Genomic DNA, 55,175 nt, shown 5'->3' with positions numbered 1-55,175 from the left:
CGTGTCCATCGCCGAGGGGACCCCGCCGGATGCTCGACTCGCGGACGCCGTCGAACTCGTCCGCCGTGCACGGCAAGCCGACGGCACCTGGCTGCAGGGCGCCCGTCTGCCCGGCCGGGTCTGGTTCGACGTCGACGCGCCCGAGGGCGAACCGTCGAAGTGGCTCACGCTCATCGGTTCCCGGGTCCTCAGCTGGTGGGATGAAGCGCGCTCGGCAACCGCCCAGCAGACCCATGGACGAGGGATGGACGGCTCATAGGAAGTCCATAGCCCGCACGCCGAGGCTCGTCCCACGACCGATCGAGACCACCGATCGCAGATGAAGGCGAGGCGCACCATGAGCAGGATCCCCGAACCCGAGACCACCCCGGACGGCCCGGCCTACGAGGGCCGCCTGCTGGACCGGGCCGACGAGGAGGTCGTCGACCAGGGGGTCGCGTTCGACCTTGGAACCCTCGTCAGTCGGCGCACGGTGCTCAGTCTCGTGGGCGCCGGGGTGGGAGCCGTCGCGCTCGCCGCCTGCTCCACCGGGGCGTCCGGCAGCAGCAGTACGAGCACCGGCGCCGCTGGGTCCGGCACGAGCACCGCGACCGCGACCGGCGACCTCCCCGCCGGCGAGATCCCGGACGAGACCGCGGGCCCCTACCCGGGCGACGGCTCGAACGGTGCCGATGTGCTCGAGGAGTCCGGCATCGTGCGCAGCGACATCCGGTCGAGTATCGGGTCCGGCACCACCGCGAGCGGGGTCCCCATGGCCCTCTCGCTGACCATCCTCGACCTGGCGAACGGTGACGCCCCGTTCGCCGACGTCGCCGTGTACGTCTGGCACTGCGACGCGTCGGGCGGCTACTCGATGTACTCCGACGGGATCGAGGACGAGACCTACCTCCGCGGCGTCCAGGTCGCCGACAGCTCGGGGACCGTCTCGTACACCTCGATCTTCCCGGCCTGCTATTCGGGCCGGTGGCCGCACATCCACTTCGAGGTGTACCCCACGGTGGCGGACATCTCCGACTCCGCGAACGCCATCGCGACCTCCCAGGTCGCCCTCCCACAGGCGGCGTGCGACACCGTCTACGCATTGTCCGGCTACGAGGGGTCGAGCGCGAACCTCGCCCAGGTGAGCCTCGACGCCGACAACGTCTTCGGCGATGACGGCGGTGCCCTGCAACTCGCGACGGTGACGGGCGACGCGACCTCCGGGTACCAGGTGGCGCTCACCGTGCGGGTGGACACCACGACGACGCCGACCGCCGGTGCCGCTCCGTCCGGCGGTGGTGGAGCTGGCGGCGGCGGAGGAACGCCGCCGAGCGGGCGCTGACCGCCGACACCTCCACACACTCCCGCCCTACCCGCATCGACCCGAAAGGACCCGTCATGGGAATCCTCCAGAACCTCACCGGCTGGCACGCCCTCATCGTCCTCGCCGTCATCCTGCTGTTCTTCGGCGCCGCGAAGCTCCCGAGTCTCGCCCGCAGCGTCGGGCAGTCGGCGCGCATCCTGAAGGACGAGGTGTCGGGCGACGTGGACACCGGGGCCGACGCCCGCGCCGATACCCGCGCCGATACCCGCGCCGACACCCCTGCCGCCTGATCGTCGGAGCGCATCGTGTTCGGACTCACCATGGACAAGCTGGTCGTCATCGGCATCCTCGCGGCCGTGCTCATCGGCCCGAAACAGTTGCCGGTGTACGCCGAGAGACTCGGGGTGCTCGTCCGCACCGTCCGCGACCTCGTCGCCACGACCAAGGCGCGTGCTGCCGAGGAGCTCGGCCCCGAGTTCGACGCGACCGAGTGGAGGCGCCTCGACCCCCGACAGTTCGATCCCCGTCGGATCATCCAGGAGGCACTCGTCGAGGAGCGTGGGCCGGACACGCCGCGCGAGCCGACGGCTGAGGACCAGGACCCGACCGTGCCGCCTGTCCCGGCGAAGCCTCTGGCGAGCGGCGGCTGGCAGGCCGCGCTCCTCGAGCGGGTCGGACGCGACGGGGCGGATGCGCATCGCGCACCCGCCCCGATCGTGATCGACGAACGCGTCGTCGCCGCAGAACCCGCTAGCCGGCGGGCGTCGTGACGCGGCCGTCCTGGCCGTCCGCCGCAGGGGATGAACCGGCGGGCGGCAGGATGTCGAGCGGCATCGTGTGGGTGTCGATGAGCGGGTTGTCGTCCTGCCCCTTGACGAGCTCCACCGCCTCGGCCTTCGTCTCGACCGTCGGCACCGAGCCGATGAGCGGACGACGAGCCGTCTCCCGCATGGTGAGCACGCCGACGCCGGCCACCGCCGCGAAGAACATGATGTAGAACGCCGGCATGAACGTGTTGCCCGTCAGCTGGATGAGGAACTCGCTGAACAGCGGCGTCGTGCCACCGAACAGGGAGACCGACAGGTTGTACGCGATCGCCATGGCACCGAAGCGGGACGCCGTCGGGAAGAACGCCGGCAGCGAGGCCGCGGACGGTCCGGCCCACAGGGCGACGGGGGCGGCGACCATGAACAGCGCGATGAAGATCGCCCAGATCTCACCGATCTGCATGACCGCGAACGCCGGCACCATAAGCACGAGGGTCGCGCCGACGGCCATGAGGTACACCGGCTTGCGGCCGATCTTGTCGGACATACGGCCGACGAGCGGCAGGCAGGCGGACATGATGAGCAGCACCGGGATGGTGGCCACCGCGGCCGTCAGGTTGGAGACGCCGACGTCCTTCTCGAGGTAGGTCGGCATGTAGCTCGTGAGGGCGTACCCGGCGGTGTTCGTCGCGGCGACGATCGCCATCGCGATGAGGATCTGCCGCCAGAAGTGGCGGAAGATCCCGAAGATCCCCTGACGGGCCATCGGGTCGGCGTGCTCCGCCTCGATCCCGCCGGCGGTCTCGGCGACCTCGTAGGCCGGGGTCTCGGGGATCTTGAGGCGGAACCACACCGCCACGGCACCGAGCGGCAGGGCGATGAGGAACGGGATGCGCCAACCGAACTCGGTCATCGCGTCCGGCCCGGCGAGGCCCTCCGCGATCAGGGTGGTGAGGGCGACGGTTCCGGCACCGGCCGCGAAGCCGACGTAGGAGCCGACGTCGAGCCAGGAGGCCCAGAAGCCACGGCGGCGGTCGGGGGAGAATTCGGCGACGTAGGTGGAGGCGCCGGCGTACTCACCACCGGTCGAGAAGCCCTGGATCATCTTGAGCAGGTAGAGCGGGGCGATGGCCCACAGGCCGATCTGCGCAGCCGTCGGCAGCACACCGATGAGCGCGGTGGCCGCAGCCATCATCGACATCGTGAGGAAGAGGATCTTCTTCCGGCCGATCTTGTCGCCGAGCGGCCCGAGCACCAGGCCGCCGAGTGGACGGACGAGGAACGACACGGCGAAGCCGAACAGGGTGACGAGGATGCCGGCTTCAGGCGGCAGGCCCTCGGTGAAGACGACGGTCATGGTGACGGCGAGGTAGCCGTAGATGCCGAAGTCGAACCACTCCATGAAGTTGCCGACGACGGTGCCCGAGATGGCGGTGCGGATGCGCGAGCGCTTCACGACGAGGACGTCGTCGACGCGGAGGCGCCTGGTCTTGCGGGCCGGCTTCCGGCCGGTTTTGGGGGAGGGGGATGCGGGGGACGATGATGCCGCGTTGTCGCTGGAGTTCACAAGCAGTACTCGTTTCCTGACAGTCGTGTTGAATCATTCGGCACTCGCGTAATCGCTCAGTGCCCGAGAAATGCCGGAGGATCGCCATGCTGCACTGGCACGGAGCTCGGGGGAGCTACACGTCGGGTGGCGGTTCGTTCGGGTGCGAACGCGTCCTCTCGGCTCTGGACGGGTATAGACAATACCAGGTGTTCAGTGCCGCCCCTCCCAGCGGTGGTGGGGGCACAATGGGCTGCATGGACCTGAGGCATCGCTCGTGGACGCTCGACGGCGGTCTCGGGACCCTCCTCGAGGCGCGCGGTCACGACCTCTCCGACGCGCTCTGGAGCGCCCGGCTGCTCGTCGACCAGCCGGCGGCCGTTCAGGCGGCTCATCAGGAGTTCTTCGATACCGGTGCGCAGATCGCGATCACCGCCTCCTACCAGGTCGGCTTCGAGGCGTTCGAGCGAATCGGCTTCACCGCTTCGGACACGGAACGCCTCCTGCGGTCGAGCGTCGACCTCGCGCGTCGAGCACGCGACACGCGGACGTCATCGGTCGACGCGGACCTCCTCGTCGCAGCCTCCGTCGGCCCGTACGGTGCGACCCTCGGTGACGGCTCCGAATACCGGGGCGACTCCGGACTCACGCGAGCGGAACTGCGTCGGTGGCATGAACGACGATTGACGGTCCTCGCCGACGCCGGTCCAGACCTCCTCGCCCTCGAGACCATCCCCTCCCTCGACGAGGCGACGGCGCTCGCCGAGCTGGTGCGCGGCTCCGGGGTGCCGGCCTGGTTGTCCTTCACGGTCGCGGGCGGCCGCCTGCGGTCCGGTGAACCGATGGAGGAGGGCTTCCGACTGGTCGAGGGTGTCGACGAGATCCAGGCGGTAGGGGTGAACTGCTCCCACCCGGACGAGGTGCTGCCGGCCATCCGAGCCGCTCGCGCGGTGACGGACCGCGCGATCGTCGTCTATCCGAACTCCGGCGAGCGGTGGGACGCCGAGGCGCGGGTCTGGCGCGGGCACGCCGGTGTCGGCGACGTCGACGCCTGGCTGGAGGTCGGTGCGAGCATCGTCGGTGGGTGCTGCCAGGTCCTGCCCGACGACATCGCCGTCATCCGGCGCAGGGTCGACGCGTTCGAGCCCGGAGTCGATGTGGCAGGGCCCGGCTAGCCGACGTTGAACCCGCCGTTGCTCGAGAGCAGCTGGCCGTTGATCCAGGAACCTGCGGGGGAGAACAGGAACCGGACGAGGTCGGCGGTGTCGGACGGCGTACCGAGCCGGCCAGCCGGGGTCGCCTCGGCCCCCGCGCGACGGATGTCCTCGGTCATCCAGCCCGTGTCGATCGGACCCGGATTGATGACGTTCGACCGCACCCCGCGGTCGGCGAGCTCCACCGCGGCCGCCGTGACGATGCGGTCGAGCGCGCCCTTGCTGGCGCCGTAGGGGAGGTTGTGCACCGAGTGGTCGCTCGTGAGCGCGACGATCCGGCCGGCCACCTCCGGTGGTCCTTCCTGCACCGGGAGCTGTTCGGCGAACGCCTTGATGAGCAGCCAGGTGGCCCGGGCGTTCACGGCGAAGTGGCGGTCCCAGCTGTCGACGTCCGTCGTGAGGATCGAGCTGTCGACCGACTCGCAATGCGACATCACGAGTCCGGACACGCGACCGGAGCGCGCCGCCCGCTCGACGAGCTCGGCCGGGAACGCCGGGTCGGCGAGGTCACCGAACACGACGTCGACCGTGACGCCGAGGGCACGGCACTCCTCGGCGATCGACTCCGGGTCGTCGGGGGTCCGTTCGTAGCCGAGGCGCTCGTCGTAGGGGCGCCAGGCGTTGAGGACCAGGTTCCAGCCGTCGGTGGCGAGGCCGACGGCGAGACCGGCCCCGATCGACCGGCGGCGGCCGACGCCGGTCACGATGGCGAGGCGGTCGGTGGCGGTGGCGTCGTCGGTGAAGTCCATCCCGAGACCCTACGCGATGTCGGGTGGTCGCCGACAGGCCGGGTCTGGCTCCGGTCAGGCCGACAGGAGGCGACCGGCGATCGCGCGGGCGGTCTCGAACGGCTCACGGAAGGTCCGCATCCCGACCGTCACGATGGCGCCCTCGTAGAGCAGCATGAGTTCGCGGGCGCGTGCTCCGGGGTCCGACAGGCCGGCTTCGGTGATGAGCTCGGCGAAGCGGTCGAGCAGCCACTGCTTCTGCCGGGTGACCTCGGGGAGGACGAGGCCGCTCGTCGCGTGGTCAGGGATCTCGGCGCGCGCGTTGACGGCACTGCAGCCCTTCGGGCTGTTGTCGTCGGACCAGCCGATCGCCGCATCGAAGATCGCGAGCACCCGCTCGATCCCGGGTTCCGGATGACGGGCGAGCGCTTCGTCGACCCACGCCCGCCACCGTGCGTCGCGATGCTGCAGGTAGGAGAGCACGAGGGCCTCCTTGCTGCCGAACCGGTCGTAGAGGGTCTTCTTCGTGACCCCGGCGGCCTCGGCGATGGTGTCGACGCCGACCGCGTGGATGCCGTTCTCGTAGAAGAGGACGGAGGCCGCGTCGAGCACGCGTCGGGCGCCCGGCGTGAGGGGTGCGAGCTCTGGAGTGTCGACCGTCATGCGAAAACTATACCAGTCTGTATACTGCGGGGATGAGTAAACAGGTCGGTATAGTTTTCGCGGCCGCAGCCTTCGTCCTCGCCTGGAGCTCAGGCTTCATCGTCGCGAAGATCGGCACCGAGGACGTGCCCGTACTCACCGTCCTGCTCTGGCGGTTCGTCCCGCTCGCCGTCGGGCTCGCGATCGTGCTGCTGGTCAGCGGGCAGTGGAGGAACGCCAGCCCTGCCCAACTGCGCTCACAACTCGTCATCGGCCTGTTCGCCCAGTTCGGCTACGTCGTGTTCGTCTACGCCTCGGTCGCCGTGGGTATCTCGACCGGGACGACCGCGCTCATCGACGCCGTCCAGCCGCTCGTCATCGCCGCACTCGCCGGCCCGCTGCTGCACGTGCGCGTCCCCGGCGCGCAATGGCTGGGACTCGGGATCGGCGCGGCCGGGGTGTTCCTCATCGTGCAGTCCCAGTTCGGCGCCTCGGACGCGCCGCCGATCGCCTACGCCCTCCCTGCGCTGGCCATGGCCAGCCTCATCACCGCGACGATCCTCGAACGGCGCTCGCCGCACCGATCCCCGGTCCTCCTCACCCTGACCGTCCACGCGACGGCGACGACGGTGCTCCTCGCCGTCCTCGCCCTCGCGACCGGTGCGGCCGTGCCACCGGGCGACGCGACCTTCTGGCTCACGACGCTCTTCCTCGCGCTCGTGCCGACGCTCTCCGCCTACGGTCTGTACTGGTGGTTGCTGCGTCGGATCGGCGTGACGGTCCTGAACGCCCTCCTGTTCCTCGTCGCCCCGACGACCGCCGTCGCCGGTGCGCTCCTGTTCCGCGAGCCGTTCACCCTTCTGACGGCCGGCGGGTTCCTGCTCAGTGCGGCGGGCGTCGCCCTCGTGCTCGTCAGCGACGCCCGCGGTCGGGTCGGTGCCCGGAGTCGGGCCGGTGGCCGGAGTCGGGTCAGTGACCCGGCGTCCGGAGCTCCCGCTGGCGACGCATCTCCTCGGCGAGCTCCGGATTCCGCTCCGCAAGGTGCTCGGTGATGTCGTCGACCACTTCGGGCGCCTTGTTCTGACTGAGCTTCGCGCGGGCGTCGAAGCGCGTCACCCGCATGCGCAGGCCGACCGTGCCCTTCGCGGCGCGCCGGGTACCGGCCTCGTCCTCGGACAGGTGGCGGCCGTCTGGCCGGGAGTCCTCGAAGTGGTCCGTCAGCTTGCTCAACATCTCGTAGTTCTCGTCCTCGCTGAGGACCTCAGGTGTCCCGTACAGGTGGGCGGTGACGTGGTTCCACGTGGGGATGAGCTGGCCCTCCGGGTACCAGCTCGGCGACACGTAGTCGTGCGGGCCCTGGATGATGACGAGGATCTCGTGCGCACCGAGTTCGTGCGTGGCCTCGTCCGGTCGGCCGAAGTGGCTGACGATGGACAGGCCGTCGACGTCTTCCTCGAGGATCGCCGGGTAGTGGGAGGCGACGAGGCCGGTGCTCGCCGGCGACACGAACGTCGCCCACGGGTGGTTGCGGATGAGGCGCTTGACCTCGTCGACGTCGGTCATGAGGTACGTGGGGGTGTGGCGCATGGTGGGGTCACTTCCGGTCGAGGCGGGTGCGGACGGCGAGGCCGGCGCACAGGATGACCGCGAGGCCGCCGAGCACGGTGGCCCGGTCGAGGTCCTCGCGGAGGATGAGGGTCGCCCACCCGATGCTCAGCACCGGTTGGACGAGTTGGATCTGGCTCACGCGTGACAGGGGTCCGATCGCGAGCCCGCGGTACCAGGCGAAGAAGCCGAGGAACATGCTGACCACGCCGAGGTACCCGAAGGCGAGCCAGGCCACCGGCGTCGCCGTCGGCGGTTCCACGGCCCAGGCGATCGCGGTGAGCGTCACCATGAGCGGCGAGGCCAGGACGAGTGCCCAGCAGATGGTCTGCCAGGAGCCGAGCTCGCGGGCGAGCAACCCGCCCTCGGCATAGCCGATCGCGGCGGCGACGACGGCGCCCAGGAGGAGGAGGTCGGACCAGTCCAGCGGGGCGAGTCCGTCGGTCCGCAGGGCGGCGAACCCCACGGCGGCGACCGCACCCAGGCCGGCGAAGATCCAGAACGCGCGGGGCGGGCGCTCGCTGCCGCGGACGACCCCGGCGACCGCGGTGGCGGCGGGGAGCAGGCCGATCACGACGGCGCTGTGGCCCGCGGGAGCCGTGGTGAGCGCGAAGGAGGTCAGAAGCGGGAACCCGACGACGACCCCGCCGCCGACGACGGCGAGGCGGGCCCACTGCGCGCCGACGGGACGCCGTGGACGGGCGATCGACAGGACGAGGAGGGCGAGGAGGGCCGCGACGACGGCGCGAGCCGAGCCGATGAACAGCGCGGACATCCCGGTCAGCGCGACCTTGGTGAGCGGGACGGTGAGCGAGAACGCCAGGACGCCGAGCAGCCCCCAGCCGAGACCGGCACGGGATAACGCCACCGGTGCCGGAGCGATAACGCTACTCTGTTGACTCATGAACAACGATAGCACCGAGCGGATCGTCGTGGCCATCACCGCCTGGATCGCCGCCGCCCCGCCAGGCGCTCGGGTGCCGTCGAACCGGGCGCTCACGGCGGAGTTCGGCGCGAGTCCGGTCACCGTGCAGAACGCGATGCGGCAACTCGCCGGTCGAGGGCTCGTCGAGAGCCGGCCGGGGGTCGGCACCTTCGTCCGGGCGGCACGGATCAATCGAGCCGTCGACTACGGCTGGCAGACGGCCGCGCTCGGTGCGCTGCCCTGGCGGCCCGGTGCGCTGTCCGCGGCTCAGCGGTCGGTCGCGCCCGACACGATCGCGCTGCACTCGGGCTACCCGGCCCGTGAACTCCTCCCGGAACGCCTCGTCCGCGCGGCGCTGGCCCGCGCAGCCCGCACCGATGTCGCCATGACCCGCTCGCCGGCGGCCGGAGCGCCCGGACTCCAAGCCTGGTTCGCCGCCGAACTCGCCGCCGTCACGCCGCCCGGGGTCACCCCGGCGACAGCTCGAGACGTCATCGTGATCGCCGGCAGCCAGAGCGGTCTCAGCTCGATCTTCCGGGCGCTCGTGGGGCCAGGGCAGCCGATGCTCATCGAGTCGCCGAGCTACTGGGGTGCGATCCTCGCGGCCGAGCAGGCCGGCGTCACGCTCGTGCCCGTGCCGACCGGACCGACCGGGCCGGATCCGGACGCCGTGGAGCGCGCCTTCCAGGACACGGGAGCCCGCGCCTTCTATGCGCAGCCGACCTTCGCCAATCCGAGCGGCGGGCAGTGGCCGGAGGAGACCGGACTCGCGGTCCTCGAGTCCGTGCGGCGCCACGGGGCGTTCCTCATCGAGGACGACTGGGCGCACGACCTCGCCATCGACACCGAGCCTCGTCCCCTCGCCGCGCTCGACGGCGACGGACACGTGATCTACCTGCGGTCGTTGACGAAGAGCGTGTCTCCGTCGCTGCGGGTCGCCGCGGTCATCGCGAGGGGGCCGGCTCGCGATCGGATCCTGGCGGACCGGTCCGCCGAGTCCATGTACATCAGTGGCCTGCTCCAGGCGGCGACGCTCGACGTCGTGACCCAACCCGGTTGGCGGACGCATCTCCGTGGCCTGCGTCCCCGCCTGCGTGCCCGACGCGACCGACTCGTCGCCAGCCTCGCCGAACACGCGCCGACGGTCCACCTCGGGCTGGTCCCCGCCGGCGGTCTGAACCTGTGGGGGCGACTGCCGGACGGCACGGATGCGGCGCAGGTGGTGCGCTCCTGCGAGAGCCGCGGGCTCATCATCGCCGACGGCGCCGAGTGGTTCCCCGCTGAACCCGCCGGGTCCTTCATCCGGTTGAACTACTCCGGCGAGGATGCGGACCGCTTCGAGGAAGCGGCCCGCATCCTGGGCGAGGTGCTGGCGGACGAGCGCGCCTGAGGTGCTCGCGGACGAGCGCGTCGGCGCCGTTGGCTGACGCCCTGCTTACAGGTCGAGCTTCGCGTTGTCGCCGCCGTCGTAGGTCTCGCCGGTGACCTTGGACTTCACGAACGCGACGGCGGTCGCGATCTTGCCGCCGGGGCTGTCCCAGTACTCGGCGCTGTCGGCCGAGAACTTCAGCAGACCGACGCGCGGGTCGGAGGGGCCGTCCGGGAACCAGGCCTCGACGACGCTGTTCCACAGTTCCTCGAGCTTCGCCTGGTCCTCGACGAGTGCCGCGGTCCCGGCGAGCGACACCCAGGAGCTGTCGGAGCTCAGCGTGACGCCGGCGTTCGGGTTGACGTCGAGCTGCTGCACGGCGGAGGCGTCCTTGCCGACGATGAACCACAGGTCGCCGTCGAACTCGCGCTCCTGCACGGTGAGCGGGTGGGCGACGAGCTTGCCGTCGAGGTCCACCGTGGTGAGCATCGCGAAGCGGAAGTCCGCGAGCAGCTTGTTGAGGGTCGTGTAGGGGTCGGTGTCTCCGGCCATGGGGGTCTCCTTCGTCTCGTCGACCGGCCCGTCGGTGTCGGGGTGCCGGTCTGCGTGGCTCGCAGCCTACGACTCGCGGCTCCGACCGCACCTGGATGCGCGGGACCGTTGACGGGAGCGGCTTCTTCTGCTCTGCGCGCAGGCCAGGTTGGTCCTATCGCACATCTCGTGCGCGAGCGCCATGCTCCTGCCGTTCTCGGGTCCGCTCACTACCCTGGAGGCTTCACGACCGCAGGGAGAGACACATGAACACCTCATCGCTCATCAACCAGATCAACGAGGCGCTCGCGGCACTCGGCGGCGGCCCGTTCCTCACGACGAAGACCACCGAGCAGGACGCGACGACCACGGTCACCGGCACCCTCGGCGACACCGAGATCCACATCGACTTCGTCGAAGAGGGCAACGGCACCGAGGCCGAGAAGGACCACACGGTCGTCGTCCGCGACGCTTTGGGCAAGCAGCTCGGCGAGGGACGCGGCGACTCCACGTTCGCCGACGCGATCTCCTCGTTCGGCTGGGCCGGCGTGCTCGACGCCGTCAAGGGCTGATCGACCGATCATGACCACCAGGGTCCGGTCCCGTCCGCGTCTGCGGGGGACCGGGCCCTGCGTCGTCTCCGGGAGGCGTCCGTGACGCCGCGTTCGGATGGCGGACCGGAGGAGGGCAGACCGGCGGAGGACGAGCACTGGTTCGTCGTGAAGGGTCGACGCTGGCGTCGCACCGACCCGAGCCTGCCGAAGGACCTCGTCGCCGCGCTACAGGCGCACCTCGGCCGTGGCCGCTCCGGCGTCGGGGTCGCGAAGCGCGCGGGCGACGAGGAGGCTGTGGCTGCCGCACGCCGACGGGTCGGCCTCGCGAAACACGGGCTCGGTGAACGTGGTCCGACCTGGTGGGAGGAGCCCGAGGCGGCACGGCTCGAACGCGCTGAGGCGGCGCTCGAGGAGCTCGACGCGCTCGACGAGTGACCGCAGGGGCGATCCTGGGGGTGATCCAGGGGTGATCCAGGGGGCCGGACTTGCGCTCCGGACGATCTCGACATATCGTTTATCGATACCAACGACAATCGATATGGATGTGATGATCATGACCGACTCCACCGATCGCCCGACGCCGTCCGGCTTCGACCACGCCGCCTGGCAGGCGGCGAAGACCCAGCGCTCCAACCGCAACGACCTCGTGTCCGTTCTCGGTGCCGCCGTCGCCGCCGCAGGAGCCGTCGTCGTCATCCTCGTCCTCCGGCTGCTCGACGTCTTCGGCACCGACGGGACCCGGGTCCCCGTGTTCTTCGACGCCGTCGACGTGGCCCTGCCGGGCGCAGCGGGAGCCGGCTCCGTCACGGTCGACCAGGGTTCGATCGTCGTGGTCGACCTCCCGGTCGTGACCTTCGTGTGTGTCCTGCTCGCCGCGATCCTGCCGGCGATCGCGAACCTCGTCGTCATCGTCTGCGGGTTCAGGTTCTTCCGCCGCCTGCTGCGCGGCGACGCCTTCGCGCCCGGCAACGCACGCCTGCTCTCGATCGCCTCCATCGCCATCCTCTGCGGGTGGATCGCGGACACCTGGTTCGGCACGATGTCGTCGAACGGCGCGCTCGCGGTCGCGACCGACGGTGCGGTGGAGGGAACCCCGTACCCACTCACCTGGGTCCCCGTGCTCGTCGCCATGGCGGTCGGCGGCCTCGCGATCGCGTTCCGTGCCGGCGAGCGACTGCGCGCCGACACCGAGGGGCTCGTCTGATGGTCCCGGCCATCGACGACGACGCGGCGACCGGGGTGCACTGCACCCTCGACCGGTTGCTCGCCGACCGCGGCCTCACCCTCGCCCGCCTGAGCGAGCTCGTCGGGGTGAGCGTGGTGAACCTGTCGGTGCTCAAGAACGACCGCGCGAAGGCGATCCGGTTCTCGACGCTCACCGCCATCTGCCGCGCGCTCGACTGCGAGATCGGCGAGCTGCTGGAGCTCGACGCCGCACCCTGAGCCGTCCGGTGCCGACCCGCCGGCACCGACCCCTCCGCGCCGACCCCTCCGCGCCGATCCCTCAGCGCCGGCGCTCGCGGAGGAGCAGCTGTGTGAGGTAGAGCCCGCCGATCACCACCGTGACGACGCCCACCGGAACCGTCAGCGGGATCAGATGCTGGGCGACGAGGTCGGACCCGAGCAGCAGTACCCCACCGACGAGCGCCGTCGCGACGAGCGGGATGCCCGGTGACCGGGTCAGGCGGCGGGCGATCTGCGGGGCAGCCAGGGCGATGAACGCGATCGGCCCGGCCACGGCGGTCACCGCGCTCACGAGGGCGACGGCCATCCCGATGAGGATCGCGCGTTCGCGGGTGAGGCGCACCCCGGTCGCGGCGGCCACGTCGTCACCGAGCTCGAGCTGGCGGAGCGGGCGGGCGACGAGCGGGAGCAATGCGAACAGGACCAGCAGGCAGCCGAGGGCCGGCCAGACCACCGTCGCGGTCGCGGTGTTCAGGGTGCCGGCGCCCCAGGCGGCGGCGAAGAGGGCGACGTCGAGGTCGGCTCGGAGGAGGAGCCAGCTGTTGAACGCGGCGAGCATGGCCGAGACGCCGATCCCGACGACGATGAAGCGGAAGCCCGACAAGCCCTGTCGCAGGGCGAGGAGGAAGATCGCGACCGCAGCGGCCAGGCCGCCGATCAGGGAACCGGCCATGAGGGCCGGCCACCCGCCGCCGAGGAGGAGGAGCGCCACGAGCATGCCGGTGAAGGAGCCGTTGGCGAGACCGATGATGTCGGGGCTCGCGAGCGGGTTCCGCGTGAGCGTCTGGAAGATCGCACCGGACAGGGCGAGCGCCGCGCCGAAGCCGATCGCGGCGAGCACCCGCGGCAGTCGCCACTCGAGCACCACGGTGCGGGCCAGGCCGTCGACCCGGCCGGAGAGGACACCGAGCACCTCTTCGGCGCTCAGCGGGTAGTCGCCGAGGGCGAGGCCGGCGATGGCCGCGACGACGATCAGCAACAGGGCCGCGCCGCAGACGATGAGCAGGCGCGGTGCCGGCCGATTCCTGGTGCGCAGCACGTCCGCCGCCCGTTCACGCGTCGCGGTCACAGTCCGGACGCCGTCCTGCGCCGGGCGAGCGCGATGAGGACGGGGGCGCCGACGAAGGCGGTCACGAGTCCGACGGGCATCTCACCGGGCAGCACCGCGATCCGCCCGACCACGTCGGAGCAGAGCACGAGGACGCAGCCGACGACGACCGAGCCGGCGAGGATGCGGCGCTGATCGCTCCCGACCGTCCACCGCACGAGGTGGGGGACGACGAGGCCGACGAACGCGATCGGCCCGGCGATCGCGGTCGCCCCGCCGGCGAGCAGGGTGACGGCCGCGAGCACCAGCACGCGACTCCGGCCGACGCTGACCCCCTGCGCGCGAGCCACGTCGGGACCGAGGGCGATCGCGTTGAGACTGCGGGCGCTCGCCGCCGCCAGGACGAGCCCCGCCGCGAGGAACGGGAGCACGGGCACGACGACGCCGAGGTCGCGTTCGAGGAGGCTCCCCGCGTTCCAGCCGCGCATGCGGTCGAAGGCGTCGGGGTGGGTGATGGCGATCCCCGTCGTCAGGCCGGCGAGCACGGCGCCGAACGCCACACCCGTCACGGTCAGGCGGGCGGCGGACGACCGTTCGCGTCCGCCTGAGCCGATCGTGTAGACGACGAGGGTGACGACGAGCGCGCCACCGCAGGCGAGCCAGGCGATCTCGCCCGGTGCGGTGACGCCGAGGAACGCCACGCCGGCGGCGACGGCGAACCCGGCCCCGGCGTTGACCCCGAGGATGCCGGGGTCGGCGAGGGGGTTGCGGGTGAACGCCTGCATGAGTGCCCCCGCGACACCCAGGGACGCACCGACGGCGAGCGCCGCGATGGTCCGCGGCACCCGCTGGTCCCAGACGACGAACCGCGCCTCGCCGGAACCTGCGCCGGTGAGTGCCGACCAGACCGCGTCGGGGCTGATCGGGTTCGCGCCGACGAGGAGCGACAGGACGACGGCCAGCGCGAGCGCTCCGAGCCCGGCGAGCAGCGGGATGAACCGATGCCGTCGGTGAGGCGTCCTCAAGCCGGGCCGGGCGTCCGTCGTGGCCCGTCCGGCAGGATCGGTCGTCGCGATGGCGCCGGTCGTGACGCTGTCCGTCACGACTCCGCGGAGAGCAGCCGGTCGAGGTCGTCGAGCACGGCCATGCCGCCCAGCGGACCGACACCGGTGATCCAGAACGACTGGTCGACGAGGTGCAGCTCCGGGAACGCGTCCGTGTTCGCGGTGAGGGAGGCCGGCATGGTCGAGGCGTCGTCGGGGTCGACACTCGTCACGAACACCTGGTCGGCGGTCGCTTCGAGGACCCGCTCGGGCGAGAGGTCGAGGGAGATGTCCTCCCACGCGTGCTCGGGCGTGGTGAACCCGGCGCATTCGAGCGTGCTGCCGGCGAAGGAGGTGGGGCCGTAGAGCGTCAGGACGCCGTCGCGCGGCCGGATGAGCTGCGCGGTCTTCCCGGCGGTGTCGTGCTTCGTCGCGATCTCGGCGCAGCGTGCGTCGTAGGCGTCGAGGAGTTCGTCGGCGCCGTCCGGCTTGCCGAGCGCCTCTGCCACGAAGCGCACGTTGTCCCGCCACGGGTCGGTCTGCGTCGCCATGAACACCGTCGGAGCGATCTCGGACAGCTGGTCGTACAGGGCCGAGTGGCGCGACTCGGTGCCGATGATGAGGTCGGGCTTCGCCGCGGCGATCAGCTGCACGTTCGGCTCGGCCACGGTCCCGACGGTCGGGATGTCGGCGGCCTGCTTCCCCAGGTACGCGGGCACGCCGGCCGTCTCGTTCAGCACGGCCGCGCCCACCGGGGTGATGCCGAGGGCGACCGTCGTGTCGAGCTGGACCGGCTCGAGGACGACGACCCGCTTCGGGCTGTCCGGGATGGTGCTCTCGCCGTGGGCGTGCTGCATCACGTGGGTGGCGCTCGTGGCGGCGTCCGAGGGTGTGGAGGCGCTCGAGCTGCTGCAGGCGGCCAGGCTCAGGGCGGCGACGGCGAGGGCGGCGACGGCGGCGAGCCGTCGGCGGCGGACGAGGGGGAGGGGCACTGGTCACCTTTCGAACGGGTCGCGATCGACGCGACCGGGTAAGGCAAGCATAACCTTTGTCAGTAGGTGGTCCTTGGCCGGGCGTTCCAGTAGCCCTGGGTGTGGACCCGCTCAGGGGCGATGCCGTGGGCGGTCGTCGCGGCTCGTAGGAGTGGGACCCTGGTGCTCTCCGTCACCAACCAGGCGGCGAAGTCGTGGCCGAGCGTCGCGACGTGCGCACCGTGTGCGCGGAGCCACCGCTCGACCGCGTCGACGAGGGCGTCACCGCCCGCCCGGCCTCCGCGTTGGTGGATCTCGACCCGGTGCCGCTCGGGCAGCGGCTGCAGGAGGGCCAGGTCGGCCGGGTCTCCGGCCTCGAGGATGAGGTGTGCGTGCACGTCCTCGCCGAGGGAGCGCAGGATGCCGTCGACGGCGGGGAAGGCGGTCTCGTCTGCCGCGAGGAGGACGGTCGTCGCGGTCCCCGGCGCCCACTGGACGCCGTGCGTCGGGTCGCCGCGGCGGAGGTCGGGCCCGGAGACGAGCAGGTGGTCCCCGGTGCTCGCGCCGAGCGCCCAGCGGCTGGCCGGGCCCGCCGGGTCGTGGATGAAGACGTCGAGGTCGAGTTCGTGCCGGCCGGGCCGGACCCGGTGCGCGGTGTAACTCCGCATGACCGGGCGTTCCGCCGCTGGCAGGGCACGCCAGGCCCGTCGCCACTCGTGCTCGGGTTGGCCGCCCCGGAGTCCGTCCGGATAGGTGCCGTCGCCATCCGGCAGGAGGATCTTGATGCGCTGATCCTGCTCGTACGGTGCGAAGTCCGCCAGCGACGGGTCACCGAGGGTCACCCGCACGAAGCCGGGGGACAGACGCCGGGTGCCCTGTACGACGGTGTCGAAGAGGACGTTGGGCGAGTGCAGGAACGGGACGGGCATCCCATCGAGTGTAGGAGGATCCGAAGCCGGTCCCGTGGCGTCCGGCGGCTCACCGAGGACGGACGGATCGCGCGATCGCGACGCACAGTGGGACGGCGACGACGGTCAGCGCCGCGGCGGCCGGGAGGAGGAGCGCGGCGCCCCAGGTGCCGAGGATGATCCCGCCGACCGCGCCGCCGACCGCGATCGAGACGTTCCACATCGTGACGAGCGCCGACTGGGCCGCGTCCGCCGCATCGCCGGCGACCCGAGCGATCGCGACCTGGAAGAGCACGGAGTACGCGCCGAAGGCGAGCCCCCAGCCCCCGGCCGCGACGAGGAGGAGCGCGACCGGTGGATCCGCCGCGACGACGCCGAGCCCAACGGTCCCGAGGACGGCCGCGCCGAGGATGGTGATCCCGAGACGCACGTTCGCGAGCCGTCCGGCCCCGAGGGTGCCGAGGACGGACGCCACCCCGAACACGGCGAGGAGCAGGCCGAGCGGCACGGGCGTCCCGCGGTCGGCGAGGACCGGCGCGAGGTAGGTGTACGCGATGTTCTGACCGATGATGCAGACCGCCAGGGCCACGAGGATCGTCACGACCGCGGGGAGGCGGAGCGCAGCGCCCATGCGAGTCGAGCGGCCGGGTCGCGTTCCGGCCACTCGTGGCGCGAGGACGACGGCGACGACGCCGAGGAGCGCGGTCGTGGCGGCGACGATGCCGAACACGGCCCGCCACCCGAGCTCCGCGCTGAGGACGGTACCCGCCGGGACGCCGAGGGCGAAGCCGAGCGTCGCACCCGACAGCACGATCCCGAGAGTCGATCCGAACCGCCTCTGGCTCGTGAACCCGCGGGTGTACCCGGGGAGCATCGCCCAGACGACGCCGGCCACGAGACCCGCGGCGAAGCGCGTCGCGAGGTGTGTGAGGAGGTCGGGCGCTGCGGCGGTCCCGGCGTTCGCGAGGGCCGACACCGCGATGGCGAGCAGCACGACCGTGCGGCGGTCGAGTCGTGCGAGCAGGCGGCTGATCGGGATCGCGGCGACGATGCACCCGAGGGCGAAGACCGCGACGCTCTGGCCGGCGATCGCCTCCGTGGTGCCGAGGTCGGCGGCCATCGCGGGCAGGACGCCGGCCGGGAGGACCTCGGTGAGCAGCGTCACGAATCCGACGGCGGCGAGGAGGAACGCGGTCGGGAGGGGCGAACGGCCTCGGGCCGGGGAGAGGGTCGTCGGTGGTGCGGTGCGCGCGGCGTCGGTGGTCATGTCGGGAAGTCTCGCGGCCTGCCACTGGTGTCAGGGTCAAGTCGGCGCACGACAGCTCGGGAATACCCGGCCGACTCGGACGGCTGCTCAAGATGGACACATCTCGTTCGAAGGGGTCTTGCATGCGCATCGGCGAACTGGCGGCGGCCACCGGGAGCACCCCGCGGTTGCTGCGGTACTACGAGCAGCAGGGCCTGCTCCGACCGACCCGCTGCGCGAACGGGTACCGCGAGTATGGCGACCACCTCGTCGCGAAGGTGCAGCGCATCCGCGAGCTGATCGCCGTCGGCATGCCGACCGCGCTCATCCTGCAGATCCTGCCGTGCTTCGAGGACGACGACACGATCTACCAGGTGACGCCGTCGGCCGAGGTGCTCGAGCGACTCCTCGAACACCGCGCGCGGCTCGACGCCAAGCTCGGCTGCATCCAGGCCAGCCGGGACGCCATCGACGTCTACCTCGACCGCGTCGGCAGCGTCGTGGTCTGAGGCGGCTGGGTCCACGGGGCCGGCTGGGTAGGCTCGGCGCATGGCGATCGACCCCTACTACCGCGACCGGCTGCAGCTCTTCGACGGATTCTCCGATGCCCGACGCGCCGCGGCGGGTGGGACGCTCGAGGAGGCGTTCCAGGAGCGACTCGCGGCCTACGGCGACGACGGGCCGTGGCAGCCACCGGTCGACGTCGTCATCACCGACGAGGTCGTCGACGGCCCCCACGGCGAGATCCCGATCAGGCGCTACGTGCCCGGAGAGGCCGACCAGGCCGCCGCCCATCTCGCCCGTCCCGCCCTCCTCTGGGCACACGGTGGTGGGTTCACAGCGGGGACGCTCGACTGGCCGGAGGCGCACGTCGTGAGCGCCGAACTGGTCGCTCGGGCCGGAGCCGAGGTCGTGTCCGTCGACTACCGGCTGGCGGACGGGGTCACGCGCTACCCGGTGCCACTCGACGACGTGCTCGCCGTCTGGGAGTGGCTCGTCGACGAGCGGTCGGTCGTCCCCGGATCGCGGACGGCGATCGGCGGTGCCAGTGCTGGAGCCGCCCTCGCGCTCGCCGCCTCGCTCCGCAGCGACCGCCGAGCGGACGCCGTACTCCTCGCCTACCCGTTCCTCCACGCGGTCGTGCCGCCACTGCCGCAGGACGTCCTGACGGAGATGGACGTCCTGCCCGACTTCATGCGCTTCCCGCGGGAGTCGATCGAGTGGATGGTCGAGAACTACGTCGGCCGCCTCGACGACCTGCCAGAGCTCGCCCTGCCGGGGGTGGTGCCGGTGACCGCCGACCGCCCGCCGCTCTCCGTCCTGCTGTCGGAGTTCGACGACCTCCGCCCGTCCGGGGAGGCGCTCATCGCCGCGTCGGAGGCCGCCGGGGCATCCGTCCGCAGCCGGCTCGAACCGGGCGTCCTCCACGGGCACCTGAACCGTCATCCCGTCGCGCCGGGTGTGGCGCCGTCGCTGGATTGGCTGGCCGAGGGGCTGCGCGCGATGGAGGAGCACGCCGGGTAGACGAGGATGCAGCGCGAATCGCCAGCTCCGGACGCGTTGCGCGATCGTCGACAGCGGGCATACTAGAGACAACCTCCGTTCCCGAACGGAGTTCGGTTTTCATGCTCGGCCCGTTCGGGCACGGGTGATCCCGACGCTGCTCCACTCATCGACGAGAAACGGACCACCCATGAGCGTTCCCGAACCCGCGCCGGCCTACCGCGACGCCACCCTCCCGGTCGACGAGCGCGTCGACGACCTCCTCGGCCGCATGACCGTCGCCGAGAAGGCCGGCATGCTGTTCCAGACGATGATCGCCCCCGGCCCGATCGACGAGGCGAACCCGCACATGGGCCTCGCGAGCGGCGAGCACATGATCGGCGAGCAGCTGCTGACGCACTTCAACGTGCTCGGCACGGCACCCGACACCACGGCGCTCGCCGAGTGGACGAACGCCCTCCAGGAGCGGGCGTCGCGTACCCGGCTCGGCATCCCCGTCACCCTCTCCACCGACCCGCGTAACCACTTCACCGACAACGTGGGCACCGCCGCCCGAGCCGGAGCGTTCTCCCAGTGGCCGGAGACGCTCGGCCTCGCCGCCATCGGATCCACCGAGCTCGTCGAGGCCTTCGCCGACACCGCACGCCAGGAGTACCTGGCGGTCGGCATCCGGCTCGCCCTCCACCCGCAGGTCGACCTCGCGACCGAACCCCGCTGGTCGCGCATCGGCGGCACCTTCGGCGAAGATGCGGAGCTGAGCGCCGAGCTCGTCGCCGGCTACATCCGCGGCTTCCAGGGCGCGGAACTCGGCCCCGACTCGGTGTCCACCATGACGAAGCACTTCCCGGGCGGCGGGCCCCAGCTCGACGGTGAGGACCCGCACTTCGCCTACGGACGCGAACAGGTCTACCCGGGCGGGAATTTCGACTACCACCTCATCCCGTTCCGTGCCGCGATCGCCGCCGGAGCGGGCCAGATGATGCCGTACTACGGGATGCCCGTCGGTACCGAGCACGAGGAGGTCGCCTTCGCGTTCAACCACGGCATCATCACCGGGCTGCTCCGCGAGGAGCTCGGCTTCGACGGCATCGTCTGCACCGACTGGGGGCTCATCACCGACACCTCGATCATGGGGCAGGAGATGCCCGCCCGCGCCTGGGGACTCGAACACCTCGACGAGCTGACACGCGTGGAGCGCATCCTGCAGGCCGGCTGCGACCAGTTCGGCGGCGAGGCCCGACCGGAACTCGTCGTCGAACTCGTCGAACAGGGACGGATCACCGAGGACCGCATCGACGCGTCCGTCCGGAGACTGCTCCGCGAGAAGTTCGTGCTCGGGCTCTTCGAACAGCCCCTCGTCGACGCGTCGGCCGCGAGCGGGATCGTCGGGCGTGCCGACTTCATCGCCGCCGGCGAGGCCGCACAGCGCCGGGCCTTCACGGTGCTGACGAACGTCGACGGGACGCTCCCGGTGCGCTCGCCGCGTCCTCGGCTGTACGTTGAGGGGATCGACGAGGCCGTGGCCGCCGGCTACGGCGAGGTCGTCACCGACCCGGCGTCGGCGGACCTCGCGCTCGTCCGCATGCAGACCCCGTACGAACCCCGGCCGGGCGGGTTCGAGGCGATGTTCCACGCCGGATCGCTGGACATCCCGGCCGAGGAGGTCACCCGCCTGCTGGACCTCGCCGCGACGGTGCCGACGGTGCTCGACATGCACCTCGACCGGCCGGCGATCCTCACGGGCGTGGTCGACGCGGTCGCGGCGCTCGTCGCGAGTTTCGGCGGCAGTGATGCGGCGTTCCTCGACGTCGTGTTCGGTCGAGCGCTGCCGGAGGGCTCGCTGCCCTTCGACCTCCCGCGGTCGATGGCGGCCGTCGAGGCGAGTCGGTCGGACGTGCCCTACGACACCGAGGACCCGCTCTTCCGTTTCGGCCACGGCCTGCGCTACCCGGGTTGATCGGTCCCTGAGCGCCCGCTCCGGTCCCTGAATGTCTCGAAGGGCACTCCGCTCAGCGCTCGGAGCCGCGCAACTCCAGGTGCACGTCGAGCGTGTGGGTGGTCGGCGGGCCGGCCTCACCGGCGATGAGGGCCAACAGGGTCTCCGCGGCGACCCGCCCCATGAGGGCGACGTCCTGCGCGACCACCGACACCGCCGGCGTCACGAGGGGTGCCGCCTCGAAGTCGTCGAAGCCGACGAGCGGGAGGCGGCGTCCGGCCGCGGCGAACGCCTGCATGGTCCCGATCGCGGCACGGTTGTTGGCCGCGAACACCCCGTCCACGACGCCGTCGCGGAGGAACCCGGCCACGACCGCGGCCGCGTCCTCGACGGAGTGCGCGCCGTCGGAGACGATCGGCTCGGGCGGCGCGGCCCCGGTGGCGCTCACGTGGTCCGCCTCGGCGAGGGCCCGGTGGTAGCCGGTCAGTCGTTCCCGCATCGTGTACAGCTCGAGGGAGTCGCCGAGGAACGCGATCCGCCGGGCTCCGCCGTCGAGCATCGCCGCCGTCGCCCGGCGTGCCCCGCCCGCGTTGTCGGCGAGGACCGTGTGCACCTCGACCGACTCCAACGGTCCGGTCGGGCGGTCCACGAGGACCATCGGCGCGTGCTCCACCGTGCTCGTCGCCCACGGCGTCGTGGCGTGCCGAGGCGGAACGACGATGAGCCCGTCGACGCGTTGGGCGACCAGGCGGTCGACGAGGAGTCGGTGCCGGCCGGCGTCCTCCTCGGAGCTCGCCGACATGAGGAGGTAGCCGTGTTCGGTGCAGACCCGTTCGACGGAGCGGGCGAGCACCGAGTAGTACGGGTTCGCCAGGTCGCCGATGATGAGTCCGACGACCTTGCTCGACCGTCCGGGCCTGATGCTCGCCGCCGCGAGGTTGTGTCGGTAGCCGAGCGACTCGATGGCCGCGCCGATGCGTTCCGACAGTTCGGTGTTGATGTTCGTCGCGCCGTTCACGTACCGCGAGACCGTCTTGAGACCGACGCCGGCCGCTGCGGCGACGTCGTTCATGGTCGGGGGCCGGGAGCTGCGCATGATCACCATCCTGGCCTACCGCCGATCACGCGGCGGGTCGGTCGGGCGATGCGTCCGTCAGGAGCGGGCGGACGCTCGGCCGTAGCCGGACGATCTCGTCCGCGGTCGGCCGGAGACCGGCGATGACCGCGGCGGCACTGGCGCCGGCGACGTCCGCCGCGGCCGCAGGTCCTGCGCCGCGTGACATGGCGAACAGCAGACCGGCGGTCGAGGCGTCTCCGGCGCCGTTCGTGGACACGAACGCCGGAGCGGGGACCGGTGGTGCGACGAGCGCGGCGTCGGCCCAGGCTGCAGCCAGCGGCGCGAGCATCCGGCCGGCCTGACGGAGGCGGTCGACACCGGCGGCGCGCACCACGAGCCCGTCCTCGCCGGCCGAGATCGCCACGATGCCGGCACCCCAGGCGAGGAGGAGCTCGGCGAACGCGGCAGCCTGCGCCCGGGGTGACGGCGCGGTGTCGGCCGGGAGCAGTGACGTGCCGAGGGCGGATCTGAGGTCGTCGACGCTCGGGCTCACGACGTCCGTGAGGGGGAGGGTGCGCCGGAGGATCGCCTCCCAGTCGAGCGCGCCAACCGTGCTGCTCGGGTCGACGACGGCGAGGTCCATCGAGGTGGTCGCTCCGTGTCGCCGGACCCGCTCCAGGAGGGCGGCGAGTGGCGCGCCGCCGTCGGCGACGATGCCGGGCAGCAGCGGCGGATACCCGAGGTGGACGAGGTCCGCGCCACCGACGGCGAGGTGTTCGCCGGTGAAGACCTCGTTCGCGCCCGTGTGGTGCCAGAACGTGCGGTCGAGGCCCTCGGGTTCGACGACGACGCTGTACGAGGTCGCCGCCCGGTCGGTCACCTCGAGTGCCGGATGGAGGCGGGGCTGCGCGGCGATGCGGGCGGCGACGATCGCGCCGAGTTCGTCGTCACCGACGGTCGCGTGCAGTCGGACGTCACTGCCGAGGTCGGCGAGCGCGAGACCGGTGTTGGCGACGCATCCACCGAGCGAGATGCGGAGCGGGCCGGTGTCGATGAGCGCGCCGGGGTCGATGCGCGCGCTCGCGCCGAGCCGGGGCGACAGATCGACGCAGATGTGGCCGGCGACGACGATCTCGCCCATGGACCCTCCGTTCTTCGCGTCGACGCTCAGCCGACGCACGCTAGACAACGTTGTCTCAGGCCACTACTGTGACACACCGAGGGAGGATCCGGAAACCCTTCCCGTCACGATCAGGAGCCGCCGCAATGTCGCTGTACCGCCTCAATCGTCTCTTCAACGCCCGATCCGGTCGTGCGCTCGACGTCGCCGTCGACCACGGGTTCTTCGGAGAGCGTTCCTTCATCACCGGCATCGAGGACATGGGCAAGGTCGTCCGCACCCTCGTCGCCGCCGGTCCCGACGCCGTCCAGCTGACGCTCGGCCAGGCCCGACACCTGCAGCAGGTCCCCGGCAAGGACAAGCCGGCACTCGTCCTCCGGACCGATGTCGCGAACGTCTACGGCAACCCGCTCGACTCGCTCCTGTACAGCCACCACGTGCCGCACGCGATCGAGGAGGCCGTCCGGCTCGACGCCGTCGCCGTGTGCGTCAACCTCATGCAGATCCCCGACCACCCCGAGGTGCGGGAGGCGAACATCCGCTCCATCATGGCGCTGCGCCGCGAGGCCACCCGGTACGGGATGCCGCTCATGATCGAGCCCCTCGTCATGCAGGACAACACGACGGCCGGCGGCTATCAGGTCGACGGCGACATCGAGAAGATCGTCACGCTCGTACGTCAGGCGGTCGAACTGGGGGCCGACCTCGTCAAGGCCGATCCGAGCAGCGACATCACCGAGTACGGGCGCGTCGTCGAGGTCGCGGGTGACGTCCCCGTCCTCGTCCGCGGTGGCGGCCGGGTCGACGACCGCACCCTGCTGGAGCGCACGGTCGCCGTGCTCGACGCCGGGGTCAGCGGCATCGTCTACGGCCGCAACATCATCCAGCACGAGCACCCGGCGGCCATCACAGCGGCCCTCATGGCGGTGCTGCACGACGGTGCCGACGCCGACGCCGGCCTCGCGATCCTCGAGGCGGCCCGCGCATGAGCGCCGAGCAGGGGACGACCGACCGGGTGGCGGCGGAACGCGTCAACATCGCGATCATCGGCGGCGGCCTCATGGGGCGCGAGATCGCCGCGGCCATCCAGCGCTGGCCCGCCCTCATCGACCACCCGGTGCGACCCCGGCTGACGGCGGTGTGCGACATCAACCCGGCCGCCCTGGACTGGTTCGATGAGATCGACACCGTCGTGACGAAGACCACCGACTACCACGAGCTCCTCGCCGACCCGTCCGTCGACGTCGTCTACGTGGCCGTGCGTCACGACCTCCATGAGCAGATCTACACCGACGTCATCCGCGCCGGGAAGGGTCTGCTCGCGGAGAAGCCGTTCGGGATCGACGCGGCGGCGGCGCAGTCCGTCCTCGCGGCCATGGCCGAGCACCCCGAGAGTTTCGTCCGGTGTTCGAGCGAGATGCCGTTCTTCCCGGGTGCGCAGCTGGCGATCGACTACGTCCGCTCCGGCGCGCTCGGCACGATCGTCGAGGCGCGCAACAGCTTCCTGCACTCGAGCGACATCGATCGCGGCAAGCAGATCAACTGGAAGCGCCAGACGCAGTTCTGTGGCGAGGCCGGCGTGATGAACGACCTCGGCATGCACACCTGGCACGTGCCGTTGCGGCTCGGCTGGGCGCCCGAGAGCGTCTACGGCGTGTTGCAGAACATCGTGACCGAACGCCCGGGCCCCGACGGTTCGCTCGTGCCGTGCGACACGTGGGACAACGCCGTGTTGCACAGTTGGGCGAACCACGACGGTGTCCGCTTCCCGCTCACGACGGAGACGAAGCGCATCGATCCCGGACAGAAGAACACCTGGGAGTTCGAGGCGATCGGGCTCGACGGCGGCGTGCGGTTCAGCACGAAGAACCCGAAGCTCGTGGAGGTGTTCGCGATCCGGGACATCCCGGGCGGCGGGCGCGAACAGGTGTGGCAGCAGCTCGATGCGGGGAGTCAGTCGGTGTGGCCGACGGTCACCGGGCCGAACTTCGAGTCGGGGTTCTCCGACACGATCCTGCAGATGTGGGCGGTGTTCCTGGCCGAGCGTCACGGTTCGCTCGGTGACCGGTTCGGTGCCGCTCGTCCGGAGGAGGCGGCGCTGACCCACGACATCTACCGCGCGGCGATCCGTTCCCATGAGGAGGGGCGAGCGATCGCGATGTGACCTGCGCGCCGGCTGGGAGGCCACCCGACCGCCTCCCAGCCGGGAGCGTGCCGTGGTGGCCCTGGGCTCTTCGACGAGCTCAGGGACCGGCGGTGTCGGCGGGGTGGGGGAGACTCGCCACATGTCCGACAGACGATGCGTGCAACCCGGGTGCGACGACACGGCTCCACGGGACGCGCCGGTCGCGCTGTGCGAACAACACCTCGCGCTCGCCGCCGAGTGGGCCGGACGCCGATGGGGCGTCCTCGACACCCTGCCCTCGCCGTGCATCATGTGCGGCTCACGGCTCGGCCGCGACTACCCATCCGGCTGGTTGTGCGCCACCTGCGAATGGAGACAGGGCGAGGTGCCCGACGACGACCTCGCCCGACCACGGATCGACGTCGTCTACTACCTCCGTCACGGCGACCGGGTGAAGATCGGCACGACGACCAACCCCCGCCAACGCTTCGCCGCGATCTGGCACGACGAACTGCTCGCGCTCGAACGCGGCGACCGACACGTCGAACGAGCCCGGCACGAGCAGTTCGCCCGCGAACGCCTGGAACGCTCCGAGTGGTTCACCGGTTCGCCGCGGCTCCTCGCCCACATCGCCGCGGTCGCCCGAGACGTCGACCCTTGGGACGGGTACGCCCGATGGCTCAGCGAGGCGGCCGCACTGCGTGGGCGATAACCCCTCCGGCGAACACCGCGCGCGGAGTACGCTCAGCGCGTGTGCACTCGAATCTTCTGGAATGACAACGCGGTCGCCAAGACGGTCAGCCGCTGCATGGACTGGTCCGCAAGCGACGAACCGGAGCTGTGGTTCGTCCCGAGCGGCACGGTCCGGGGTGGGACCGGAGACGCCACCTCGCATCGATGGACCTCCCGGTACGGCAGCGTCGTCACGAGCATGTGGGGGATGGGGACCGTCGACGGCCTGAACACCGCCGGCCTCGGTGCGCATGCGCTCTACCTCGACCCGGAGGATGTGACGTTCGCCGAGCCCGACGGTCGCCCGACGGTGTCGAACGCGCTCTGGGTGCAGTACCTCCTCGACAGCTACGCGTCGGTCGCCGAGGCGATCGCCGACATCGACACCGTCCGCATCACGTCCCCGTTGTTCCGCGGCCTCCAGATGGGCATCCACATCGCCATCGAGGACGCGTCGGGTGACTCCGCGATCATCGAGCCCATCGACGGCCGGCTCGTCGTCCACCACGGCCGTGAGTACACCGTCATGGCGAACTCGCCGAGTCTCGACGAGCAGATCGCCAACCGCGACCGGTACCGCCCGTTCGGTGGCGAGCTCCCGCCTCCCGGGGACATCACCTCGCTCGATCGGTTCGTGCGCGCGTCCTACTTCCTCCACTACCTGCCGGAGCCCGAGGGCACCGTGGAGGCCGTGGCGGGCGTGTTCCAGCTCATCGCGAACGTGTCGGTCCCGTACGGCGCACCGTATTCGACGGGCGACGTGTACCCCACCTGGTGGCGGGCCGGGGCCGACCTCACGAACCGGGTGTACTACTTCGGGTCGACGAGGAGCCCCAACATCTTCTGGGTCGAGCTCGACCGGCTCGCCGACGCCGACGAGGTGTTGCGGCTCGACCCGCGCGATCCCGACCGGGTCGGCGACCAGACCGCGGAGCTCGCGCCGGCGGTGCTGAGCTACTAAGGACGGTCGGGGGCTCGTGGGCCCTTCGACAAGCTCAGGGACCGGCGGTGGGCTCAGGGACCGGCGGTGGGCTCAGGGACCGGGCGACTCGGGGACCGGCGGTGAACTCAGGGACCGGGTGACTCAGGCGACCCGGCAGGAGTCCCGCTCGACGAGGTGCACCGGGAGGACGGTGCTCCGGCGATAACGTCCGTCCGGGCGGTCCAGGCGGTCGATGATGCGTTCGGCAGCGAGTCGGCCGAGGGTCTCCGGGTCCTGCGTGATGACGGACACCGACGGTCGCAGGAGCTCGGCCAAGGGGAAGTCACCGAACGCGACCAGGGGTGGCGGGTGCTCGGCGAGGGCGGGCAGCAACGCCATGGTGCAGACGGCGTTCGACGAGAAGAGGGCCGTCGACCGTTGGCCGACCGCCGCCAGCGCTCGCGCGGCCCCCACCCGGGTCTCCGCGCCGAGGACGACGAGGTCCTCGTCGACGGGCAGCCCGGCTTCCGTGAGTGCGGCCCGGTATCCGCGCAACCGTTCGGCCGTCGTCGGCAGGGCCAGCTGGTCGCCGATGAAGGCGATCCGTCGGTGGCCGTGCTCGACGAGGTGCGTCGTCGCTGCGAACGCCCCACCGAAGTCGTCCTGCGTGAAGGAGTCGGCGGCCAGTCCGCCGGGCGCACGGTCGACGAACACGAACGGCGTCCGCGACGCCCACGCGGCCAGGGAGCTCTGGTCGTCGCCGATCGGCGCGAGCACCACCCCGGCGAGCTGCCGCCGCAGCATCGGTTCCAGTACCTCGCGTTCGCGGTCCGGATCGTCGCCGAGGCTGGTCACGAGCGTCGACATGTCGTGGTCGCGGGCGGTCCGCTCCACCGCCCGGGCGATCTCGGCGAAGAACGGGTCGACGATGTCGGGCACCGCGACCCCGATGACCGAGGGACGGCCGGACCGGAACGACGTGGCGAGCGTGTTCGGCACGTAATCGAGCTCGCGCATGATCGCCTCGACCCGTTCGCGCGTCTCCGGGAGCACGTGCGGGTCGTCGTTGAAGACCCGTGAGACGGTCTTCGCGCTCACGCCGGCGGCTGCCGCGATCTGTCGCATCGTCGCCATGCGTCGTCCTCCCTCCCGCTCGCTCGTGCCGGTCGTGCTGGTCGCGCAGTCCGTGCCGGCCGGGTCAGCGTGCGGTGTAGCCGCCGTCGATCGGCAGCGAGACGCCCGAGATCATGCCGGCGGCGTCGCTCAAGAGGAAGGTGATGGGTCCGGCGATGTCGTCCTCGGTGGCCCACTTGCCGAGGGGCATGGCCTCGAGGAACGGGCCCTCGATGTCGGGGCGGCCCCAGTACCAGGCGGACATCGGCGTCATGACGACCGTCGGGTTGACGGCGTTGACACGGATGCCGTACTTGCCGAGTTCGAGGGCGGAGACGCGGGTGATGTTGTCGAGGGCGGCCTTCGACGAGCCGTACGAGATGTGACCGGACAGGGCGACGAGGGATGCCTGGCTGGAGACGTTGACGATCGCGCCGCCGCGTTCCTGGCGGATCATCTCGCGCGACGCGTACTTCGTGACGAGCAGGGAGCCGCGCGCGTTGATGCTGATGACCTTGTCGAAGACCTCGATGTCGGTCTCCTGGGGGGACGCGATCTCGCCGCCCCAGCCGCCGGAGTTGACGACGCCCCAGATGTCGCGACCCTCGATGGCGTCGCGGATGCTGTCCTCGGAGGTGAGGTCGAAGGGCAGCGGTTCGGCGCCCGTCTCGGCGGCGATGGCCTCGAGGTGCTCCACGTTGCGGCCGGAGGCGATGACCTGCGCGCCCGCTGCGACGAGGTGGCGGACGGTCGCGCCGCCGATGCCGCCGCTCGCTCCGGTGACGAGGATGGTACGGCCGTTGAAGTCAGTCATGGGTTCTTCCGATCGACGTGAGGGGCCCGTGCGTCGATGCACCGGGTCGCGAGCATCATATCCACGGAATGACGGTCATGTCACCCGTGACATGGAATTGCTCGGGAAAGCCGTGACACCGGTGACATGCGCTGTTGACACGGGCACCGCGTGGACCTACCGTGAGTCGGGCGACGGCGCGACCGCGACGACGCCGACCCGACGAGAGGTGGGGCATCACGATGGGCGGCAGCACGACCGGGACCAGCCTCGACGAGCTCGTCGACCGCGCGCGGACCTTCGCCGCCTCAGGGTCGCGACGCATCCTCGGCATCGTCGGCGCTCCCGGCGCGGGGAAGTCGACCGTCAGCGACACGCTCGCCGCGGCCCTCGGCGACCAGGCGGTCATCGTCGGCATGGACGGCTTCCACCTCGACAACCCCGAACTCGTCCGCCTCGGGCGACGCGACCGCAAGGGCGCCCCGGACACCTTCGACGTCGACGGCTACGTCGCCCTGCTGGCGCGGCTCGCCACAAGCGGTCGCACGGAGGCGTCGGCCGGCGCCCCGGTCTACGCGCCCCGGTTCGACCGCTCACTCGAGGTCTCCATCGGCAGCGCGGTGCTCGTTCGCCCCGAGGTGCCGCTCGTCATCACCGAGGGCAACTACCTGCTGTTCGACGATCACGGCTGGCAGGACGTCGCCCGGCACCTCGACGAGTCCTGGTACGTGGACGTGGACGACGAGCTCCGCCGCGACCGCCTCATCGCCCGACGCCTCGGCCACGGCCACCCGCGGGACGAGGCAGAAGCCTGGGTGCTCGGCGTCGACGAGCCGAACGCCCGCCTGGTGGACGCCACGAAGCATCGCGCCACCCGCGTCGTGACGCTCGACGCCACCACGCCGCTGGCCACCGAGTCCAGCCACGGCGCCTGACGACCACCGCACCATCCGGAACCCGCTCACCGACGAGAAGGCACCACCCATGACCCAGCTCTCCGACGCCACCCTCACCGCCCTCGACCCGCAGGTGGCCGTGCCGTCCTACGACCGTTCAGCGGTCCGCCCCGGCATCGTCCACTTCGGGGTCGGCGCCTTCCACCGTGCCCACGGGGCGATGTTCGTCGACCGCGTGCTCGCGCTGCCCGGTGCCGAGCACTCGTCGTGGGGGCTCGTCGGCGTCGGCACCCTGCCCGGCGACGCCGCGATGCGGGACGCGCTGGGTGCGCAGGACCGGCTGTACACGCTCGTGACGACAAGTCCCGACGGCGAGGCCGAGGCGCGCGTGGTCGGGTCGATCGTCGAGTACCTCTTCGCACCCGACGACCCGGCCGCCGTCCTGGCCCGGGTGAGCGATCCCTCGACCCGGATCGTGTCGCTCACGATCACCGAGGGCGGCTACGGCGTCAACGATGCGACGGGCGCGTTCGAACCGAGCGACGGTGCGACCCTCGCGGATCTCGACGGCCTGCCGGCTGGAGCGCTCCCGCAGAGTCCGCTCGGCTTCATCGTCGCCGGCCTGCGCGCTCGTCGGGACGCCGGTGCGGTGCCGTTCACGGTCATGTCGTGCGACAACATCCAGGGCAACGGCCACGTCGCCCGCACGGCGATCCTCGCGTTCGCCGAGCGGATCGACCCGTCGCTCGCGGCCTGGATCGCCGCCGAGGTGCGCTTCCCGAACTCGATGGTGGACCGCATCACCCCGGCGACGACCAACGAGCAGCGGGCGATGGTCGCGGAGCGGTTCGGGATCGAGGACCGGTGGCCGGTGCTGTCGGAGTCGTTCGAGCAGTGGGTGTTGGAGGACGACTTCAGCGACGGCCGTCCGCCGTACGAGCAGGTCGGCGTGCAGCTGGTGGAGGACGTGGAACCGTACGAGCTGATGAAGCTCCGGCTGCTGAACGCCTCGCATCAGGCGATGAGCTACCTGGGATTGCTCGCGGGGGAGACGTACGTCCATGACGTCTGCCGCGATGACCTCTTCGCCCGGTTCCTCCTCGGCTACATGCACGAGGAGGCGAGGCCGACGCTTGCGCCGGTGCCGGGGATCGACCTCGACGCCTACAGTGCGGAGCTGATGCGTCGCTTCGGCAGTGAGGCGATCAAGGACACCCTGGCTCGGCAGATCGTCGACGGGTCGGAACGGATCCCCAAGTTCCTGCTTCCGGTCGTGCGGGAGCAGCTGCGGACGGGCGGCGGGATCGCGCGCTCGGCGCTCGTGCTGGCGGCGTGGAGTCGGTTCATCGAGGGTGTCGGTGACGATGGTCGGGAGCTGCAGCCGGTCGACCGGCGGCTCGCCGAACTGCAGGCGGCCGTCGCTCAGGAAGCCGAGAAGCCCGGGGCGTTCCTCGACCTGGAGGTCGTCTTCGGAGACCTCGGCCAGGATGCGCGGCTCCGTGAGGCGTTCGTCGCGGCGCGCGACCGACTGGCTGCCGTCGGTGCGCGTGCGGCCGTCGAGGAGGTCGTCGCCGCGGGGTGAGCCGCAGAGCGAGTGTCTGATCGGTCGCCGAGTGTGTCGGGGTGCGGGCCCTGAGCGGGTGTCCGCGGTCCCAGAGGGCTGCACCAGTCCCTGAGCGCCCCCCGGTCTCAGAGCGCAGCACCGCTCCCTGAGCCTGTCGAAGGGCGTGGTCGTCCGTGGGCCCTTCGACAGGCTCAGGGATCGGGGCTCTGGTTTCCGAGAGTGACGCGGGGAGCGAGTGGCCCCCGTCTCTGCTGGCAGTTCCGGTCCCTGAGCTTGTCGAAGGGCAGGGTGGTTGCCTGTGGGCAGACGGGTGCCATGTGTCACGCGGCGAGGCGGATGCGTCCGCCGCGGATGGGGGTTTGGTGTCGGTCGATGGTGCCTGGTGGGATGAACCAGGGGACGCCGTCGCGGACGTCGATGTTCCAGTGGTCGTCGTGGATGCGGTGGTGGTGGAAGGGGCAGAGGAGGATGCCGTTGTCGAGGTCGGTTGGTCCGCCGGTTGACCACCAGTCGAGGTGGTGGGCTTCGGTGAAGGATGGTGGGTGGGTGCAGCCGGTCCAGGCGCAGCCGCCGTCGCGTTCGGCGAGGGCGACTTTCTGGGCTCGGGAGAAGAGCCGGGCGCCGGTGCCGAGGTCGAGGACCTGGGACGGCCCGCCGAGGACCATGGGGATGAGTTTCGCGTCCGCGGCGAGGCGACGGAGGGCGCCGGCACCGATGGGTTCTTCGATGCCGTCGATGCTGGCTGAGCCGACGCCGGTTTCGAGGGTGTCGTGGTCGACGCGGATGACGACGGACACCGGTGCGAGCTCGGTCGCGGCACCATCGCAGCCGGCGGTGTGGCGGAAGATCTCGGTGAGCGCGATCGCGCGGCGTCGGTCGATGGGGATCACCGACGGGCCCTCCGGCATGGGCGTGCCAGTTCCGTCCGGCTGATCGGCATCGGTGTCCACGAAGGACGGTCGACGGATCGCGGCGCCGACGAGGGCGTCGAGGCCGGCGCGGACGAAGGCGGCGCTTTCTGGGGCGAGTTCGGCGCGGAGGAGGGTCATGCCGGAGGGCAGTTCTCGGAGGGTGGCGCGTTCGGCTCGGCGGAGGAGTTCGTCGCGGGGTTCGCGTCCGTCCTGGTCGAGGCGGGTGCGGACGAGTTTCGCGATCCGGACGACATCCTGCAAAGGTGCGTGCGCGGCGTGCTCGACCGCGATGACCGTCGCGGCCTGCAGCTCGGCCGTGGCACAGATACGGCCAGCGTTCCGGAGCTCACGGACGATGGCCGCCGCACCGTCGACGCTGAGCGGGGCGGGCGGTGTGCCGGGCGCGGCCGGTGTGTCAGCCACGGTCGGAGCTGGCCCGTCACCATCCGTTTCGGCTGCGCCGAAGGAATCGCCTGCGGTCGTGACGAGAGCGGCGGCGATCGCGGGGAAGGGGCACTCCTCCAGCTCGCCGAGGAGCCCGCGGGGCTGGGTGATCGCGGCGCCGACCTCGGCGATGGCCGCACCGTGGGCGCGTGCCACCCGCCACCGCTCCGACACCATTACACCCGGGTTGGCATAGCCGGCGGCGCGGACGAGCGACCCGTCGCGGCCCGTCGGCGACGGACGAAGCGCGATCGCCCCGGTCACCCGCGCGGCCAGGACCTCGACCGCGTGCTGCACAGCACCGAGTTCGTCGAGGACCCGGAACAGGGCCTCACCGTTCATGTTCTCCAGCTGCTCCGCGACATTCGAGCCGGCGCGGATCGCGTCGAGCGCACCGTTCCACGCGGCATCGAACCCCGCCGCGGCGGCGGCGAGGGGGTTCGGTGCGGTGCTGGTCATGGTTCCATCCAAACACGGACCACCGACACTGGCACGCGAGTGAAATGTGACCCGGACCTGGTGTTTTACGTAACAGGTGTGGTCTGCCGGTGTGCCCGTCGACAAGCTCAGGGGCCGGGGATGCCACGTCACGGATTCGGCGACCGGAACGCCCTTCGACAAGCTCGGGGACCGATGGGTCGGGTCTTGAGCACGATGGGGGCGTCCGTGTGCCCTTCGACGGGCTCAAGGACCGAGTGGCCGGGTTCGGAGCGCGATGCGGTTCCGCCTGCCAGCCCGCGCGGTGCCCGAGGGAAGCACGGGTTCCTGAGCTTGTCGAAGGGTAGGGGGAGTCGTCCGTGCGCCCTTCGACAGGCTCAGGGTCCTACCGCCGACAGGCTCGGGGACCGCCCTTCGACAAGCTCAGGGACTAGGCCGCCGGGGTCAGCCGAGCGACGCCGGGACGAGCCGGAAGCCACCCTCGGCCACCGGCTCGAGCCGCAGCTGGAACAGGCCGTCGATGACGAGGTCGGCGTCGAGCTCGTGCGCCTCGTGCGTCCCTGCGATCCCGACCGTCCAGCACCCCGCGGCACGCGCGGCGGCGAGCCCCGCCGGTGCGTCCTCGAACACGACGCACGGCTGCGCCTCCATGCCGAGCCGCGAGCGGCCGAGGAGGAACGGTTCCGGATCCGGCTTGCCCTTCGTGACGTCGTCGAAGGTCACCACGACCGCAGGCCGCACGAGTCCGGCGGCGGCGATCCGGTTCCCCGCGATGAGTCGGGTGCCGCTCGTGACGATCGCCTTCGCATCGTCACCGAGCGCCGCGAGGGCCTCCGCCGCCCCGGGGAGCGCGATGACGTCCGCGACCTCCTCGGCCTCGATCTCGATGATCCGTGCAAGCGCTCCAGCGACCTGCTCCGGTGGGAAGCTCGCAGCGAGCACCTGGGCCGCGGGCTGGCCGTGCCCCTCGGCGAGCAGGTCGACCTCCAGACCGTACTCGCGGGCGAGCTGCGCCCAGGACCGGTTCACAGCGGGCGTCGAGTCGATGAGCGTCCCGTCGAGATCGAAGAGCCCGGCGGCGAAGACCTGGCCGAAGATCGGCGCCGTCGCCTCGATGGTCCGTCCGAGGCCGAGCGCACGTTGGACGGCAGCGAGCTGTTGCGGTGTGGACAACGCCGCTTCGATCGACAGGTGCTCGATGGCGGGTGGCGTGTCGGTCGCCGGGTCCACGATGTGCGAGTCGCGTTCGGCACCGCGCTCGGCCCGGCGGGCGGCGAGCGTGGCGGCGTCGGCGCGCAGCCAGACGACCTTCGGGACGACCCCTGCCGCCTCGACGAGCGCGTCCCATTCGGCTCCGCCTCGCAGTTCCGCGGTGAAGGGGGCGACGAGCACCGCGCCGACCCCACTGTCGCGCTGGTCGGCGAGGACCGCGCGGAGCGCCGCGTATCGCGCCGGCCGCATCGTCGGACGCAGCGCGGGGTCGTTCCAGTGCCGCGGTTCGGCGCCCTCGGGGTCGGCGACCGGGCCGAGTCCGTCGAGCAGCGGGTTGGTGATCGTGTCGAGGTCGAGCAGTGGCAGTCGGAGGGCTCGCGCGAGCTCACGTCCGAGGGTGGTCTTGCCGCTTCCGGCTGCTCCTGCGACGACGACGATCACGCTGACTCCTCGATGATTCCGGGGTGGCGACCCACATGCGAGGGGCCTGAACGCCTCATCGATGCGAGTTCCAAATGAATTTGATCTCTTTCAGACAACGTTGCTTGACAACGTTGTCGGTCTGCGGTCAGTATAGGCGCACGAAGGAACGACGGGGTTCTGCAGCTGCACCACTCCGAACGATGACAACGCTGTCAGGAGGTGGAGCCCATGGGCACCTGCAACCCCGCGAACGCCGCGACCAGTCCGAACCGGACGGGTGCGCACGCGCTGCCGCTCCGCACCGACCGCACCGTCGGAACCGCTCCGTCGCATGACCGGAGGACCCGCTGATGCGGCCGCCCGGGATCAAGGATGTCGCTGCGCAGTCCGGCGTCAGCATCAAGACCGTCTCGCGAGTGGTGAACGGCGAAGCATCCGTCCACCCCGAGACCAGAAGCCGCGTGCTCGAGGCGATCGATCGCCTCGGGTACGTGCCCAACACGGCCGCCCGCTCGTTGAAGTCCGGCACCGGTGGCGCGATCGGTGTACTCATCGATTCCCTCGCCGACCCCTTCTTCGCCTCACTCGTGAGCGCCATCGAGGCCCGCGCGCTCAAGGAGGGCCTCAGTGTCCTCGTGGCGAGCACCGGGCTGGATGAGCGTCGCGAACGCGACCAGCTCACCGGCTTCATCGCCGGGCACCAGGTCGCCGGCGTGATCATCGCCCCGGTCGCCGCGGAGCTGCCCTACCTCGAAGCCTTCCGGAACGTGACCCCCGTCGTCGCCGTCGACCGCCCGCTGGCCGCCTTCGACAGCGTCGTGGTCGACGACTACGCCGCCACGCAGCTCGCCATCCGCCAGTTCGTGGAGCTCGGTCACACCCGCATCGCGTTCTACGACCGCGACGAGCGCTTCCTCACCATCCGCCGCCGCTACCAGGGGTACACCGACGTGCTGGCTGAGGCCGGCATCGAGCTCGACCCGTCCCTCGTCTCCTGGACCATCGACGGCTCCCTCGACTACGCCGCCGAGACGGAGCGACTGCTCGGGCTCGACGACCCGCCCACCGCCTTCTTCGCCTCGAACGCGAAGGCCGCGATCGGCCTGACGACCTCCCTCCATCGCATCGGGCGCGAGGGGACGGCGCACATCGCGTTCGGCGACTTCATCCTCGCCGACGTGCTGCGACCGGCCGTCAGCTGCATCAACCAGGACCCGTTCGTCATCGGCACCGCCGCGATCGAACGGCTGCTGGAACTGCGCGAGTCGCCGACGGACGAGCCGCGCGAATGGATCGTCCCGACCTCGCTCGTCCCCCGCGGCTCCGGCGAGATCGCCGGACCGATGCGGCAGCACACCGTCGATGCGGACACCGCATCCACCACGACCATGGTCGGAGGACCAGCAGCATGAGCACGACCCAGCCCACGAGGCTCGCCCAGCCCACGCGACTCGCACCGAACCTCATCGAGCACTTCTACCGTGGCGGCGACCGGATCGCCGCCCTGCGCGGGATCGAGCAGCAGAGCGAGTTCCAGCCCGAGGAGTGGCTCGGTGCCACGGTGAGCCGCGCCGATCAGGAGCCCGGCGGTGCCATCGGCCTCGCCCGCACCGTCGACGGCGTCCTCCTCCGCGACCTCGTCGCCGCCGACCCCGAGCAGTGGACCTGCGCAGGACGCGACCACGGCACCGACGCCGCCGACACCGGCATCCTCGTGAAGCTGCTCGACGCCAGGCAGCGCCTGCCCGTCCACGTGCACCCCGACCGCGCCTTCGCGGCCTCCCACCTCGACTGCGCCTACGGCAAGACGGAGGCCTGGTTCATCCTCGACGCCGAGCCGGGTTCGGCCGTCCACCTCGGGTGGAGCGAGGACGTCGACCCCGAGGAACTCGACCGCCGCCGCGACGCCCAGGACAGCGAGTGGATGCTCGCCCACATGAACCGCATCGTCGTCGAACGCGGCATGGGCATCCTCGTCCCGGCCGGCACCGCCCACGCGATCGACGGCGGGATCTTCCTCGCCGAGGTACAGGAGCCCACCGACCTCTCCATCCTGCTCGAGTGGTCGGTCACGACCTCGACGCGGGAGGAGTCCCACCTCGGGCTCGGTTTCGACACGGTGATGGGGGCGGTGTCGACCGCCGCCCTGCCCGAGTCGGAGATCGCCGGGCTCGTCGTCCAGCACGACCTCGACGCCCGGACGGACACGCCCGTCAGCCTGCTCCCCACCGCCGCGGACCCCTACTTCCGGCTGTTCGCGGTCGCACCGGGCGCGGACGGCAGCGACCCCGTCGACGCCGGTTTCTCGGTCGCCCTCGCGCTCAGCGGCGCCGGGTCGCTCACGCCGGAGGACGGCGCGGAACCGGTCGCGGTGTCCGCCGGCGAGGTCCTCGCGGTGCCCGCCGGGTTCGGTCCGTGGACCGTCACCGGCGAGGCCACCGTGCTCGTCGCAGGACCTGGAGCCGGTTGGCCGGCGAGCCTCACCGCGGGAGGCATCCGATGACGCCCCCGCTGAACGCAGGACCCAGGACCACCAGTCACCCGAACACCCCCCACCACCGCCCCGAACGGCGGTACGACAGCCACCACACGCCGGACCCGTCCACCCGGACCGGCTGGAAAGGAACGAGAACGACATGACGACTCCCGTCTTGGAGGCCAGAGGCCTCACCCGGCAGTTCGGGCACGTCCGTGCCCTCGACGAAGCGGACTTCGAGGTCTACCCCGGCGAGGTCACCGCCCTCATCGGCGACAACGGCGCCGGCAAGTCCACGCTGGTCAAGGCCCTCTCCGGCAACCTCGCGGTCGACAGCGGTGTGATCAAGTTCGAAGGCGAACCGATCACCCTCACCTCGCCCATGCAGTCGAGCTCGCTCGGCATCGAGACGGTCTACCAGGACCTCGCCCTCGCCCCGCACCTCGACCCCGTGCAGAACGTGTACCTCGGCCGCGAGATCATGCGCCCGGGCCTCGGCGGCCTGCTCGGCCTCATGAACGTGAAGGAGATGAGCAAGCAGTCGCGTCACGCCTTCGACGAACTCGGCGCGACCGTCCGCTCGCTCACCGACCCGGTCGGTGCCATGTCCGGTGGTCAGCGCCAGGCGATCGCCATCGCCCGCGCCGTGCACTGGGCCAACAAGGTCGTCTTCCTCGACGAGCCGACGGCCGCCCTCGGCGTCCGACAGACGAAGAACGTCCTCGAGACGATCCGCCGCGTCCGCGACAAGGGCATCGCGGTCGTCTTCATCAGCCACTCGATGCCGCACGTCATGGAGGTGTCCGACCGGGTGCAGGTGCTCCGGCTCGGCCACCGCGCGGCGACGGTCGACACGAAGGACACGAACATGGAAGAACTCGTCGGTCTGATGACCGGTGCCAGCACGAGGAACGTCGCATGAGCGCGGTGAAGCAGGCCGAGATGGGGCCGGAGACGACCGCCATCGAGACGGCCAAGGATCGGGAGACCCCGATCCGGAAGCTCTTCAAGGCGCAGGCCTTCCAGATCTTCATCGTCCTCCTCGTCGTCATCGCGATCTTCTCCGCGATCGCCCCCGACACCTTCGCGCAGCTGTCGAACCTGCGGCTCGTCGTGCAGAACGCGTCGATCCTCGCGGTGCTCGGCGTCGGCATGACGTACGTCATCATCACCTCGGGCATCGACCTCTCCATCGGCTCCGTCCTCGTCTTCTCGGGCGTCGTGTCCGCGACGACGATGCGGGCCATGGGCGGCGACGACTGGGGGACCGCGATCGTCGGCATCCTCGTGTCGATCGGTGTCGGCATCGTCTGGGGCACGTTCAACGGCCTCCTCATCTCCAAGGCGAAGGTGCCGCCGCTGATCGTCACCCTCGGTAGCCTCGGCATGGCGCTCGGCCTCGCCCAGATCCTCACCGGCGGTGTCGACATCCGCGAGGTGCCGTCCGTGCTCACCGACTCGATCGGCTACGGCAACATCTTCGGCGCCGTCCCGATCATCTCGGTCATCGCGCTCGTCGTCGTCATCATCGGCGCCCTCGTGCTCCACAAGACGAAGTTCGGCCTCTACACCTACGCGGTGGGCTCGAGCGAAGAGGCGGCGCGACGCGTCGGCGTGAAGGTCGACCGCCACCTCATCCGCATCTACGCCATCTCGGGTGGACTCGCGGGCCTCGCCGGCATCCTGTCGCTGTCGCAGTTCGGCACGACCGCGATCGCCGGTCAGTCGCAGACGAACCTGAACGTCATCGCCGCGGTCGTCATCGGTGGCACCTCGCTGTTCGGTGGCTACGGCACGATCTTCGGCACCGTCGTCGGTCTGTTCATCCCCGCCGTCCTCCAGAACGGCTTCGTCATCACCGGCGTGCAGCCCTTCTGGCAGCAGGTCGCGGTCGGCGCCGTCCTCATCCTGGCCGTCTACGTCGACCAGGTCCGTCGTTCCTCCGCAGCCCGCGGCGGATCCACCAGCTTCTGGCGAGCCCTCGTCAGCAGGAAGAAGAAATAGCCCTTACACAGATACACACCCCCCCCCGCACCATCCCTAGTAGTCCAGCAGTTCAAGAGAAACGGGTAATCACAATGAAGTGGAAGAAGTCAGTTCTCGGAGTCCTCGCGCTCGGCGCGTCGGCAGGCCTCATGCTCACCGGGTGTTCCGGTGGCGCGAGCTCGGGCGGCAGCAGCGCAGGCGCAGGTTCCGACGGCTACAAGATCGCATTCATCCAGGGTGTCGCGGGTGACGAGTTCTACATCTCGATGCAGTGCGGTATCGAGTCGGCGGCGAAGGACGCCGGTGCCACCGTCACCACCCAGGGCCCGGAGAAGTTCGACCCGACGCTGCAGAAGCCGCTCGTCGACTCGGTCGTCGCCTCGAAGCCGGACGCGATCCTCGTCGCCCCGACCGATGTGAAGGCCATGGAGGCTCCGCTGAAGGCTGCTGCCGACGCGGGCATCAAGGTCGTCCTCGTCGACACCACGGTCGACGACCCGTCGTTCGCGGTCTCGCAGATCTCGAGCGACAACAAGGGCGGCGGCGCTGCGGCGTTCGACGCGATCAAGGAAGCACACCCCGAGGGTGGCAAGGTCCTCGTGGTCTCGGTCGACCCCGGCATCTCGACCACGGACGCCCGTGCCGAGGGCTTCCAGGAAGCGGTCAAGGGCGATGACAAGTTCACCGACCTCGGTGTGCAGTACAGCCACAACGAGCCGTCCACGGCTGCTGAGATCGTGACCGCGGCGCTCCAGAAGGACCCCGACATCGTGGGCATCTTCGCAGCGAACCTGTTCGCGGCTGAAGGTTCCGCGACCGGTGTCAAGCAGGCCGGCAAGGAGGACTCGGTCACCATCGTCGGGTTCGACGCGGGTCCCGCCCAGGTCAAGCAGCTGAAGGAGGGCACCGTCCAGGCGCTCGTCGCTCAGGAGCCGGCCACCATCGGCAAGGACGGCGTCGCCCAGGCGATCGCGGCCCTCAACGGTGACAAGGTCGAGGCCAAGATCGAGACCGGCTTCACCATCATCACCAAGGACAACGTCGACGGCGACGCGAAGGATGCCGTCTACCAGTCCAAGTGCGGCTAGGCCCGAAGGCCACCCCGCACCACAGACCGCGACGGCGTCGGAGCTTCGAGCTCCGGCGCCGTCGCGCTGCGTCCGGAAGCATCCGTTCCCGATGACGGGCGGTCCGCTCCGCCTCGACGCCACCCTCCACGGGGTGCGAGAATCGCGACATGACCCAGGTGATCGTCGCGGCGACCGCGGTGCGCCGGCTGTCCGACGATGCTCCGGGACGGATCGAGGCCGAGGTCGTCGATGCAGCGGGGCGAGCCCACCGCCTGGTCATCGCGGTCCCCGAACGCGCGAGCCGTGCGGCCACCGCGTCGACCGACGTCCCGTTCCGACTCGGGCTCCGGGCCGAGTACGTGCGTATGGAGGGACGAACCGTGGAGGTCCGCTTCGCGGACGGCGTCACCACCACCGAGGGCCTCGGCGGGGTCTGCCTGGACCCGGACATCGTCCACTGGTTGTGAACGACTCGATCGACTGACGGTCGGGTCGGCGACGAGTCCTAGGCGACGAGGGCGAGGAGCCGCGCGACCTCGGCGGCGACGGCGTCACGGGCGGGCCCGAGGTACTTCCGCGGGTCGACGAGCGAGGGGTCGGCGTCCAACCGCTCGCGCACGGCGCGGGTGAAGATCCCGTTGATGTGCGTCGAGATGTTGATCTTCCGCATGCCCGCGTCCACGGCGCGGACGAGGTCGTCGTCGCTCACACCGCTCGAGCCGTGCAGCACGAGCGGGACGGGCACGGCCGCCGCAAGCTCGGCGATGAGCCCGAAGTCGAGGGTCGCGCTCCGCGACGTCATCGCGTGCGAGCTGCCGACCGCGACCGCGAGCCCGTCCACCCTCGTGGCCTCGACGAACGCGACCGCGTCGTCCACGTCCGTGCGGACGCCGGGCGTGTGCGCGCCACCCTTGCCGCCGATCGCCCCCAGTTCGGCCTCGACCCAGACACCCTGCGCCTGCGCCGCGCGGGCGACCGCTGCGGTGCGTTCGCGGTTCTCGGCGTCGGGCAGGGTCGCGGCGTCGAACATGACCGAGGTGAAGCCGAGCCGGACCGCCTCCTCCACGAGCGCTTCGTCCTCGGCGTGATCGAGGTGGACGGCCGTCGCGGTACCGGTCCCACGTGCGAGCTCCAGGCTCGCGAGCCCGATCGGTGCGAGGCCGCCGTGGTACTTCGCCGCGTTCTCCGAGACCTGCAGGATGACGCCCCGGCCCGCGAGCTCGGCGCCGCGGAGGATGGCCTCGCCGTGTTCGAGCTGGACGACGTTGAAGGCGAGCACGGCGCGCTGCGCGTCGAGGAGCGCGGCGGTGGAGACGAGCGTCATGGTGGTTCCTCTCGGGATGCACACGGGACGATCGACCCGGTGCCGGTGTGGATGGTCAGGTGGTGGCCAGCAGCAGCTCGGGACCGCTCTCGGCGAGCGCGTCGACGGTGTCAGGGTCGATCCCGTCGTCGGTCACGATCTGGTCGAACTCGTCGAGCCCCGCGGCGCGGTGGAACGAGGTGGTGCCGAACTTCGCGGCGGTGACGGCGAGGATGCGTCGCCTGGAGATAGCGAGCATCGCCCGCTTCACCTCGGCCTCCTCGGGCAGGGTCGTCGTGGCTCCGGCGGTGAGCCCAACCCCGTTGGCGCCGAGCACGGCGACGTCGGCATGGAGGCCCGACAGCCGTTCGACGGTCCACGCGCCGACGGTCGCCTGCGTGACGGCGCGGACCCGTCCGGGCAGGGCGAGCACGGTGAGTCGCGGTCGGCCACCGAGCAGGGCCACGATCGGCAGGCTGTTCGTCACCACGAGGAGTCGGCTGGCGTGGGGGAGGAGTGCGGCGACCTCGAGGGTCATCGCGCCGGAGTCGAGGAGGACGACCCCTTCCGCGGGGAGCTGCTCGACGACGAGCCGGGCGACGGCGGCGCGCTCGATGCGCTCGCCCTCGCGGCGTCGTTGGAGGCTGGGCTCGAATGCGGATCGTCGGGTGAGGACCGCGCCACCATGGTGGCGGCGGATGAGCCCCTGTCGCTCGAGCACCGCGAGGTCGCGCCGGATGGTCTCCGGCGTGACGCCGAGTCGGCTGCTCAGCTCGGCGACCAACAGAGCACCGTCGCCGTGGCGGGCGCCCGCGAGGATCGCGGCGTGACGCTCTGCTGGGTACATGACTACTCCGTCCGGTCCGGCCAGCGTATCCGAATCTGTCCGATATCCCTTCCGATTCGGTGGGATCGGTGCAAAGATCAACATGATCGGGCGCACCCGACGACGACGATGACGACGAACGGAAGGCCGCCGATGGCTGAGCACGGGCCGCACAGCGCACCCCACGAGTCGGGGTCGCGGTTCCTGCTCGGGATCGACGTCGGGCAGACCGCCGTCAAGGCCGTCCTGCACGACGAGCGGTTGCGGCCGGTCGCCGTCGCTCGGCGCGCGAGCCCCGTCGACCGTCCGGTCGCCCGGCACGCCGAGCGGTCGCAGGACGCCCTGTGGGCCGCGGTCGCCGACGCGGTCTCGGAGGTGATGGCGACGGCGGGTGTCGACCCGAACCTGGTCGCCGCCGTCGGGATCACGGGCCACGGCGACGGCCTGCACCTCGTGACCGCTGCGGGAGCGCCCGTCGGCCCGGCCATCACGGCGATGGACTCCCGGGCGCACGTCGAGGCCGCTGAACTCGCGGCCGATCCGGACCGGCTGCGCGTGGTGCTCGAACGCTCCGGACAGCTGCCGACGCCGGGCGCCGCCGGCAACCTCCTCCGCTGGCTGCTCCGGCACGACCCGGAACGCGTCGAGCAGGCGGACGCGATGCTCTTCTGCAAGGACGTGGTCCGCCTGCGGCTCACCGGTGAGATCTCCACCGACTACTCCGACGCCTGCGCCTCCTTCCTGGACGTCGGGACCGCCACCTGGAGCGCCGAGGTCCTCGACGCCTACGGCCTGCCCGCCGAACTGCTCCGCCTGCTGCCGCCGATCAACCCGAGCGGCACGATCGTCGGGCGGGTGCTCCCAGCGGCCGCCGCGAGCACGGGCCTCGTCGCCGGGACGCCGGTCGTCTCGGGGCTCCACGACGTGCAGGCCTCGTCGATCGGCATGGGAGCGCTCGTCCCCGGGCGGCTCGCCCTCGTGGCCGGCTCGTTCAGCACCAACGGTGTGACGACGACTCAGCCCGACGTGGACCCGCGGTGGCAGTCCCGCCTCTCGATCACCCCGGACCTGCGGATCGCGATGTCCACCTCGGCGACCGCATCGCCCTCCTTCGACTGGACGCTCCGGCTGCTCGGCGTGACCGACGCTGCCGGCCGCGACGCGCTGATCGCCGAGGCCGCGGCGCTCCCCCCGGAGGAGCAGGTGCCGCTCGTGCTGCCCTTCCAGTCGGACTCGCCGCTCGGCGCCGAAGCGTCTGCCACGCTCGCCGGGGTCCGTGACTGGCACACCCGGGCGCATGTGCTGCGCGGAGCCCTCGAGGGCATCGTGCTCATGCACCGCTGGCACACCCGGGCGCTCGGCGAACGGTTCCGGTGGGACGAGCCGATCGTCCTCGGCGGTGGCCTCGCGCGGTCGCCGCTGTACGTGCAACTCGTGGCCAACGCGCTTCGAGCGCCGGTGACGGTCGTCGACTCCGAGGAGGCAGGTGCCCTCGGCGCCGCGATCGTCGCCGGGGTCGCGACCGGGCTCCTGCCGTCAGTGGAACAGGCCCAGCACGACGTCGTCCGACACGCACCCGCCGTCCTGCCGACGGACGCCTCGGCCGCCTACTGGGCCGGGGTCGGAACCGCGTTCGACGAGCTCGTCGAGGCCATCGGCCCCTGGTGGCGACGGCGGGGCGAGGAGTCGAGCCCCGACGGTCCGGCGTCCGAACGCGACGGCCGTGCCGGGGCGGGACGATGAGCGCCTCCGTCGGCGGTCGTGGCACGGCCACGTCCAGCCCGGTGGACGACCGGCGGCGGGAGATCCTCACCCGACTCGATCAGGACGGGCGGGTCGAGGTCGGCGTGCTCGCCGCAAGCCTCGGCGTGACCGAGGAGACGATCCGACGCGACCTCCGCGTCCTCGAACTCGACGGACGCCTCCGACGCGCGCACGGCGGTGCGGTGCGCGTCGACCTCGACCCGGGCCAGGACTCCGGGGCGTCCGGTGCGCTCGCCGCGCGGGCGAGGACCCTGGTCGATCCGGGCTCAGCGGTCTTCCTCGGCGCGGGATCCGCCTGCGAGGCGCTCGCCGCCGGCCTCGCGACGACCGCCGGGACCGTCATCGTGACCGGTTCGGTGCCGGTCGCGCTGGCCGCGGCCGCTGCCGAGGAATCGGCCGTCGTCCACCTCGTCGGCGGGACGGCGGACGGGCGCGGTGTCCTCACCGGCGCCTGGGCGCGCGAGCAGCTCGCCGGCCTCCGCCTCGACGTCGCGGTCGTCGAGGCGCTCGGTGTCTCCGCCGACGGCCGACTGCTCCACGCCTCGCCGGAGGAGGCGGCGGTCGTCGCGGCCGCGGTCGAGCTCGCCTCCACGGCGATCCTGCTGGGCGACCCCGGGACGTTCGGGGCTGACGGCCTCGCGGTGTCCGTCCCGGCCGCCCGCCTCGACGTGGCGGTGGTGCATCACGGCGTCGACGAACCGACCCTTGAGGCACTCCTCACGACCGGCGTCCGCGTCGAGACGATCGGGGTCGGCGCATGAGCGGCATCGTGACGGTCACGCCGGCGGCCGCGATCGACCAGACCTACCGCGTCGACGGGCTGCGCCTCGGCGACGTCAACCGGGCGGTCGGCGTCTCGACCGAGCTGAGCGGGAAGGGTGTCAACGTCGCCAGGGCCGTGACCCTGTCCCGGTTGCCCGTCCGAGCCGTCGTCCCGATGGGGGAGGACGGCCGGATCCTCGCCGCCGACCCCGCCCTGCAGCCCCTCCTCGCCGTGGTCCCGACCGACGGACGGACCCGGGTGAACACGACGATCCTCGACGACGCGACCGGGACGACCAAGGTCAACGAGCCCGCGATCCCGTTGCGGGCCGCGGACTGGGCCGCGGTCGTCGCGGCGTCGGTGCGCGAGATCGACCGGATCGGCGCGGACTGGCTGGTCCTCTCCGGGACGATCCCCACGGTCGCGGAGGGCGGCGGACTCGTCGACATCCTCGAGCTGCTCCGGGCGGCCGCGGGTCGCGGAGCGCGCGTCGCCGTGGACACCGCCGGCGTGGCCCTCGAGACCGCCGTCGCGAACCTCGATCTCGTGCACCTGCTCAAACCGAACGCCCACGAACTCGCCGAACTCACCGGCCGGGAGTTGCTGACGATCGGTGACGTCGCCGACGCTGCGGACGAGTTGCACCGGGCCGGCTGCGACCTCGTCTACGTGAGCATGGGGGCCGACGGTGCGCTCGTGCGGTCGTCCGCCGGCCTGTGGCACGCCCACACCGCGGCGACCGTCGTCAACACCGCCGGTGCCGGAGACGCCTCGCTCGCCGGCTTCCTCGTCGGCCTCCGCGGGCCGGACGGGCAGGACGATCCGGCGACCGCCGTCGCGACGGCCGCCGCCTGGGGCGCGCTCGCGGTGTCGAGCGCGACGACGGTCCTCACCTCGCTCGACGGTGCACCACTCCCGATCGCCGTCCGCGACCCCGACCCGGCGACGCCTCTGCGCGAACCGGCGACACCACCACGGTCGGAGGTCGAGCCGAGATGACCGCGTCCACCGTCCCGAGCTTCCACGCCGCCGTCGACCTCGGTGCGTCGAGCGGTCGTGTCATCCTCGGGCGGTGGGACGGCGAGCACCTCCGGCTCGTCGAGGTGCACCGCTTCCCGAACGGCCCGGTCGTGCGCGACGGACGGCTCGTGTGGGACGCCGAGCGGTTGTTCGAGGAGACGCTGACCGGCCTCGCAGCGGCGGTCCGGCACGCGGAGGCGGCGGGTGGCGCGCTCGACGGCATCGGGATCGACAGCTGGGGTGTCGACGTCGGCCTGCCCGTTCTCGGCACCTCGCGTCTCGCCTCGTCCGTCCCCGAGGTCCGGCACCACCGCGGTGCCGACGAGCACGAGCCGGAGCGCGCCGCCGCCCTCGTCGGCCCCGCCGCGGCGTACGCGGTCACCGGCGTGATCGAACACCCGATCAACACCGCCTTCCAGCTCCGGTCGCTCGCTGCGGGCTCGAAGGCCGGGCCGCCGACGACCGAGGCACCGACCGTCCTGCTCGTCCCCGACCTCTGGGTGTGGCTGCTCACCGGCGTCGTCGGTGCCGAGCGCACGATCGCCTCCACGACGCAGCTGCTCGACCAGCGCTCCGGCGACTGGGCTGCGGCGCTCGTCGAGCGGTGGGGGCTCGGCGGGTTCCGCTTCCCGCCCGTGGTCGCACCGGGCACCCTGGCCGGCTCGACGACCCCCGAGATCACGGCCCGTCTGGGCGCGCGCGCCGCGATCCCCGTCCACCGGGTCGCGGAGCACGACACGGCGTCGGCGCTCGCGTTCGCCCGCCCGGACGGCGCCGAGCTGCTCGTCTCGAGCGGCAGCTGGTCGCTCGCCGGCGTGTGTCTCGCCGAGCCGGTCCTCAGTGAACCCGCGCGGCTGGCCGGCTTCACGAACGAGGCGGGCGCCGCGGGATCGTCGCTCCTCCTCCGCAACCTCTCGGGGATGTGGCTGCTCACCGAGTGCGCGCGGGCCTGGTCGGAGGAGGACGGTCACGTCGTCGACCCAGTGGCGCTCGTCGCCGCGGCGACGGTGGCCGCCGCATCGGCCGATACCGTCCCGCCGACGGTGTTCGACGTGGCCGACCCCCGACTCCTCGTCCCGGGTGACATGCCGGCCCGCATCACGGCGCTCTGCCGAGCGGCCGGAGGCACCCCGCCGAGCGGTCGCGTGGACCTCGTCCGCAGCGTCATCGAGAGCCTCGCCGCCGCGTATGCCGCGACCGGTCGGGCCGCTGCGGCGTTGACCGGCGTCCCGATCCGTTCGGTCCGCATCGTCGGCGGCGGATCCCGCAACCGGCTGCTCTGCGCGCGCACCGCGGAGCTGACGGGTCTGCCGGTCACCGCCGGCCCCGCCGAAGCCTCCGCGCTCGGCAACCTCGCCGTGCAACTCGTGGCCGCCGGCCGCGCTCCGTCGCTCGACGCCGTGTACCGCGGTCACCGCGACGACCCCGCCGACGATCAGGGACAGGGACCGACATGACACACCCCACCGACCGACCGGAGATCGAGACGGAGCCGCGTGGACGGCTCGCGACCTTCTCCCGGGAACTCGGCCGCCCGGATCGTGCGTGGGCGCTGCTCGCCGAGGGCAACACCTCGCTCCTGCTCCCGGGCGCCGACACCCCGACGATGCTCGTGAAGGCGAGTGGCACGTCGATGGCCACGGCGACCCCCGACGACGCCGTCCGGCTGGAGCTCCCGCCCGTCCTCGAGCTCGTCGACGCCGAAGCCGGAGGCGACGCCGAGGTCGGTGCCCTCTTCGACGCGGCGGCCAACGCCGGGAACGGCAGACGGCCCTCCGTCGAGGCCATCCTCCACGCCGTCTGCCTCGATCTGCCCGGCGTCGCCGCGGTCGGTCACACCCATCCCGTCCCCGTCAACGCGCTCCTCTGCTCGGTGTCGGCGGAGGCGTTGACCCGCGGCTCGCTGTTCCCCGACCAGATCGTCGTGCTCGGCCCCGACCCGCTGCTCGTGCCCTACGTCGACCCGGGACTGGGGCTCGCCCGGACGGTGCGACGCCTCCTCCGCGAGCGGATCGAGGCGACCGGGCGGGTGCCGAAGGTCGTCTACCTCCGCAACCACGGCATGTTCGCGCTCGGCGCCGACAGCGCAGAGGTCCTGCGGATCACCGAGATGGCGGTCAAGGTCGCCCAGGTGCTCCTCGGCGCGCTGGCGGCGGGCGGCCCCGTGTACCTCGACGACGACGCGGTCGCGCGGATCGACACGAGACCCGACGAACTCCTCCGGCGCGCCGCCCTGGCGTCGCCGGGACCGACGACGAACCGTGCCACGACGGCACAGGACGGGGCCGACGCATGACCGGACCGAACGGCACCATCGACCTCGACGGGCAGGTCGCCATCATCACCGGTGCCTCCTCCGGCATCGGTCGGTCGTACGCGCAGGCGCTCGCGGCGGTGGGCGTGCGCACCGTCCTCGTCGGTCGCTCCACCGAGCGGCTCACGGCCGTCGCCGACGCCCTCCCGACCGAGAGCGTGTTCCTCGCCGGCGACCTCGCCGATCCCGCCGTCTCCGAACAGGCCGTCGCGCTCGCCCTCGCCGCCTTCGGTCGCCTCGACATCGTCCTCGCGAACGCCGGGCTCTACGTCGGCGGTGACGTCGCCGACACCCCGATGACGGCGATCCAGGAGCTCGTCGGTGTCAACGTCCTCGGCGCGATGGCGACCGTGCGGGCCGCGCTGCCCCACCTCATCGGGCAGGGCTCCGGCGACGTCCTCGTGACGAGCTCGGTGTCGGGCCACCAGGACATCCACTGGGAGCCGGTGTACTCCGCCACGAAACACGCCATGCAGTCGTTCGTCCACACCACCCGGCGGAACCTCGTCGGGTCGGGGGTGCGGATGGGCGCGGTCGCCCCCGGCGTGGTGCTCAACGAGCTGTGGGGGATCGCGGAGGGCGCTTCCGGCGTGGAGGACCAGGTCGCTGCACGGACCGGCATCCGCTCGGAGGATGTGGCCGACGCGGTGCGCTTCATGCTCACCCGCCCCCGCCACGTCACCATCCGCGACCTCGTGATCCTCCCGACGGACCAGGAGATCTGACCACCGTGCCCGGACCGATCTCCAGCCACACCTCCATCCACCAGCCACCCACCAGCAGGGAGTCCTGATGTTCTCCGACCTCAACGGCCGCACCGCGGTCATCACCGGCGGGGCCCGCGGGCTCGGCTTCTCGATCGCGACGGCGCTCGCCGCTCAGGGCGTCGACGTCGCCCTCCTCGACCTGCTGCCCGCCGTGCACGCGTCGGCCGAGCGGCTCGCCGCCGAGCACGGCGTCCGCAGTGTCGGGATCACGGTCGACGTGACCGACGCCGAGGCCGTCGAAGCGGCCTTCTCGACCGCCGAGACCGAGCTCGGCGCGCCGTCGCTGCTCGTGACCGCGGCGGGCATCACGATCTGGGGCGACAGCGTCGACGTCGCGCCGGAGACCTGGCGGAAGGTGCTCGCCGTGAACCTGGACGGCACCTTCTTCGCCGCGCAGTCCTTCGCCCGCCGCGCGATCGCCGCCGGCCGCCCGGCGTCGGCCGTCTTCATCTCCTCGATGTCGGCGTTCATCGTGAACCAGCCGCAGTTCCAGGCCTCGTACAACACCTCGAAGGCGGCGGTCAGTCACCTCGCCTCCTCGCTGGCCGTGGAGTGGGCACCCTCGGGTGTCCGGGTGAACGCGATCGCCCCGGGGTACTTCCTCTCCGACATGACCCGCGAGTTCACCGAGGCGAACCCGGACCTCGCCGCCGAGTGGACGGCCGCCATCCCGGCGGGACGCATGGGACAGCCGGAGGATCTGCACGGGCTCGTCCTGCTGCTCGCCTCGGACGCCTCGTCCTATCTCACCGGCCAGAGTCTCGTGATCGACGGCGGGTACACGGCGCTCTGAGCGCCCGTCGTCCCGTCACCATCCCGCACCTCGTCCACCCCACCCCACCAGACCGTCCGCCCACCAGACCCGAGGACCAACCATGACCGACCCCGACCCGCACGGTGACCCCGCACCCGACCTCGCCGGCGACGCCGCCTGGGGGACGCGTCGGCGGCGGTTCGTCGAGGCGCGCTCCGGCGCGGTCGAACGAGCCTGGGCTCCGCGTCCCGTCCGGGTCGACGACGGCCCGTCGATCGGTCGGCGGCAGATCGAACTCCGCCACCTCGGTGGGCTGGAGACGACCGTCGAGGTCGACCAGTTCCTCGACCTCGGCGAGGCGTCCTGGAACGGGGACGTCGTGTCCTTCGTCGCGCCGACGACCGCACCGCATGCGGAGAGCTGGGCCAGGCGGTGGCAGGGCGGCCTGCTGACGACCTGCGGGCTCACGGCGGTCGGGGTGGCGCCAGAGGCCGAGGGCGGGATGCACGGCCGGGCGTCCAGGATCCCGGCGACGCTCACCCGGAGCGAGGGCCGGTGGACCCCCGAGGGCCGGTACGAGCTCCTCGTCGACGGGCTGCTGCGCGAGGGTGCCGTCTTCCAGCAGAACCTCACGGTGACCCGTGGCATCCGCGCCGAGGTCGGTGTCGCGCGGATCCGCCTGCACGACGTCGTCCGCAACGAGGGCTTCGTCGCCGAGCCGGTCCGGCTGCTCTACCACGTGAACCTCGGGTGGCCGCTGCTGCACGGTGGCGCGGTCGTGGCGGCGGAGGCCGAGCCGCCCGGGGGAGCGGACTCCAGCGGACCGCAGGACGACGGCCGATGGCGACGGGTGATCGGAGAGCCGGAGCCCGCGGCCGATGAGCGGGTCGACGCCCTCGACGCCGTCGCGGGGCCGGACGGCTGGTCCACCGCGACGCTGGTCGGCGAGGCCGGCACGGTCTCGATCCGTTTCCGCCCTGAACAGCTGCCCTTCCTCACCGTGTGGCGGAGCACGGCTGCCGGATCGTACGCCCTCGGTGTCGAACCGGGCACCTGCTGGCCGAGTCACGCCGTCGGCCCGGATCGCGGGAAGGTCGGGCGGATCGTGGAGCCCGGGGAGTCGTTCGAGGTCGACCTCGAGATCGCGTTCGAGCCGGCGACGGACGACGTCGGCGACTGAATCCACCGGCCTCGGCCACCCTCGAGCGCACGGTTTCCGAAGAATTCACGCTGGAGTATGTCATCGATGACATGAACGGGGTATGCTCGCCATGACATCGATGACATGGAGTCATCGTCGGAAGCCGACACGGACGTCGGACCCTGAACGGACACCGCCGTGCACCCTGCTGCGAACCTCGACCCGACCACCGTCGCGTCCGTGGCCCCCGACGGACTCGTCGCCGGCCTGGACCTCGGAAGCACCGGTGTCAAGATCCTCGTGACCGACGCCGACGGTGCCGAGGTCCTCATCCACCAGCTCCCCACCCCGTGGCTCGCCGGTGCCGGCGGCACGACCGTCATGGAGGCCGCCTCCCTCATCGCGACCGTCCGGGAGCTCCTCGACCACGTCGCCGCCGCACTCACCGACCGATTCGGACCGACCGTCCGGGTCCGTGCGCTCGCCGTGTCGGGGATGGGGGAGTCCGGGATCGTCCTCGACGCCGTCGGTCGGCCCGTCGCCCCCGCGATCGCCTGGTTCGACCCACGCGGCGCCGAACAGCTCGCCGCGCTCCCGGCCACGATCGCGGAGCAGTTCGCCGGCCGGACCGGCCTCCCGCTCGGTGTCCAGGTCTCGGTCGTCAAGCTCCTGCACCTGCGGGACGCCGGACTCGACCTCGCGGGGACCCGCTGGCTCAACCTGCCCGAGTACCTCGTCGCAGCACTCGGCGGCGAGGAGGCCGCGGAGTACTCGCTCTCGTCCCGCACCGGACTCCTCGATCAGGACACCGGCGCCCCCTGGCCTGAACTGCTCGAGCACCTCGGGGTCGACGCCACGTTCCTGCCGCCCTTCGTGGACGCCGGCACCCCGCTCGGCTCCGCCTCGGCCCCCTGGGTGCCGGAGGTCTTCGCCGATGCCGCGTTGACCGTCGCCGGTCACGACCACCTCGTCTCCGCCGTGTCCACCGGCTCGTTCCCCGCCGAGCGGTACCACGTGTCGATGGGCACCGCCGAGGTCCTCCTGCGCCGGCTCGACGCGCCCCTGCCCTTCGCCGCTCGTGAACGCCTCGCCGAGGTGTTCATCAACTGCGTCCGCCACGTCGTCCCCGGTACCTGGGTCCTCGTCGCCGGAGTGAAGACGGGACTCCTCATGCGCCGTACCCTGCAGCTCGTCGGAGTGACCGAGCGGTCCGGCCGCGACCGCCTCGACGACGCGGTCATGGAGCTGCCTGCCGAGGGTCGTCTCGCTGACGGCGACATCGTCGTCTCCGGTGCCCGCAACGATGACGGGGTCCTGCACCTGACGGTGCGGGCGGACGGCGCCGACCCCGCTGAGGTCTTCGCAGCGGTCCTCCGCCACGGCAACGACGAACTCCGCGTGCTCATCGAGGCGATGGACCGCGAGGTGCCGCCGGCGAGCTCGGCCCTCCTCACGGGCGGGTGGGCCGGCATGCGTTCGGTCCAGCGCGCGCGGGCCGCCGTCCTGCCCGGGATCCAGGTCTCCGACCGCTCCCAGGACACCGCCTACGGTGCCACCGTCTTCGCCCGTTCCCTCCTCGAGCCGGCCGTCGCCGGCCGCGCCCGTCCCTGACCCGTCCGTCCGCCCAGCCCACCCACCGAACCCACCCACCGGTCGACCACGACCGGCCCGCAGCATCCGACGCGACCGCGTCGGCACAGACCCCATCCGAAGCACAAGGAGCACCTGATGAACGCAGTAGCCACCCGCACCAACGAGCTCACGACGCTCGAACGCCGCGCCATGTCCACGATCAGCACCCCGGCCGGTGGCATGCTCATCGTCGCCGGCGACCAGCGCAACGGCATGAAGGCCGTCATGAAGGACGCGCCGAACGGTGCGGCCGGCATCAGCCGTGACGAGCTCGCCGAGGCGAAGAGCGACCTCGTGCGCTTCCTCGGCAACCACGCGCCCGCCATCCTCCTCGACCCCGAGGTCGCCCTCCCGCTCGTCGTCGACGAGCGCACCCTCTCCCGCACCACGGGCCTCGTGGTCGGCATGGACTCCTCCGGCTTCGACACCGAGAACGGTCTGCGTCGCACCAAGTACGTGCCCGGCATGGACGCCCGCAAGGTCCGTGAGCTCGGTGGAGACGCCGCGAAGATGCTCTTCTACCTGCGCTCCGACCAGCGCGAGGCGGAGCAGGTCGTCATCGACGAGATCGCCCGCCTCGTCGAGGAGTGCTCGGCGGAGGGTGTGCTCCTCATCGTCGAGATCCTCGTCTACCAGCTCGACGGCGAGAGCGACGAGGCCTACGCCGAGATCTTCCCCGAACTCGTCCGTGGTGCCGCGGAGATCTCCGTCGCCGCCGGTTCCAAGGTCCTGAAGCTGCAGTACCCGGGTTCGGCCGAGGCGGCAGCCGCCGTGACCGAGGCCGCCGCCGGTGTGCCGTGGGCGGTCCTCTCGGCCGGTGTCGACCACGAGACCTTCGTGGGTCAGGTCCGCACCGCGGTCGAGAACGGTGCCGGCGGCGCGATGGCCGGTCGCTCGCTGTGGAAGGATAGCCTTTCGATCTCGTCGGCCACGCGCGAGGAACTGCTCACGAACCGTGCGCTGCCCCGCCTCCGCGAGCTCGAGCAGGTCATCGAGACCGCCCTCGCCGGACGCTGACGCGTCGCGGGCGGTGGCCGAGGTCACCGCCCGCGCACGTCCACCCGTCGAACCGGCACCATCCCCGAGGAGCACCCATGGCCACGATGCAGGACGTGGCGTCCCTCGCGGGGGTGAGCTCGAAGACGGTCTCGCGGGTCTTCAACGACGACCCGCACGTCCTCCCGGAGACGCGGTCGCGGGTCGAGACGGCGATGCGGGATTTGAACTACGTCCCGAACGTGCTGGCGCGCACCTTCCGTGCCGGTCGATCCTCCTCCGTCGGCGTCGCCGTCCCCGATGTCGTCGACCCGTTCTTCGCCGCGGTCGTCCGGGCGGTGGAGGAGGTCTGCTCCCGTTCGGGCATCACCACGCTCGTCACGAGCATCGGAGACGACCCCTCGCGTGAGCGCGCCGTGCTCGACTCCTTGCTGCGCTCGCAGCTCATGGGGCTCGTCCTCGCCCCCGTCGCCGAGGACCAGTCGTGGCTCGCCCCCTGGGCCGAGCACACGCCCATCGTGTTCGTCGACCGGGCGCCCGGGGGACTCGACGCCGACAGCTTCGTCGAGGACGACCACCGCGGCGCCTACCTCGCGACGAGGCATCTCCTCGAGCACGGTCACACCAGGGTCGCCTTCGTCGCCGACGCCGCACACCCACCCAGCACCCGGCGCCGGCTCGAGGGCTACCGGGCCGCACTCGCCGAGCAGGGTGTCGAGCTCGACGACCGCCTCGTGAGCCTCGACGCGACGGACCGCGCGCCGGCCGCCACCGTCCTCGACGGTCTGCTCGCCCTCGCCGACCCGCCGACGGCCCTGTTCTCGGCGAACGCGCGCGTGACGATGGCGCTCGTCCCGGCGCTCCGCTCGCGGGGGATCGCCTCGCTCGGCTTCGGCGACTTCCCGATGGCCGACCAGCTCGACCCCGCGGTCAGCGTCATCGAGCAGGACCCCGCCCGGCTGGGGCGGCTGGCCGCCACCCGGGCGCTCGCCCGCTTCGGCGACGCGGACGCCTCGCACGAGCGGAGCACCGTCGTGCCCGTCGGGCTGCTGCTGCGGGAGTCCTGCGGCTGCCACCTCGACGGCTGATCCCCCGCCCGACGGATGCGGCCGTGCCGCTCGGTCCGTAGCGTTGGAGGCTGCACGCGACGGTCGGGGGAGACATCATGCACGGTTCGGACGGAACGACGAACGGGGGAGGCTGGGCGCCGGTGGGTCCGCCCATTGCTCGGCCTGTGGCACCCGTGGGCGGAGCGGGCGCGCCAGAACCCGCCGGAGCGCCGGTACTCGGTGCCGCCGGACGAGTGGCGC

The 55,175-nt window shown here is 71.6% G+C and carries 57 protein-coding genes (2 of these 57 cut by a window edge); 38 read left to right on the top strand and 19 right to left on the bottom strand.

Annotation, left to right across the window (positions count from 1 at the left end; all coding sequences use genetic code 11):
* The 4 genes from QRN26_RS14480 to QRN26_RS14465 form a co-directional block, all read left to right on the top strand.
* Window positions 1-259, top strand: the 3' portion of a protein-coding gene (locus QRN26_RS14480; protein WP_285037313.1) for a squalene cyclase. It extends 755 nt beyond the left edge of the window; the window shows 259 of its 1,014 coding nt (coding positions 756-1,014); the start codon falls outside the window, past its left edge; the stop codon is at window positions 257-259.
* A gap of 78 nt (window positions 260-337) precedes the next feature.
* Window positions 338-1,321, top strand: coding sequence for an intradiol ring-cleavage dioxygenase (locus QRN26_RS14475; protein ID WP_285037312.1), 984 nt, complete (start codon window positions 338-340; stop codon window positions 1,319-1,321).
* Between the two features lie 56 nt (window positions 1,322-1,377).
* Complete coding sequence (locus QRN26_RS14470) at window positions 1,378-1,593, top strand: twin-arginine translocase TatA/TatE family subunit (RefSeq protein ID WP_369817202.1); 216 nt, start codon at window positions 1,378-1,380, stop codon at window positions 1,591-1,593.
* A 15-nt stretch (window positions 1,594-1,608) separates the two neighbouring features.
* Window positions 1,609-2,073 carry a twin-arginine translocase TatA/TatE family subunit gene (locus tag QRN26_RS14465; protein ID WP_285037311.1) on the top strand — a complete coding sequence of 155 codons (465 nt, stop codon included), beginning with the start codon at window positions 1,609-1,611 and terminating at the stop codon, window positions 2,071-2,073.
* Here the strand turns inward: QRN26_RS14465 and QRN26_RS14460 are convergent.
* Window positions 2,054-3,637, bottom strand: coding sequence for an MFS transporter (locus QRN26_RS14460; RefSeq protein ID WP_285037310.1), 1,584 nt, complete (start codon window positions 3,635-3,637; stop codon window positions 2,054-2,056). The genes QRN26_RS14465 and QRN26_RS14460 overlap by 20 nt on opposite strands.
* 236 nt (window positions 3,638-3,873) lie before the next feature.
* Here QRN26_RS14460 and mmuM point away from each other — a divergent pair, with 236 nt between their 5' ends.
* A complete protein-coding gene (gene mmuM, locus QRN26_RS14455; protein ID WP_285037309.1) occupies window positions 3,874-4,791 on the top strand; it encodes a homocysteine S-methyltransferase in 918 nt (305 codons plus the stop codon).
* Here mmuM and QRN26_RS14450 read toward each other — a convergent pair.
* Both QRN26_RS14450 and QRN26_RS14445 read right to left on the bottom strand, forming a co-directional pair.
* Window positions 4,788-5,579, bottom strand: a complete 792-nt coding sequence (locus QRN26_RS14450; protein WP_285037308.1) for an SDR family oxidoreductase — start codon at window positions 5,577-5,579, stop codon at window positions 4,788-4,790. The genes mmuM and QRN26_RS14450 overlap by 4 nt on opposite strands.
* A 54-nt stretch (window positions 5,580-5,633) precedes the next feature.
* The gene (locus QRN26_RS14445) at window positions 5,634-6,221 is read right to left on the bottom strand and encodes a TetR/AcrR family transcriptional regulator (RefSeq protein WP_285037307.1); all 588 of its coding nucleotides are present in this window, start codon (window positions 6,219-6,221) and stop codon (window positions 5,634-5,636) included.
* Between the two features lie 32 nt (window positions 6,222-6,253).
* Between QRN26_RS14445 and QRN26_RS14440 the strand changes: the two genes are divergently transcribed.
* Complete coding sequence (locus tag QRN26_RS14440) at window positions 6,254-7,252, top strand: DMT family transporter (protein ID WP_285037306.1); 999 nt, start codon at window positions 6,254-6,256, stop codon at window positions 7,250-7,252.
* Here QRN26_RS14440 and QRN26_RS14435 read toward each other — a convergent pair.
* Together QRN26_RS14435 and QRN26_RS14430 are read right to left on the bottom strand one after the other, a co-directional pair.
* A complete protein-coding gene (locus QRN26_RS14435; protein ID WP_285037305.1) occupies window positions 7,170-7,787 on the bottom strand; it encodes an FMN-binding negative transcriptional regulator in 618 nt (205 codons plus the stop codon). The two genes, QRN26_RS14440 and QRN26_RS14435, sit on opposite strands and share 83 nt — an antisense overlap.
* A 7-nt stretch (window positions 7,788-7,794) precedes the next feature.
* A complete protein-coding gene (locus QRN26_RS14430; protein WP_285037304.1) occupies window positions 7,795-8,709 on the bottom strand; it encodes a DMT family transporter in 915 nt (304 codons plus the stop codon).
* On the opposite strand from QRN26_RS14430, the gene QRN26_RS14425 reads away from it, so the two are divergent.
* Entirely contained in the window at window positions 8,708-10,120 is a 1,413-nt protein-coding gene (locus QRN26_RS14425; RefSeq protein WP_285037303.1) for an aminotransferase-like domain-containing protein, read from the top strand. The two genes, QRN26_RS14430 and QRN26_RS14425, sit on opposite strands and share 2 nt — an antisense overlap.
* 45 nt (window positions 10,121-10,165) lie before the next feature.
* Here QRN26_RS14425 and QRN26_RS14420 read toward each other — a convergent pair whose 3' ends face one another.
* On the bottom strand, window positions 10,166-10,651 hold the full coding sequence (locus QRN26_RS14420; protein WP_285037302.1) for a pyridoxamine 5'-phosphate oxidase family protein: 486 nt from the start codon (window positions 10,649-10,651) through the stop codon (window positions 10,166-10,168).
* 245 nt (window positions 10,652-10,896) lie between these two features.
* Here QRN26_RS14420 and QRN26_RS14415 point away from each other — a divergent pair, with 245 nt between their 5' ends.
* The 4 genes from QRN26_RS14415 (at window position 10,897) to QRN26_RS14400 (ending at window position 12,627) form a co-directional block, all read left to right on the top strand.
* Window positions 10,897-11,202: a hypothetical protein gene (locus QRN26_RS14415; protein ID WP_285037301.1), complete on the top strand. Its 306-nt coding sequence runs from the start codon at window positions 10,897-10,899 to the stop codon at window positions 11,200-11,202.
* Window positions 11,203-11,283: 81 nt separating this feature from the next.
* Window positions 11,284-11,619, top strand: a complete 336-nt coding sequence (locus QRN26_RS14410; RefSeq protein WP_285037300.1) for a biopolymer transporter Tol — start codon at window positions 11,284-11,286, stop codon at window positions 11,617-11,619.
* A gap of 118 nt (window positions 11,620-11,737) precedes the next feature.
* Window positions 11,738-12,388 carry a DUF2975 domain-containing protein gene (locus QRN26_RS14405; protein WP_285037299.1) on the top strand — a complete coding sequence of 217 codons (651 nt, stop codon included), beginning with the start codon at window positions 11,738-11,740 and terminating at the stop codon, window positions 12,386-12,388.
* Window positions 12,388-12,627 carry a helix-turn-helix domain-containing protein gene (locus QRN26_RS14400; RefSeq protein WP_056013071.1) on the top strand — a complete coding sequence of 80 codons (240 nt, stop codon included), beginning with the start codon at window positions 12,388-12,390 and terminating at the stop codon, window positions 12,625-12,627. Before QRN26_RS14405 ends, QRN26_RS14400 begins: the two co-directional genes overlap by 1 nt.
* A gap of 61 nt (window positions 12,628-12,688) precedes the next feature.
* Here QRN26_RS14400 and QRN26_RS14395 read toward each other — a convergent pair whose 3' ends face one another.
* From QRN26_RS14395 to QRN26_RS14375, 5 genes are read right to left on the bottom strand one after another with little or no spacing between them, the layout of a single operon-like run.
* Entirely contained in the window at window positions 12,689-13,717 is a 1,029-nt protein-coding gene (locus QRN26_RS14395) for a FecCD family ABC transporter permease (RefSeq protein WP_285037298.1), read from the bottom strand.
* The gene (locus QRN26_RS14390; RefSeq protein ID WP_285037297.1) at window positions 13,714-14,799 is read right to left on the bottom strand and encodes a FecCD family ABC transporter permease; all 1,086 of its coding nucleotides are present in this window, start codon (window positions 14,797-14,799) and stop codon (window positions 13,714-13,716) included. The genes QRN26_RS14395 and QRN26_RS14390 overlap by 4 nt, the downstream gene beginning before the upstream one ends.
* Window positions 14,796-15,731 (bottom strand): ABC transporter substrate-binding protein, encoded by a 936-nt coding sequence (locus QRN26_RS14385; protein ID WP_285037296.1) that lies wholly within the window; start codon window positions 15,729-15,731, stop codon window positions 14,796-14,798. The genes QRN26_RS14390 and QRN26_RS14385 overlap by 4 nt, the downstream gene beginning before the upstream one ends.
* Before the next feature lie 59 nt (window positions 15,732-15,790).
* A complete protein-coding gene (locus QRN26_RS14380; protein WP_285037295.1) occupies window positions 15,791-16,639 on the bottom strand; it encodes a siderophore-interacting protein in 849 nt (282 codons plus the stop codon).
* A gap of 49 nt (window positions 16,640-16,688) precedes the next feature.
* Entirely contained in the window at window positions 16,689-17,885 is a 1,197-nt protein-coding gene (locus QRN26_RS14375) for an MFS transporter (protein WP_285037294.1), read from the bottom strand.
* A 122-nt stretch (window positions 17,886-18,007) separates the two neighbouring features.
* Between QRN26_RS14375 and QRN26_RS14370 the strand changes: the two genes are divergently transcribed.
* From QRN26_RS14370 to QRN26_RS14360, 3 genes are all read left to right on the top strand, one after another.
* Window positions 18,008-18,373, top strand: coding sequence for a MerR family transcriptional regulator (locus QRN26_RS14370; RefSeq protein WP_056781500.1), 366 nt, complete (start codon window positions 18,008-18,010; stop codon window positions 18,371-18,373).
* Window positions 18,374-18,413: 40 nt separating this feature from the next.
* Window positions 18,414-19,388, top strand: coding sequence for an alpha/beta hydrolase fold domain-containing protein (locus tag QRN26_RS14365; RefSeq protein ID WP_285037293.1), 975 nt, complete (start codon window positions 18,414-18,416; stop codon window positions 19,386-19,388).
* Between the two features lie 169 nt (window positions 19,389-19,557).
* Window positions 19,558-21,324, top strand: a complete 1,767-nt coding sequence (locus tag QRN26_RS14360; protein WP_285037292.1) for a glycoside hydrolase family 3 protein — start codon at window positions 19,558-19,560, stop codon at window positions 21,322-21,324.
* Window positions 21,325-21,376: 52 nt separating this feature from the next.
* Here QRN26_RS14360 and QRN26_RS14355 read toward each other — a convergent pair whose 3' ends face one another.
* Complete coding sequence (locus QRN26_RS14355; protein WP_056013485.1) at window positions 21,377-22,399, bottom strand: LacI family DNA-binding transcriptional regulator; 1,023 nt, start codon at window positions 22,397-22,399, stop codon at window positions 21,377-21,379.
* A gap of 25 nt (window positions 22,400-22,424) precedes the next feature.
* On the bottom strand, window positions 22,425-23,501 hold the full coding sequence (locus QRN26_RS14350; protein ID WP_285037291.1) for a carbohydrate kinase family protein: 1,077 nt from the start codon (window positions 23,499-23,501) through the stop codon (window positions 22,425-22,427).
* Between the two features lie 125 nt (window positions 23,502-23,626).
* On the opposite strand from QRN26_RS14350, the gene QRN26_RS14345 reads away from it, so the two are divergent.
* The 4 genes from QRN26_RS14345 to QRN26_RS14330 all read left to right on the top strand — a co-directional run bounded on the left by QRN26_RS14345 (window position 23,627) and on the right by QRN26_RS14330 (window position 27,298).
* Window positions 23,627-24,469: a class I fructose-bisphosphate aldolase gene (locus QRN26_RS14345; RefSeq protein WP_056781518.1), complete on the top strand. Its 843-nt coding sequence runs from the start codon at window positions 23,627-23,629 to the stop codon at window positions 24,467-24,469.
* Window positions 24,466-25,644: a Gfo/Idh/MocA family protein gene (locus tag QRN26_RS14340; protein ID WP_285037290.1), complete on the top strand. Its 1,179-nt coding sequence runs from the start codon at window positions 24,466-24,468 to the stop codon at window positions 25,642-25,644. Before QRN26_RS14345 ends, QRN26_RS14340 begins: the two co-directional genes overlap by 4 nt.
* Window positions 25,645-25,765: 121 nt before the next feature.
* Complete coding sequence (locus QRN26_RS14335) at window positions 25,766-26,317, top strand: GIY-YIG nuclease family protein (protein WP_056013046.1); 552 nt, start codon at window positions 25,766-25,768, stop codon at window positions 26,315-26,317.
* Between the two features lie 39 nt (window positions 26,318-26,356).
* Window positions 26,357-27,298 (top strand): linear amide C-N hydrolase, encoded by a 942-nt coding sequence (locus tag QRN26_RS14330; protein WP_285037289.1) that lies wholly within the window; start codon window positions 26,357-26,359, stop codon window positions 27,296-27,298.
* Window positions 27,299-27,421: 123 nt separating this feature from the next.
* Here QRN26_RS14330 and QRN26_RS14325 read toward each other — a convergent pair whose 3' ends face one another.
* Both QRN26_RS14325 and QRN26_RS14320 read right to left on the bottom strand, forming a co-directional pair.
* Window positions 27,422-28,393 carry a LacI family DNA-binding transcriptional regulator gene (locus QRN26_RS14325; RefSeq protein WP_285037288.1) on the bottom strand — a complete coding sequence of 324 codons (972 nt, stop codon included), beginning with the start codon at window positions 28,391-28,393 and terminating at the stop codon, window positions 27,422-27,424.
* 64 nt (window positions 28,394-28,457) lie between these two features.
* Entirely contained in the window at window positions 28,458-29,186 is a 729-nt protein-coding gene (locus tag QRN26_RS14320; RefSeq protein ID WP_056013037.1) for an SDR family oxidoreductase, read from the bottom strand.
* 221 nt (window positions 29,187-29,407) lie between these two features.
* Here QRN26_RS14320 and QRN26_RS14315 point away from each other — a divergent pair, with 221 nt between their 5' ends.
* Both QRN26_RS14315 and QRN26_RS14310 read left to right on the top strand, forming a co-directional pair.
* Window positions 29,408-30,100: a nucleoside/nucleotide kinase family protein gene (locus tag QRN26_RS14315; protein WP_285037287.1), complete on the top strand. Its 693-nt coding sequence runs from the start codon at window positions 29,408-29,410 to the stop codon at window positions 30,098-30,100.
* 49 nt (window positions 30,101-30,149) lie between these two features.
* Window positions 30,150-31,643, top strand: coding sequence for a mannitol dehydrogenase family protein (locus QRN26_RS14310; protein WP_285037286.1), 1,494 nt, complete (start codon window positions 30,150-30,152; stop codon window positions 31,641-31,643).
* Window positions 31,644-31,945: 302 nt separating this feature from the next.
* On the opposite strand, the gene QRN26_RS14305 is transcribed toward QRN26_RS14310, so the two are convergent.
* Together QRN26_RS14305 and QRN26_RS14300 are read right to left on the bottom strand one after the other, a co-directional pair.
* Complete coding sequence (locus QRN26_RS14305) at window positions 31,946-33,439, bottom strand: HNH endonuclease signature motif containing protein (RefSeq protein ID WP_285037285.1); 1,494 nt, start codon at window positions 33,437-33,439, stop codon at window positions 31,946-31,948.
* Between the two features lie 423 nt (window positions 33,440-33,862).
* Window positions 33,863-35,071: an HAD-IA family hydrolase gene (locus QRN26_RS14300; RefSeq protein ID WP_285037284.1), complete on the bottom strand. Its 1,209-nt coding sequence runs from the start codon at window positions 35,069-35,071 to the stop codon at window positions 33,863-33,865.
* Between the two features lie 332 nt (window positions 35,072-35,403).
* On the opposite strand from QRN26_RS14300, the gene QRN26_RS14295 reads away from it, so the two are divergent.
* The 6 genes from QRN26_RS14295 (at window position 35,404) to QRN26_RS14270 (ending at window position 41,052) form a co-directional block, all read left to right on the top strand.
* Window positions 35,404-36,465, top strand: a complete 1,062-nt coding sequence (locus QRN26_RS14295) for a LacI family DNA-binding transcriptional regulator (RefSeq protein ID WP_056013025.1) — start codon at window positions 35,404-35,406, stop codon at window positions 36,463-36,465.
* Window positions 36,462-37,556 (top strand): class I mannose-6-phosphate isomerase, encoded by a 1,095-nt coding sequence (locus QRN26_RS14290; protein WP_285037283.1) that lies wholly within the window; start codon window positions 36,462-36,464, stop codon window positions 37,554-37,556. The genes QRN26_RS14295 and QRN26_RS14290 overlap by 4 nt, the downstream gene beginning before the upstream one ends.
* 133 nt (window positions 37,557-37,689) lie before the next feature.
* Window positions 37,690-38,451 (top strand): ATP-binding cassette domain-containing protein, encoded by a 762-nt coding sequence (locus QRN26_RS14285; protein WP_056013020.1) that lies wholly within the window; start codon window positions 37,690-37,692, stop codon window positions 38,449-38,451.
* Window positions 38,448-39,533, top strand: a complete 1,086-nt coding sequence (locus QRN26_RS14280; protein ID WP_056013017.1) for an ABC transporter permease — start codon at window positions 38,448-38,450, stop codon at window positions 39,531-39,533. Before QRN26_RS14285 ends, QRN26_RS14280 begins: the two co-directional genes overlap by 4 nt.
* A 74-nt stretch (window positions 39,534-39,607) precedes the next feature.
* On the top strand, window positions 39,608-40,603 hold the full coding sequence (locus QRN26_RS14275) for an ABC transporter substrate-binding protein (RefSeq protein WP_056013014.1): 996 nt from the start codon (window positions 39,608-39,610) through the stop codon (window positions 40,601-40,603).
* A 149-nt stretch (window positions 40,604-40,752) separates the two neighbouring features.
* Window positions 40,753-41,052: a hypothetical protein gene (locus QRN26_RS14270; protein ID WP_285037282.1), complete on the top strand. Its 300-nt coding sequence runs from the start codon at window positions 40,753-40,755 to the stop codon at window positions 41,050-41,052.
* 38 nt (window positions 41,053-41,090) lie between these two features.
* Here QRN26_RS14270 and QRN26_RS14265 read toward each other — a convergent pair whose 3' ends face one another.
* Window positions 41,091-41,909 carry a class II fructose-bisphosphate aldolase gene (locus QRN26_RS14265; RefSeq protein ID WP_285037281.1) on the bottom strand — a complete coding sequence of 273 codons (819 nt, stop codon included), beginning with the start codon at window positions 41,907-41,909 and terminating at the stop codon, window positions 41,091-41,093.
* A gap of 55 nt (window positions 41,910-41,964) precedes the next feature.
* A complete protein-coding gene (locus QRN26_RS14260) occupies window positions 41,965-42,735 on the bottom strand; it encodes a DeoR/GlpR family DNA-binding transcription regulator (protein WP_056013009.1) in 771 nt (256 codons plus the stop codon).
* Between the two features lie 132 nt (window positions 42,736-42,867).
* On the opposite strand from QRN26_RS14260, the gene QRN26_RS14255 reads away from it, so the two are divergent.
* The 12 genes from QRN26_RS14255 to QRN26_RS14200 all read left to right on the top strand — a co-directional run.
* Window positions 42,868-44,457 carry an FGGY-family carbohydrate kinase gene (locus tag QRN26_RS14255; RefSeq protein WP_285037279.1) on the top strand — a complete coding sequence of 530 codons (1,590 nt, stop codon included), beginning with the start codon at window positions 42,868-42,870 and terminating at the stop codon, window positions 44,455-44,457.
* The gene (locus tag QRN26_RS14250; RefSeq protein WP_285037278.1) at window positions 44,454-45,239 is read left to right on the top strand and encodes a DeoR family transcriptional regulator; all 786 of its coding nucleotides are present in this window, start codon (window positions 44,454-44,456) and stop codon (window positions 45,237-45,239) included. The genes QRN26_RS14255 and QRN26_RS14250 overlap by 4 nt, the downstream gene beginning before the upstream one ends.
* A complete protein-coding gene (locus QRN26_RS14245; RefSeq protein WP_285037277.1) occupies window positions 45,236-46,240 on the top strand; it encodes a 1-phosphofructokinase family hexose kinase in 1,005 nt (334 codons plus the stop codon). Before QRN26_RS14250 ends, QRN26_RS14245 begins: the two co-directional genes overlap by 4 nt.
* Entirely contained in the window at window positions 46,237-47,718 is a 1,482-nt protein-coding gene (locus QRN26_RS14240) for a rhamnulokinase (RefSeq protein ID WP_285037276.1), read from the top strand. Before QRN26_RS14245 ends, QRN26_RS14240 begins: the two co-directional genes overlap by 4 nt.
* Window positions 47,715-48,557: a class II aldolase/adducin family protein gene (locus QRN26_RS14235; RefSeq protein ID WP_285037275.1), complete on the top strand. Its 843-nt coding sequence runs from the start codon at window positions 47,715-47,717 to the stop codon at window positions 48,555-48,557. The genes QRN26_RS14240 and QRN26_RS14235 overlap by 4 nt, the downstream gene beginning before the upstream one ends.
* Entirely contained in the window at window positions 48,554-49,300 is a 747-nt protein-coding gene (locus QRN26_RS14230) for an SDR family oxidoreductase (RefSeq protein WP_285037274.1), read from the top strand. Before QRN26_RS14235 ends, QRN26_RS14230 begins: the two co-directional genes overlap by 4 nt.
* Window positions 49,301-49,367: 67 nt before the next feature.
* Window positions 49,368-50,135, top strand: a complete 768-nt coding sequence (locus QRN26_RS14225) for an SDR family oxidoreductase (protein WP_235522657.1) — start codon at window positions 49,368-49,370, stop codon at window positions 50,133-50,135.
* A gap of 82 nt (window positions 50,136-50,217) precedes the next feature.
* Window positions 50,218-51,276, top strand: coding sequence for a DUF4432 family protein (locus tag QRN26_RS14220; protein ID WP_285037273.1), 1,059 nt, complete (start codon window positions 50,218-50,220; stop codon window positions 51,274-51,276).
* 159 nt (window positions 51,277-51,435) lie between these two features.
* Complete coding sequence (locus tag QRN26_RS14215) at window positions 51,436-52,848, top strand: FGGY-family carbohydrate kinase (RefSeq protein WP_285037272.1); 1,413 nt, start codon at window positions 51,436-51,438, stop codon at window positions 52,846-52,848.
* Window positions 52,849-52,965: 117 nt separating this feature from the next.
* Window positions 52,966-53,886, top strand: coding sequence for a hypothetical protein (locus QRN26_RS14210; RefSeq protein WP_200921125.1), 921 nt, complete (start codon window positions 52,966-52,968; stop codon window positions 53,884-53,886).
* A gap of 77 nt (window positions 53,887-53,963) precedes the next feature.
* Window positions 53,964-54,953: a LacI family DNA-binding transcriptional regulator gene (locus QRN26_RS14205; protein WP_285037271.1), complete on the top strand. Its 990-nt coding sequence runs from the start codon at window positions 53,964-53,966 to the stop codon at window positions 54,951-54,953.
* A 146-nt stretch (window positions 54,954-55,099) separates the two neighbouring features.
* Window positions 55,100-55,175, top strand: the start of a protein-coding gene (locus QRN26_RS14200; RefSeq protein ID WP_285037270.1) for a CPBP family intramembrane glutamic endopeptidase. Its footprint extends 1,010 nt past the window's final position; only the first 76 of its 1,086 coding nucleotides appear in the window; it begins with the start codon at window positions 55,100-55,102; the stop codon falls past the right edge of the window.

It is taken from the genome of Plantibacter sp. ME-Dv--P-095 (genome assembly GCF_030209365.1).
In the GTDB taxonomy this organism is placed as follows: domain Bacteria; phylum Actinomycetota; class Actinomycetes; order Actinomycetales; family Microbacteriaceae; genus Plantibacter.
Note: the sequence above shows the minus strand (reverse complement) of the source record. Positions and strands in the feature narration are given on the sequence as shown.

Bases quoted from the DNA above. Each gene is read 5' to 3' on its own strand.
- QRN26_RS14420 (WP_285037302.1), bottom strand. From the start codon at position 10,651: ATGGCCGGAGACACCGACCCCTACACGACCCTCAACAAGCTGCTCGCG.
- QRN26_RS14435 (WP_285037305.1), bottom strand. From the start codon at position 7,787: ATGCGCCACACCCCCACGTACCTCATGACCGACGTCGACGAGGTCAAG.
- QRN26_RS14445 (WP_285037307.1), bottom strand. From the start codon at position 6,221: ATGACGGTCGACACTCCAGAGCTCGCACCCCTCACGCCGGGCGCCCGA.
- QRN26_RS14220 (WP_285037273.1), top strand. From the start codon at position 50,218: ATGACCGACCCCGACCCGCACGGTGACCCCGCACCCGACCTCGCCGGC.
- QRN26_RS14345 (WP_056781518.1), top strand. From the start codon at position 23,627: ATGTCGCTGTACCGCCTCAATCGTCTCTTCAACGCCCGATCCGGTCGT.
- QRN26_RS14380 (WP_285037295.1), bottom strand. From the start codon at position 16,639: ATGCCCGTCCCGTTCCTGCACTCGCCCAACGTCCTCTTCGACACCGTC.
- QRN26_RS14405 (WP_285037299.1), top strand. From the start codon at position 11,738: ATGACCGACTCCACCGATCGCCCGACGCCGTCCGGCTTCGACCACGCC.
- QRN26_RS14430 (WP_285037304.1), bottom strand. From the start codon at position 8,709: ATGAGTCAACAGAGTAGCGTTATCGCTCCGGCACCGGTGGCGTTATCC.
- QRN26_RS14235 (WP_285037275.1), top strand. From the start codon at position 47,715: ATGACACACCCCACCGACCGACCGGAGATCGAGACGGAGCCGCGTGGA.
- QRN26_RS14365 (WP_285037293.1), top strand. From the start codon at position 18,414: ATGGCGATCGACCCCTACTACCGCGACCGGCTGCAGCTCTTCGACGGA.
- QRN26_RS14240 (WP_285037276.1), top strand. From the start codon at position 46,237: ATGACCGCGTCCACCGTCCCGAGCTTCCACGCCGCCGTCGACCTCGGT.
- QRN26_RS14275 (WP_056013014.1), top strand. From the start codon at position 39,608: ATGAAGTGGAAGAAGTCAGTTCTCGGAGTCCTCGCGCTCGGCGCGTCG.
- QRN26_RS14415 (WP_285037301.1), top strand. From the start codon at position 10,897: ATGAACACCTCATCGCTCATCAACCAGATCAACGAGGCGCTCGCGGCA.
- mmuM (WP_285037309.1), top strand. From the start codon at position 3,874: ATGGACCTGAGGCATCGCTCGTGGACGCTCGACGGCGGTCTCGGGACC.
- QRN26_RS14230 (WP_285037274.1), top strand. From the start codon at position 48,554: ATGACCGGACCGAACGGCACCATCGACCTCGACGGGCAGGTCGCCATC.
- QRN26_RS14290 (WP_285037283.1), top strand. From the start codon at position 36,462: ATGAGCACGACCCAGCCCACGAGGCTCGCCCAGCCCACGCGACTCGCA.
- QRN26_RS14340 (WP_285037290.1), top strand. From the start codon at position 24,466: ATGAGCGCCGAGCAGGGGACGACCGACCGGGTGGCGGCGGAACGCGTC.
- QRN26_RS14205 (WP_285037271.1), top strand. From the start codon at position 53,964: ATGGCCACGATGCAGGACGTGGCGTCCCTCGCGGGGGTGAGCTCGAAG.
- QRN26_RS14350 (WP_285037291.1), bottom strand. From the start codon at position 23,501: ATGGGCGAGATCGTCGTCGCCGGCCACATCTGCGTCGATCTGTCGCCC.
- QRN26_RS14360 (WP_285037292.1), top strand. From the start codon at position 19,558: ATGAGCGTTCCCGAACCCGCGCCGGCCTACCGCGACGCCACCCTCCCG.
- QRN26_RS14295 (WP_056013025.1), top strand. From the start codon at position 35,404: ATGCGGCCGCCCGGGATCAAGGATGTCGCTGCGCAGTCCGGCGTCAGC.
- QRN26_RS14265 (WP_285037281.1), bottom strand. From the start codon at position 41,909: ATGACGCTCGTCTCCACCGCCGCGCTCCTCGACGCGCAGCGCGCCGTG.
- QRN26_RS14285 (WP_056013020.1), top strand. From the start codon at position 37,690: ATGACGACTCCCGTCTTGGAGGCCAGAGGCCTCACCCGGCAGTTCGGG.
- QRN26_RS14375 (WP_285037294.1), bottom strand. From the start codon at position 17,885: ATGACCACCGACGCCGCGCGCACCGCACCACCGACGACCCTCTCCCCG.
- QRN26_RS14255 (WP_285037279.1), top strand. From the start codon at position 42,868: ATGGCTGAGCACGGGCCGCACAGCGCACCCCACGAGTCGGGGTCGCGG.
- QRN26_RS14325 (WP_285037288.1), bottom strand. From the start codon at position 28,393: ATGGCGACGATGCGACAGATCGCGGCAGCCGCCGGCGTGAGCGCGAAG.
- QRN26_RS14270 (WP_285037282.1), top strand. From the start codon at position 40,753: ATGACCCAGGTGATCGTCGCGGCGACCGCGGTGCGCCGGCTGTCCGAC.
- QRN26_RS14210 (WP_200921125.1), top strand. From the start codon at position 52,966: ATGAACGCAGTAGCCACCCGCACCAACGAGCTCACGACGCTCGAACGC.
- QRN26_RS14425 (WP_285037303.1), top strand. From the start codon at position 8,708: ATGAACAACGATAGCACCGAGCGGATCGTCGTGGCCATCACCGCCTGG.
- QRN26_RS14260 (WP_056013009.1), bottom strand. From the start codon at position 42,735: ATGTACCCAGCAGAGCGTCACGCCGCGATCCTCGCGGGCGCCCGCCAC.
- QRN26_RS14470 (WP_369817202.1), top strand. From the start codon at position 1,378: ATGGGAATCCTCCAGAACCTCACCGGCTGGCACGCCCTCATCGTCCTC.
- QRN26_RS14305 (WP_285037285.1), bottom strand. From the start codon at position 33,439: ATGACCAGCACCGCACCGAACCCCCTCGCCGCCGCCGCGGCGGGGTTC.
- QRN26_RS14245 (WP_285037277.1), top strand. From the start codon at position 45,236: ATGAGCGGCATCGTGACGGTCACGCCGGCGGCCGCGATCGACCAGACC.
- QRN26_RS14310 (WP_285037286.1), top strand. From the start codon at position 30,150: ATGACCCAGCTCTCCGACGCCACCCTCACCGCCCTCGACCCGCAGGTG.
- QRN26_RS14475 (WP_285037312.1), top strand. From the start codon at position 338: ATGAGCAGGATCCCCGAACCCGAGACCACCCCGGACGGCCCGGCCTAC.
- QRN26_RS14355 (WP_056013485.1), bottom strand. From the start codon at position 22,399: ATGCGCAGCTCCCGGCCCCCGACCATGAACGACGTCGCCGCAGCGGCC.
- QRN26_RS14370 (WP_056781500.1), top strand. From the start codon at position 18,008: ATGCGCATCGGCGAACTGGCGGCGGCCACCGGGAGCACCCCGCGGTTG.
- QRN26_RS14225 (WP_235522657.1), top strand. From the start codon at position 49,368: ATGTTCTCCGACCTCAACGGCCGCACCGCGGTCATCACCGGCGGGGCC.
- QRN26_RS14335 (WP_056013046.1), top strand. From the start codon at position 25,766: ATGTCCGACAGACGATGCGTGCAACCCGGGTGCGACGACACGGCTCCA.
- QRN26_RS14315 (WP_285037287.1), top strand. From the start codon at position 29,408: ATGGGCGGCAGCACGACCGGGACCAGCCTCGACGAGCTCGTCGACCGC.
- QRN26_RS14320 (WP_056013037.1), bottom strand. From the start codon at position 29,186: ATGACTGACTTCAACGGCCGTACCATCCTCGTCACCGGAGCGAGCGGC.
- QRN26_RS14440 (WP_285037306.1), top strand. From the start codon at position 6,254: ATGAGTAAACAGGTCGGTATAGTTTTCGCGGCCGCAGCCTTCGTCCTC.
- QRN26_RS14400 (WP_056013071.1), top strand. From the start codon at position 12,388: ATGGTCCCGGCCATCGACGACGACGCGGCGACCGGGGTGCACTGCACC.
- QRN26_RS14450 (WP_285037308.1), bottom strand. From the start codon at position 5,579: ATGGACTTCACCGACGACGCCACCGCCACCGACCGCCTCGCCATCGTG.
- QRN26_RS14280 (WP_056013017.1), top strand. From the start codon at position 38,448: ATGAGCGCGGTGAAGCAGGCCGAGATGGGGCCGGAGACGACCGCCATC.
- QRN26_RS14250 (WP_285037278.1), top strand. From the start codon at position 44,454: ATGAGCGCCTCCGTCGGCGGTCGTGGCACGGCCACGTCCAGCCCGGTG.